The 43,120-nt window shown below is 60.8% G+C and carries 44 protein-coding genes; 38 read left to right on the top strand and 6 right to left on the bottom strand.

Annotation, left to right across the window (positions count from 1 at the left end):
* The 19 genes from ACG2LG_RS17985 to ACG2LG_RS17895 all read left to right on the top strand — a co-directional run.
* Positions 1-180 (top strand): hypothetical protein (locus tag ACG2LG_RS17985; protein ID WP_396261323.1); only part of this gene is annotated, 180 nt, incomplete at its 5' end.
* 96 nt (positions 181-276) lie between these two features.
* Positions 277-846 carry a class I SAM-dependent methyltransferase gene (locus ACG2LG_RS17980; RefSeq protein WP_396261321.1) on the top strand — a complete coding sequence of 190 codons (570 nt, stop codon included), beginning with the start codon at positions 277-279 and terminating at the stop codon, positions 844-846.
* A 225-nt stretch (positions 847-1,071) separates the two neighbouring features.
* The gene (locus ACG2LG_RS17975) at positions 1,072-2,181 is read left to right on the top strand and encodes a glycosyltransferase family 4 protein (RefSeq protein WP_396261319.1); all 1,110 of its coding nucleotides are present in this window, start codon (positions 1,072-1,074) and stop codon (positions 2,179-2,181) included.
* Between the two features lie 167 nt (positions 2,182-2,348).
* Entirely contained in the window at positions 2,349-3,584 is a 1,236-nt protein-coding gene (locus ACG2LG_RS17970) for a glycosyltransferase family 4 protein (RefSeq protein ID WP_396261317.1), read from the top strand.
* 490 nt (positions 3,585-4,074) lie between these two features.
* A complete protein-coding gene (locus tag ACG2LG_RS17965) occupies positions 4,075-4,740 on the top strand; it encodes a glycosyltransferase (protein WP_396261315.1) in 666 nt (221 codons plus the stop codon).
* Between the two features lie 94 nt (positions 4,741-4,834).
* Positions 4,835-5,764: a class I SAM-dependent methyltransferase gene (locus tag ACG2LG_RS17960; protein ID WP_396261313.1), complete on the top strand. Its 930-nt coding sequence runs from the start codon at positions 4,835-4,837 to the stop codon at positions 5,762-5,764.
* Between the two features lie 186 nt (positions 5,765-5,950).
* Positions 5,951-7,138 (top strand): glycosyltransferase, encoded by a 1,188-nt coding sequence (locus ACG2LG_RS17955; protein ID WP_396261325.1) that lies wholly within the window; start codon positions 5,951-5,953, stop codon positions 7,136-7,138.
* 36 nt (positions 7,139-7,174) lie between these two features.
* Positions 7,175-7,903 carry an FkbM family methyltransferase gene (locus ACG2LG_RS17950; protein WP_396261312.1) on the top strand — a complete coding sequence of 243 codons (729 nt, stop codon included), beginning with the start codon at positions 7,175-7,177 and terminating at the stop codon, positions 7,901-7,903.
* A 550-nt stretch (positions 7,904-8,453) separates the two neighbouring features.
* Positions 8,454-9,719 carry an MBOAT family O-acyltransferase gene (locus ACG2LG_RS17945; protein WP_396261310.1) on the top strand — a complete coding sequence of 422 codons (1,266 nt, stop codon included), beginning with the start codon at positions 8,454-8,456 and terminating at the stop codon, positions 9,717-9,719.
* A 327-nt stretch (positions 9,720-10,046) separates the two neighbouring features.
* Positions 10,047-10,892 (top strand): hypothetical protein, encoded by an 846-nt coding sequence (locus ACG2LG_RS17940; protein WP_396261309.1) that lies wholly within the window; start codon positions 10,047-10,049, stop codon positions 10,890-10,892.
* A 189-nt stretch (positions 10,893-11,081) separates the two neighbouring features.
* Positions 11,082-12,248: a glycosyltransferase family 4 protein gene (locus ACG2LG_RS17935; RefSeq protein ID WP_396261307.1), complete on the top strand. Its 1,167-nt coding sequence runs from the start codon at positions 11,082-11,084 to the stop codon at positions 12,246-12,248.
* 100 nt (positions 12,249-12,348) lie between these two features.
* Positions 12,349-13,038: a cytidylyltransferase domain-containing protein gene (locus ACG2LG_RS17930; RefSeq protein WP_396261305.1), complete on the top strand. Its 690-nt coding sequence runs from the start codon at positions 12,349-12,351 to the stop codon at positions 13,036-13,038.
* A 45-nt stretch (positions 13,039-13,083) separates the two neighbouring features.
* Positions 13,084-13,974 carry a hypothetical protein gene (locus ACG2LG_RS17925; RefSeq protein WP_396261304.1) on the top strand — a complete coding sequence of 297 codons (891 nt, stop codon included), beginning with the start codon at positions 13,084-13,086 and terminating at the stop codon, positions 13,972-13,974.
* A 4-nt stretch (positions 13,975-13,978) separates the two neighbouring features.
* Positions 13,979-14,764, top strand: coding sequence for a glycosyltransferase family 2 protein (locus ACG2LG_RS17920; protein ID WP_396261302.1), 786 nt, complete (start codon positions 13,979-13,981; stop codon positions 14,762-14,764).
* Positions 14,765-14,771: 7 nt separating this feature from the next.
* Entirely contained in the window at positions 14,772-17,081 is a 2,310-nt protein-coding gene (locus ACG2LG_RS17915; protein ID WP_396261301.1) for a glycosyltransferase family 4 protein, read from the top strand.
* 543 nt (positions 17,082-17,624) lie between these two features.
* Positions 17,625-17,855 carry a type II toxin-antitoxin system RelB/DinJ family antitoxin gene (locus tag ACG2LG_RS17910; protein ID WP_396261299.1) on the top strand — a complete coding sequence of 77 codons (231 nt, stop codon included), beginning with the start codon at positions 17,625-17,627 and terminating at the stop codon, positions 17,853-17,855.
* Complete coding sequence (locus ACG2LG_RS17905; protein ID WP_396261297.1) at positions 17,845-18,168, top strand: type II toxin-antitoxin system PemK/MazF family toxin; 324 nt, start codon at positions 17,845-17,847, stop codon at positions 18,166-18,168. Before ACG2LG_RS17910 ends, ACG2LG_RS17905 begins: the two co-directional genes overlap by 11 nt.
* 169 nt (positions 18,169-18,337) lie before the next feature.
* Positions 18,338-18,565 carry a DUF433 domain-containing protein gene (locus tag ACG2LG_RS17900; protein ID WP_396261295.1) on the top strand — a complete coding sequence of 76 codons (228 nt, stop codon included), beginning with the start codon at positions 18,338-18,340 and terminating at the stop codon, positions 18,563-18,565.
* Positions 18,562-18,894: a DUF5615 family PIN-like protein gene (locus ACG2LG_RS17895; RefSeq protein WP_396261293.1), complete on the top strand. Its 333-nt coding sequence runs from the start codon at positions 18,562-18,564 to the stop codon at positions 18,892-18,894. The genes ACG2LG_RS17900 and ACG2LG_RS17895 overlap by 4 nt, the downstream gene beginning before the upstream one ends.
* Positions 18,895-19,217: 323 nt before the next feature.
* Here ACG2LG_RS17895 and ACG2LG_RS17890 read toward each other — a convergent pair whose 3' ends face one another.
* Entirely contained in the window at positions 19,218-19,436 is a 219-nt protein-coding gene (locus ACG2LG_RS17890; RefSeq protein WP_396261291.1) for a FitA-like ribbon-helix-helix domain-containing protein, read from the bottom strand.
* 410 nt (positions 19,437-19,846) lie between these two features.
* Between ACG2LG_RS17890 and ACG2LG_RS17885 the strand changes: the two genes are divergently transcribed.
* The 16 genes from ACG2LG_RS17885 (at position 19,847) to ACG2LG_RS17810 (ending at position 33,854) form a co-directional block, all read left to right on the top strand.
* A complete protein-coding gene (locus ACG2LG_RS17885; RefSeq protein ID WP_396261289.1) occupies positions 19,847-20,635 on the top strand; it encodes a hypothetical protein in 789 nt (262 codons plus the stop codon).
* Positions 20,632-20,985, top strand: coding sequence for a hypothetical protein (locus ACG2LG_RS17880; protein ID WP_396261287.1), 354 nt, complete (start codon positions 20,632-20,634; stop codon positions 20,983-20,985). The genes ACG2LG_RS17885 and ACG2LG_RS17880 overlap by 4 nt, the downstream gene beginning before the upstream one ends.
* 231 nt (positions 20,986-21,216) lie before the next feature.
* On the top strand, positions 21,217-21,531 hold the full coding sequence (locus ACG2LG_RS17875; RefSeq protein ID WP_396261286.1) for a DUF433 domain-containing protein: 315 nt from the start codon (positions 21,217-21,219) through the stop codon (positions 21,529-21,531).
* Positions 21,532-21,545: 14 nt separating this feature from the next.
* Positions 21,546-21,878 (top strand): DUF5615 family PIN-like protein, encoded by a 333-nt coding sequence (locus tag ACG2LG_RS17870; protein ID WP_396261284.1) that lies wholly within the window; start codon positions 21,546-21,548, stop codon positions 21,876-21,878.
* A gap of 424 nt (positions 21,879-22,302) precedes the next feature.
* Positions 22,303-23,088, top strand: coding sequence for a DUF268 domain-containing protein (locus tag ACG2LG_RS17865; protein ID WP_396261282.1), 786 nt, complete (start codon positions 22,303-22,305; stop codon positions 23,086-23,088).
* A 12-nt stretch (positions 23,089-23,100) separates the two neighbouring features.
* Positions 23,101-24,300 (top strand): hypothetical protein, encoded by a 1,200-nt coding sequence (locus tag ACG2LG_RS17860; protein ID WP_396261281.1) that lies wholly within the window; start codon positions 23,101-23,103, stop codon positions 24,298-24,300.
* Positions 24,301-25,503: a hypothetical protein gene (locus tag ACG2LG_RS17855; protein ID WP_396261279.1), complete on the top strand. Its 1,203-nt coding sequence runs from the start codon at positions 24,301-24,303 to the stop codon at positions 25,501-25,503.
* A gap of 392 nt (positions 25,504-25,895) precedes the next feature.
* Entirely contained in the window at positions 25,896-26,531 is a 636-nt protein-coding gene (locus tag ACG2LG_RS17850) for a transposase (RefSeq protein ID WP_396261277.1), read from the top strand.
* Between the two features lie 305 nt (positions 26,532-26,836).
* Entirely contained in the window at positions 26,837-27,589 is a 753-nt protein-coding gene (locus tag ACG2LG_RS17845; protein WP_396261275.1) for a class I SAM-dependent methyltransferase, read from the top strand.
* Positions 27,590-27,661: 72 nt separating this feature from the next.
* The gene (locus ACG2LG_RS17840) at positions 27,662-28,885 is read left to right on the top strand and encodes a glycosyltransferase (protein WP_396261273.1); all 1,224 of its coding nucleotides are present in this window, start codon (positions 27,662-27,664) and stop codon (positions 28,883-28,885) included.
* A 108-nt stretch (positions 28,886-28,993) separates the two neighbouring features.
* Entirely contained in the window at positions 28,994-29,857 is an 864-nt protein-coding gene (locus ACG2LG_RS17835; protein ID WP_396261271.1) for an alpha-1,2-fucosyltransferase, read from the top strand.
* A gap of 331 nt (positions 29,858-30,188) precedes the next feature.
* The gene (locus ACG2LG_RS17830; RefSeq protein WP_396261269.1) at positions 30,189-30,623 is read left to right on the top strand and encodes a TA system VapC family ribonuclease toxin; all 435 of its coding nucleotides are present in this window, start codon (positions 30,189-30,191) and stop codon (positions 30,621-30,623) included.
* A 151-nt stretch (positions 30,624-30,774) separates the two neighbouring features.
* Positions 30,775-31,575 (top strand): glycosyltransferase family 2 protein, encoded by an 801-nt coding sequence (locus ACG2LG_RS17825; RefSeq protein ID WP_396261267.1) that lies wholly within the window; start codon positions 30,775-30,777, stop codon positions 31,573-31,575.
* Between the two features lie 23 nt (positions 31,576-31,598).
* On the top strand, positions 31,599-32,294 hold the full coding sequence (locus ACG2LG_RS17820; RefSeq protein ID WP_396261265.1) for a class I SAM-dependent methyltransferase: 696 nt from the start codon (positions 31,599-31,601) through the stop codon (positions 32,292-32,294).
* 12 nt (positions 32,295-32,306) lie between these two features.
* Positions 32,307-32,720: a glycerol-3-phosphate cytidylyltransferase gene (tagD, locus tag ACG2LG_RS17815; RefSeq protein WP_396261263.1), complete on the top strand. Its 414-nt coding sequence runs from the start codon at positions 32,307-32,309 to the stop codon at positions 32,718-32,720.
* 18 nt (positions 32,721-32,738) lie between these two features.
* On the top strand, positions 32,739-33,854 hold the full coding sequence (locus tag ACG2LG_RS17810; RefSeq protein ID WP_396261262.1) for a CDP-glycerol glycerophosphotransferase family protein: 1,116 nt from the start codon (positions 32,739-32,741) through the stop codon (positions 33,852-33,854).
* 63 nt (positions 33,855-33,917) lie between these two features.
* Here ACG2LG_RS17810 and ACG2LG_RS17805 read toward each other — a convergent pair whose 3' ends face one another.
* Positions 33,918-34,952, bottom strand: a complete 1,035-nt coding sequence (locus tag ACG2LG_RS17805; protein ID WP_396261260.1) for a hypothetical protein — start codon at positions 34,950-34,952, stop codon at positions 33,918-33,920.
* A gap of 286 nt (positions 34,953-35,238) precedes the next feature.
* On the opposite strand from ACG2LG_RS17805, the gene ACG2LG_RS17800 reads away from it, so the two are divergent.
* Entirely contained in the window at positions 35,239-36,642 is a 1,404-nt protein-coding gene (locus tag ACG2LG_RS17800; RefSeq protein ID WP_396261258.1) for a sugar transferase, read from the top strand.
* 129 nt (positions 36,643-36,771) lie between these two features.
* Positions 36,772-38,694, top strand: coding sequence for an O-antigen ligase family protein (locus ACG2LG_RS17795; protein ID WP_396261256.1), 1,923 nt, complete (start codon positions 36,772-36,774; stop codon positions 38,692-38,694).
* Here the strand turns inward: ACG2LG_RS17795 and ACG2LG_RS17790 are convergent.
* Both ACG2LG_RS17790 and ACG2LG_RS17785 read right to left on the bottom strand, forming a co-directional pair.
* Positions 38,684-39,415 (bottom strand): exosortase-associated EpsI family protein, encoded by a 732-nt coding sequence (locus tag ACG2LG_RS17790; protein ID WP_396261254.1) that lies wholly within the window; start codon positions 39,413-39,415, stop codon positions 38,684-38,686. The two genes, ACG2LG_RS17795 and ACG2LG_RS17790, sit on opposite strands and share 11 nt — an antisense overlap.
* 4 nt (positions 39,416-39,419) lie before the next feature.
* Positions 39,420-40,370, bottom strand: a complete 951-nt coding sequence (locus ACG2LG_RS17785; RefSeq protein WP_396261252.1) for an exosortase/archaeosortase family protein — start codon at positions 40,368-40,370, stop codon at positions 39,420-39,422.
* Between the two features lie 72 nt (positions 40,371-40,442).
* Between ACG2LG_RS17785 and ACG2LG_RS17780 the strand changes: the two genes are divergently transcribed.
* Positions 40,443-41,369: a ribose-phosphate diphosphokinase gene (locus ACG2LG_RS17780; RefSeq protein ID WP_396261250.1), complete on the top strand. Its 927-nt coding sequence runs from the start codon at positions 40,443-40,445 to the stop codon at positions 41,367-41,369.
* Positions 41,370-41,376: 7 nt separating this feature from the next.
* Here the strand turns inward: ACG2LG_RS17780 and ACG2LG_RS17775 are convergent, their stop codons facing one another.
* Together ACG2LG_RS17775 and hisF are read right to left on the bottom strand one after the other, a co-directional pair.
* Entirely contained in the window at positions 41,377-42,150 is a 774-nt protein-coding gene (locus ACG2LG_RS17775) for a hypothetical protein (protein ID WP_396261248.1), read from the bottom strand.
* A gap of 3 nt (positions 42,151-42,153) precedes the next feature.
* Complete coding sequence (hisF, locus tag ACG2LG_RS17770; protein ID WP_396261246.1) at positions 42,154-42,918, bottom strand: imidazole glycerol phosphate synthase subunit HisF; 765 nt, start codon at positions 42,916-42,918, stop codon at positions 42,154-42,156.
* Between the last annotated feature and the right edge of the window lie 202 nt (positions 42,919-43,120).

Genomic DNA, 43,120 nt, shown 5'->3' with positions numbered 1-43,120 from the left:
CGCTCAGCGGCGAAAATCGTGCATGCCTTCAAAGCCTGGTTACCGAGAACTTCCAGCTGTTCGAGAATCCGAAAAGTTAATGCCGAGAAGTATAAAGGTCGCGGATGCCCCAAATCTGACGAAGCGCCAAATGGTAAAAAAGCGCTTCGGGAGCGCACAGTCTTGCTGCCTTTGAAATGAACAAAACCACCAAACAAATCAATTCAGATGGGAGTCGCAAATAAAATTCGCAAAACAATACAACTGCTCAAGCACCGGAGACGTCTGCAGCCTTTCGTGAATTCCTCGATTTTCTTCATGGAGAATGCTGAGCAATCGATTTGGGGTTCGATCACCGAGGAGGACGAAGCTGGCATCGAAGCCGCCGTTGCGTCCGCCTCGTTGCATCCAGGGCCGATCGTCGAGATTGGGGCGCTGTTTGGTCATACAACTACCCTGCTTGCAACACTGAAAGGAACTGACACCCAACTCATCGCGGTAGAGAATTTCACTTGGAATCCCTTTTTTCTCTCAGATGACGAGCATAGGCAGTTCACGAAGCGTTCACTCCGCTACATTTTGAAGAATTGTTCGACATCCATTTATGACGGGTCGGCTGAGGGATTTTATTCAGCGAACCAAGACATGAAGCCGAGCATGGTTTTTATCGATGCAGGCCATGACTATGGCTCTGTCCGCAGAGATATCGACTGGGCAATGCAATCGGGATGCCCTGTCATTTCGGGCCACGACTATCACAAGGAAATCCACCCTGGAGTTGTCAAGGCCGTGGACGAGTCATTCGGCAGCGATGTGCGGATCTTCGGTTCTGTGTGGTTGCATGTGTCTGAGGGGCTTCAAAGTTGAACACGCTTGGGATCGGGTGGCTTGTGCGCCTCTAAGCGACCCAGGCGGGATTTTCAGCGGCGAAAGAGGAGTCGCCCATTCCGCATCTGGGGCTTGAGGATTCGCAGTCCCGGGCTACGACACAAAGCGTCAAATTGACGCTGATTGGTGGGACCAAAACGCCAGGTAGCGAATTCAATGAGAATCGCACATATCCTCGATATCCCACTATGGTCCCATGGTGGAGTGTCACTGCTTGCGAGAGAGATCGCCCTCGGCTTGGCTGACGAGCATGAAACGCATGTCATTTGTCCATCCATGCCGATCTCTGGAGACGTTGATGACATGCGAGAAGTGGGAATCCGGCTGGCTGAATGGAACGAGGGTTTAGACTATCTGGCGGCCGAGTCGTTCCTCGTCCGCTATCTGGAAGACAATCGCATTGAAGTGGCAGTCTTCCATGGGGGGGATTTTTCCTGGGGTGTGCTGAGGAGGAGGCTGTCAACAATCAACAAGATTCCCCGGAGGGGCCGGTCGATCCTTCTGATCAACCATCAATCCAATCCGGCATTTGCTCGGATGCCTGTGCGCGAGAAGCGAAGTGTTCGCGAGCGTCTTGGTGGCGCGGCCGGGTTTGTGGCAGCCTGGGTTTACAAGAATATTCAACTCTACCATCTGAATTATGAGATCAGTGTGTCGGAGTTTGAGCGAAGGCGTGCTTCACGGCGTTACCCGCTCTTCAGAAGAAAGTTCAAGCGGATCTACCACAGCAGGCTGGATTCGGTGGATCTGGAGCCCGATTGGTGGAGTCGCAAGGAGCGTCTGATTCTGTGTGTGGGTCACTACGCGTACCGGAAGGGGCAACACGTGCTCCTTAGGGCGTTTGCTAGGATTGCTGCGAGGCACCCGACCTGGCGGCTTCAACTGGTCGGAGGAACCAATGCCGGCGAGTATCACGAGAGAATCGAGCGTATGCTCGATTTCCTGGAGATCCGCGACAGGGTCGATCTGGTGACCGAGACCTTTGACCCTGATGACTATTTCAGGCGAGCCTCGATCTACGTCCAGCCTTCCCTTTTCGAGGCCTACGGACTCGCCTTGCAGGAAGCGATGCATTTTGGATGTGCATGCATTGGCTCAAGAGTGGGTGGCATTACCGATTCCATTACCGATCCGGAGTACCTGTTTTCTTCTCAGGATGATCGCCAGCTTGCGCGAATAATTGAAGGGCTCGTCGAGAATGAAGAGCTCCTGCACCGGAGGATGCGTGAGAGTCGCAATTTCGTGATCGAGAGCAAGTTGAACCGGGCTTCCATGATTGCCCAATACCGGGAGCTTTATCGGAGTCTGCCATAGGTCGCCGGTGACGTTTTGCGTCGTCTTCAACTCCTGAACCGTGGCGGCCGTTGCCTGTCCTCGAGTCTTTGGGCGACACTCAAGATCCCGCAAGGGTGTTGCCAAAGTTTTTGATTTACTCATTGCCTGGCAGCAGGGTTTCAACGGAGTTCGAGGGCCCGTCTCAGATGAAAATTGGTATCTGCAGTCCATTCATGCCTCAAGAGGTGGAGGATCTGCTGGATCCCCCTTCGCGCAGTCTGCTTGCGGAAATCGGTGGAGTCACGGCGACGCCGGTCGTTCCGCTGGTTCGTTTGTGGCACGAGCAGGGCCAGGAGGTGGCGGTATTTTGCCTGGATCAATCAGTTGTTCGACCCCTGCGATTGGTTGGAGATCGGATTTCGATCGACGTTTTGCCGAAGCGGCGCTTTCGCGAATCCTTGGTGGATTGCTATCGGGTGGAACGGGAGTTGTTGGGGGACGCGGTGATGGGCGCTGCTCCTGATGTCCTGAGTGCCCAGTGGAGCTATGAACATGCCCTTGGAGCCATCGATACTGGGATGCCGACCGTCGTAACGTGTCATGACACGCCCTTGCGATATGCGTGGACCTCGAAGAACTTCTTCATGTCCTACCATGTCTTTGTGGCGGCGATGGTGATTCGGAGGGCTCGTGGGCTCGTTTGCGTCTCACCATACACGGCAAGGCATATCCGCAGATTTTTCCGGCCGAGGTGTGAGCCTGTCACCATCCCCAATGGTATCCCCCGTGAACTGCTTGAGCGCGGGAAGCGGCGGTTGTTGTCTAGCAGTAGTCCGGGGGGCTTGAAGACCATCTGCAGCATTGGAGGTTGGGGGAGACTCAAAAACGTCAAGACACTGCTCAAGGCGTTCTCAATGATGAGATTTCGAAGTTCGGATCCCGCCAGGCTCGTTTTGTTCGGGAAAGGTCTGGGTGCAGGCGGTGATGCGGAACAGTGGGCCAAGGCGCGGAATTTCGACGGCGGGGTTGAATTCAGGGGGAGCGTTCCCTACGAGAGCATCCTCGACTTTCTGGAGGCAGAAGCGGGGCTGATGGTGCATCCATCCTTGGTCGAAACGCATGGGATGGTGCTTGTGGAGGCGATGGCTTGTGGGGTTCCGGTGATCGGTGGTGAGCGGAGCGGGGCGGTTCCATGGACCCTCGGCGATGGCAGGTATGGACGATTGTGCAGGGTTCGTTCGGCAAAGGCTCTCGCACGTACGATGGAGTCTGCCTTGCGGGACAAGGATGGGACCAAGAAGTTGGCGGGGGCTGCATGGGACTCGGTGGCCGAGCGCTTCCTGATCGAGCATACGGCGGCGAACAATCTGCAGGTTCTGCTCGAAACTTCGGCGTCCGGCCTTCCAGCAGGAGGAGCTTCCTCAGGACAAATTTTCGATTGAGGAGATGTCGTTGTCGATCATTTCGCCCTTCACGCATCTGAACGGCCACTACTGGCCCTACACCTGCGATCTTGTCGCGGCACTTGCGGCTGAGGGGGTGGATCTCGATGTTTTTGCGGCCAGGCAGCCGAGGGAGACGTCCGAAATGGCGGGGGGCACGGTCCGGTGGAGCAGATGCTGCCCATGGACGCAGCTTCCGTTTTGTGATGCTTATCGGGGGAGGCACTGGGGCAGCCGAATCGACAACCTATTCCGCAATCTAGAGTTTTTGGCATGCACGAGAAGGGCGTTGGCGGCCTCAGCAGCTCCTCGCCATATCCATTGTGTTGAGTCCACACATCGAATCCTGCTACAGGAGGTTGTTCGTCGCGGGGAAGTCACGTTTTCGTCACTCTGCGTGGGCGCTCCATCCCCAGATCTGTCGAGAGAACGGTACGATGACTACGTTCGTGCCTTTGATACTGGGCGGCTTACTTTCATCGTGGAGACCGTGGCAGTAAAGGAGGCGTGGCAGAGGCTGGCGGGGGAACATGTTGTGCATATTCCGGCCGCATTGCCATGGGCGAAGCACAAGCCCGTTTCTCAGGAGGAGGCACGTCGGAAACTGGACCTTCCGGTCGATGAGACAATCTGCTTGTTCTTTGGGACGCATCGCGAGACGAAGGACTATGACACCGCCGTAAGGGCCGCCGCCGAGTCGAGGTCGGAGCCTTTTCTTCTCTTTGTTGGGCCGGTGATTTCCGGCAATGATCCGGCTTTGCTGGCCTCCACCATCGATTACCCGAAACTGGAGTCTCGTTCAGGATACTTTCCGGATAGTCAGGTTCCGTTGCTCTTCGATGCAGCTGATGCGGTGATGCTTCCATACATGGGTCATTATACCAAGGGGTCGGCGGTATTGCTTCAGGCCTCCCACTATCAAAAGCCCGTGATTGCCACGAAGACGGGTCATCTGCAGGACTTTGTGGAGCAGAACCGAAGCGGAATGTTGTATGAGCCGGGCTCTGCGGCCGACCTCGCCCGGTGCTACGACCGCATTTCCGCTCTCCGGGATTCAGCGGCTACCCATTCTGAGTGGTCCTTCGGAACCGTTCGCGAGAACTACTCTTGGGATGGGCTTTTGCCGAGATACCTTGAGATTTTCCGCAAGCCTTAGGCGCTCCCTACTCGAATCACTAGAGAATTGGGCGCCCGCCAACCGGCGATCGTAAGTCCCGGCATCTCCTTCGCATCCTCAGCTGTATCTCTCCATGAATAAGGTAGAATTTAGAAAACTGTTCGACAAAATTTACTCCAAGTTGCCTGCCGCCTACCACGAGGGGGTATTGAAGACCTACGCGAAGAACCGGGAATTGGCGTTGAAGTCGGGCTTTCAGGTTTTTCCCCAGATGTTCTACAGCCCCCTGATCGACCCGGGCGAGATCGACCACTCTCTGCTCGATCAGAAACGGGACCTCCCAGGGATCGAAATCAACCTTGATGCCGCTTTGGAATTGGTCCAAGAGCTCGGATCTTACGCTGATGAGTTCGATCGGTGGGCTCCTCGCGACGGTTCTGGGAGAATCGAATGGAGCGAGACCTTTACGACGATGGACAGCGCGTTCCTCTACACCTTGATTCGGCACTTGAAGCCAAAGCGCTACATCGAGGTGGGTTGTGGCCATAGCTCACGGGTATCATCTGCGGCGTTGCGGGCGAATGCGGAAGAAGGGCATGAAGTCGATTCTTCCTACATCGAGCCATATCCCGGGCCGATCCTCGATGGTTTTGATCTGCATGGTGAACTGGTGGTTAAGAGGATCGAGGAGATGCCGATTGAGTATTTCAAGAGCCTTGGTGCGGGTGACATCCTGTTTATCGACACCAGCCATGTCATCAAGGCTCAGAATGATGTCGAATGGGAGCTGCTTCACATCTTTCCATCCCTGGCAAGCGGGGTCTCTGTCCATATTCACGACATCTACACTCCGTACGAGCAGCCCCAGTGGTGGTTGCTTGATCTCTACCTGCCGCGCTATTCAAATGAGCAGTATGCCTTGGAATGCCTTCTGAGTGGTGGCGGCTCTTTTGAAACCCTCCTTCCAATACATCTGCTTGGCAGGGAGCACCCTGAGGAACTGAGCCAACTCATCACGAAAGGGCTCGATCATGGGCAATCATACTGGATCCGAAAATGCTGAGACAGATCAGCCAGGGAATTCGGCCAAGCTGCCGCCGCGCTAATCGGGGGGCATGCGGTCTCGGGGCTATGTAACCCCACTTTCTGTTATCATGTTTATTCCATGGGCCATCCATGCTGATGTACACGGTAACACACAGGGCGAGATCTTGAAAAATTGCCTGTCCATATTTCTTTGAAAGAACAGATGAGGGTCTTCACATGTACACCCAAGCGATTCGTTGGTGATCCGAGTCATTTCGCCCGTGAGTCGGGGCTCTTCTCTGTCGGCTTGAGTCTAATCGGAGTGAAGTCGAGGGCGATCATGCCTGGGCCGCCAATGGATGGAGATGATCCCCGATTATTGAGGACTGATTACTCAAATCTGGAATCCAAAGAATGGTGGGAGTCGCTAAAACTGGACGGCCTGATCCTGTACTCGTGGGCTGCCCCCCGTTACAATCGGATCGTGGAAGCGGCAAGCCGTGCGGGAATCAAGGTGCTCGCCAATATGGACACCAGTGGGGTCGTTTCGCCTCTTGCATGCCGGTCGGAGTGGCTGAGGGAAGCGCATGTTCCAGTTGTTCATGGTGACATGAATCCGCTGAGGAAAGGGGTGGAGCTTGCCAAGCTTGTTGTCGAGCTCGCCACCCATCGGGTTTCCCGGGGGCGCCTAAGGCACTATGCTGCCGCAAGTGTCATATCGGCCTGCACGCCCCATGCCGCTATTTGGATTCCCAACGAGGCGATCAGGCTTGGCAGATCCGACCTCGCAGAGAAGTTTGTCTACTTGCCGCATCCTCAGATGAAGGCGTTTCGATACGACGGATCCATTAAGGAGCCGCTCGTGATTTCGGTTGGGCGCTGGCACCAAGCTGATTGGGGTCAGAAGAATCCCCGCGTGTTATTGAAGGCGTACGCTAGCTTCCTTGAGCAAATGCCGGGATGGAAAGGAATGATTGTCGGTGCGGGAGCCTCTGATCTCCCTCGGCTCCTGGGATTTGACGTTGGTCGGACTAGTAATCGGTTGTCCTTCCTTGAGCATATGCCAGCAGCGGAACTCCCGAAGCTCTATCAAAGGGCCCGAATTGGATTTTGGAGCTCCCGATGGGAAGGTCAACAGGGTACTGGCGCACAAGCGCTCTGTTGTGGATGCACTGTTGTGGCTCCATTTTCTGCACAGAACAGTTGTTTTCGACACTACGTCTCCCGGGCGAGTGGCCGTCTCGCCTGGCGCAACGAGCCATCTGCATTGGCACTGGAGCTCGTGCTTGAGGCGAGGGCCTGGGAAGCCGGATATCGAGACCCAGAGCAAATTGGTAGCGCATGGAGTCAAGAATTTCATGCTGACGCAGTTGCTGCCCGAGCCCTTAGGGAACTAGGACTTGTGGCGTAAATTTCGACTTTATTGAATCTGATATGTTGTGAATCAATGGCCAAGAGTCTCTCAAAATTCAAGGCGTTCATCTACTACGTCCTAGCTGAAAGCCCGGTCGCGTCTCTGCTTGGGAGAATGCTGTGGAGTCCGGTTCCGACTTGGCATGGCCCCTTCTACGCTTCGAGGAACTGTCGGGCCAATACCAAGTCCACTCTGCTGTTTGGATTGTATGAGTTGGCAGAGCGCAAGCTGATACAGCGGCACTTGCCCCCGGACCATGACTGTGTTGAGTTGGGAGCGAGTATGGGTGTGGTGAGCCGCTGTATTGCACGGAGACTCGGACCTGGGCGGTCGTTGCTGATGGTCGAACCTGCTCCTGACAACTTTGAGGTCTTGCAGCTAAACACCAAACATGTGAGCTTCAAGGAGCTCGATGTTCACTTGATTAATCGGGCCTTGTCCTACGCATCTGACGTCGTTCATCTGGATACTTCTGCGGGAAGTCTTGGGGGAAGAGTTTCGGAGGGTGATCTTGGCCACTCAGTAGCCGTGGAGTCGGTTCGCCTCGATGCGCTGGTGCCGGAGCCGCCATATTCGATTGTCATGGACGTCGAGGGGGCTGAGTTTGAACTGATGAGGCATGCAGATCTCCGGGGCTGTTGCTGTCTCATTGTTGAGCTTCACGGCGACACTGATGCGAATCAGGAGTTTGTCCGGTGGGTTGACTCGGAGGGCTTGAGGATGGTTGAACGGAAACATCAGGTCTGGTGCTTCGTGCGTTGATTTTGAGGCCATTTGTCTCGGTTTAGGGCCAGGGCCTTCTAGAGCCGCGCTTTGGATTCCTTGTGATAGCATGCCTGAGTTTGCACCCTTCGAGTGAAGTGGCTCTCTTGAGGGAGTGGGATGTGCTTTCCAATATTGTTTCAGATCTTACACCGCCTTTGAGTTTTGCTGAGCCTAGTATGTAAGGCGCAGATCTTAATGGCTTTGACTAGTGCTCTTCAACTCCTGGGAATTTTTGGTCCTGCTTGCGGGCACGGTGGCCTTGTATTACCTGCCACTCGTCGGTCCGGCCCGGCGGGTTTGGCAGGTTGGACTGCTGTTGGCCTCCAGCGCTGTCTTTTATTCATGGGAGAATCCAAAGCTGTTGCTGCTGCTGGGGGTGTCGTGCCTCCTCAATGCAGTGGCGGTGGAGCGGATCCTGTTCCACAAGAGTCAGGGGTCAGAGCCCAGGTGGCAGGAGTCAGAAGATGAAGAACGAAAAGGTTCCGCTGCCGATAATTCAAAATTTCAGTGTTTCAGCTTCTACCAGCACCGCAGGGCACGCCGTTGGTTGGCCGGAACTGTAGCGGCAAATCTCGGGCTACTGGCCTTCTTCAAGTATGCGGGCTTTCTGACAAATCTGGCTCCTGATGTCCTGATTCCTGTCTCCTGGAAGATCTGGTTCAGCGACATCCCCCTTCCGGTCGGGATCTCCTTCTACACCTTCCAGGGCATCAGCCTGGTGGTCGATACCTGGCGTCGGGATGTCAGTCCGCATGCGCTCGAGATGCTCCAACGGAGGGGGCGCAACCGGGCCGCCTCATTGCGCGACCTCTCGTTCTACATCTCGTTTTTTCCGCAGTTGGTCGCGGGCCCCATCGTCAAGGCCCGTGATTTCTTGGATCAGATCGGGGCGAAAGCCTGGCGTGAGATCGACTGGATCACGGTGCGTCGTGGCCTGATCGTTGGATACTTCCTCAAGATCTTCGTCGCTGACAACTTGGCAGAGCAGACCGGGGCGCTGACGATTGGGGCCGAGAAGGTGGCCGGCATGAGCACGGTGGTGAGCCTGTCGCTGCTGTATTCCTATTCACTGCAGATCTTCGCCGACTTCGCCGGCTATTCGCTGATCGCCATCGGTCTCGGGGCCCTGTTCGGCTACAAGCTGCCGCCCAACTTCAACTTCCCCTACCTCTCCACCAGCATCACCGAGTTCTGGCGCCGGTGGCACCTTTCCCTTTCTTCCTGGCTCCGGGATTACCTCTACATTCCACTGGGTGGAAACCGCAAAGGTGCCGGCCGGACCTACTTCAACCTCTTCCTCGTCATGTTCCTCGGTGGCCTTTGGCACGGGGCCGCGTGGAAGTTCGCCATCTGGGGCAGCCTGCACGGAATCTTCCTCGCGATCGAAAGGCTTGCGTCCAGGAGACAGGGGACAGATCAAGTGCCTGCCCAATCCCCGCAGGCAACCCGATTTTTCAGCATTTCAGCTTTTCAGCGTTTCTGCATTTACACCATCAAGTGGCTCCTCACCTTCCATGTCGTTACCTTCCTCTGGCTGACCTTCATGATGCCGGACATGCAGAGTATCGGCGCCTTCTTCGAGGCGGCGACGTCGATGCGATTCAGCTTCTCCGGTCCTCCGGTGTTCGCCCTCGGGTTTTATGGTGTCGCCGTGGTCGCCTATCATGCATGGGGGTGGCTCAGAGAGCATCGATCCTCAATCGCGACCAGGCTGGCGCGGTCGCGTCTCGAGCCACTTTGTCATGCCTTGCTGATCTTCCTCGTGGTGACGAATCCCGGGGCTCCGAGGGGATTCATCTATTTCCAGTTCTAGAAAGTAGGGGCGCATTGCAGGCGCCTTCCAGTGACTGTGGAACGAGAATGAGGAGAGCTTCGCGCGTCGTATTCGCATCACACCGACAGGGGGCCTGCAATGCGCCCTCCTTTCGGCTTCGCCGGAAGAAGGGAGGGCGACCTGCCCACCGTGGCCTTTGGCGGAGGTCGGGTCGTGTCGATGCCTTGAGGTGACGGTGAAGAAAGAATGAGGAGAGCAGCGCGCATCGTATTCGCATCACACCGTCAGGGCGCCTGCAATGCGCCCCTCCTTTCGCCCGGCTGAAGCCGGCCGCACCTGCCCTCCTCCCACCGACACGCCACCTTCATGCGCTACTTTGCTCCATTGCTGATCGGTCTCGCGTTCTGCTTCGCCGTCCAAGCCCTCGCCCTCCGGGCGGTTGGGGGACGCACGGCCAAGAGTGAATCGAACTTCTTCTCATCAATCGGGCGCATTCAGGCAGGAGCTTATGGAGAAGCCAAGGTTATGGTGTTGGGCTCATCGATTACAGGGAGACTCCCCGATCGGGCCCAAGGTTTTGACGGATGGGCGAACATGGGTTGTGACGGTGGTAGTGCTATTGATGTCCTCCGCGCGATGGATAACGGAGTGCTCCCTGTCGCACCGCAACTCGTGATTGAAGCGAACACACTGCACTTACCGCTGGAGCGTGCCGATACCGAGATTGGTCGGGCGATGAAAGGGAATTGGTTCAAGGTGGGGATGAAAGTTCCTCAGTTGTCCGCGTCTGCTCGTCCTGCGGCGTTCTTCTACAGTAAACTTCTTGAAAGGCGGATTGGTGTTTCTGCACGGCCGGAAGGTGATGATCTTGATGTGTCGACTCGGCCGACTGCGGTGGGCGGAGGCATTCAACCGGAGTTGGCGGCCGCCCAGCGGGAGCTGTTCAATGAGGTGAAGAGCATTTTGCGACGACTCAAGATTGGCGAGGGCACCGAGGTCGTCTTTGTGTGGCTACCACCCGCGAGATCCCCTGGCTCTCCCCCACCTTCATGGATTCTCGAACTGGCGCGGGAAAGTGAGGCCCCTTTCTGGGATCTTGGCCAAGACGCTGGGGAAGACGGTGTAGTCTTGACAGACGGAGTGCACATGGATGCAGCCAGTGCGGCTCGCACCATGCGGAGTCTTCGCATCGGATTGGCCGACTTAGAGTAGACAAGTGGGGCGCGGCTGAATCGAGAAAAATGCAGCCTGCGCTACGACTCCAACAATTATCAAATTTCACTACCCCAAAAAGCCATGCGTGTACTCATCTCGGCCTATGCCTGCGACCCGTATCGGGGGTCAGAGCCAGGAGTCGGATGGGCGGCGGTGGCCGCCATATCAGGGCAACACGATGTCTACGTGCTGACGGATATCCATAACGAAGAGGGTTGGGAAAGAGCCACTCAAGAAGGGTTAGTTCCTAAAAATGTTAGAGTTCGGTTCCTGCGCAAGCATCGGCGTTGTAGTGAGAATCGGTTTGTAGCCCATTTACAGAGCTGGCTGAGTTTTCGTCGATTCAACAGCATGGTGTTGAAAGCCGCCCTTGAATGGCATTCCGAGGAAGCCTTCGACCTGTGCCACCACGTTACCGTGGCTGCATGGCGGCTTCCATCTCCTTTGTGGAAGATGCCCATCCCTTTCATCTGGGGCCCGATCGGAGGTGCTGGTGTCGTCGGTCGCCCTTTTCGCCGCATGTTGAGCCCGTCCGCACGGATCTTTGAAGCAGCCCGCGACATCAGTACGTGGCGCACTCTGAGTTCGAAAGCTTTTCGGGATTGCATGGCGAAGTCAGCGGTCGTTTTTCCGGCGAACGAGGAGACACTGCAACTATTGGAGCCATACCGGCCCGGCAAGGACCTACGCAAACTCCCCATCGCCTCCTTACCGGAGGCCAAGGTCACCAGGTTCGCGTGTAAAAAGGTGCTCGGGCCCAAGGAAGGCGAGCTCAAGCTGTTTGCGGGAGGCAACATGATCGGCTCAAAGGGGCTGTCGATGGCATTGAAGGCGCTCGCAATCGTGCGAGATCGGGGCGTTCCTTTCCATTACACCATCGCTGGCGGCGGCCCCGAAATTCCAAAGGTCCGGAAGCTTATCGAGGTGTTGGATCTAGAGAGCGAAGTGACCCTTCATCGAGGATTCCGCGGAGAGGAATACGTCACGGCACTACACTCCCACGATATCTACTTTCTACCCAGCCTCCGCGAAGGCACTCCGGTAACCATGCTCGAGGCATTGTTGGCAGGATGTTTCCCTGTTGTCGCAAAAGCCAGCACCCAAGGTGAGATTGCAGCAATGGTAAATGGGATTGCAGCCGAAGGATCGACTCCCGAAGAAATGGAACACGCCCTCGCAATGGGACTCCTCTGGTGCGATTCGAACCGGGAAGAAATGGCGGGTATTGCCGCCGCCGCTCCCGCAACGATCGCTGCCGCGTTTTCGTTAAAGCACTATATTGCTGAAATATTGGAGTCCTACCGGGTGTCTGTAGCAGCGACTCCTGTTTACACCCCACCCAGAGATTCGTGAAATAAGTATTGGCAGGCATGGCTTGACAGCAATGTTTGCATATGTTTGTCTAAAGTAACTAAATTATCTAGGTCTCTTCCTTCTGTCCAAAAAGTAAAATATGAAAGTTGCAGTCCAAATCCCGATCAAATCCCGATCAAGCACACGAGTTCCCAACAAAAATTTCAGAGATTTGGCCGGGAAGCCTTTCTCATGCTGGCTTCTCGACGAAGTCTGTAATTTTTGCCCAAAGGATTGGGATATTTATGTCGATAGTGAGAATAAAAGCGCACACGATTTTTTCGAGAATCGCTACAACGACCGGTTGCTCTTCCATCAGCGTGAGGAGTGGTTTGCGTCAGATGCGGCGAATGGGAATCACTTAATGCATCAGTTTGTCACGATGCATCCGGAATATGATGTAATTGCTCAAATGTATGTCACTGCGATTTCTCTAAAGGGAGAAGTTATTATGGAGGCAATGAATGCGTTCATGGAGGCATTGGATAAATACGACTCAATGCTCCTTGTGACTGAGAATACTGGGTGGTACTGGCACAATGGAAGACCACTAAATTACGATCCGAATAGGCCAGATGGACTTCCTAGATCGCAAGATGCGGTAGTCTACGAAGAGACAACCGGGCTCTATGCCATTACTCGGGATGCGGCACTTAGAACCGGTTGTAGAATTGGCAAGAATCCATTAATGTACAAAGTTCCGAAGAAGTTCGCTATGGATGTTGATACAATGGAGGACTTCGAGGAGGCTCAAGCTCGCCTGGTGGGGAGAAATTGTGGTGACCTGTAACTTGGAGGGGCTTGAGGTAATTTTCGCACGAAATGACCTCTTGGCATGGGTAAAGACCGTCTAAAAGACTTCCAAGGAGTTTGCTCGGGTGGCGAATGTCTGGTGGTAACCTGTGGTCCGTCGCTCAATCAACTTTCGGATGAAGAGTTAAGAAGTCTCGCTGATGGTCGTTTTGTGATTGCCATAAAGCAGGCCTATTTGAGATGTCGAGATTTTGCTGATCTTGTCCTTCTTAATAATGTCAATAATAGGAAGTTGGATATTGATCGGGGAAGAACTGCGGTGTTCCTTGCATCAGTAGGGCAAGGTAGGCCGGTGTTTGAGCGAGCCGACTGGCGGACGATTACGGTTCCTGTGCTTCCAGGCACAAGGAGCGAAGAGGACCTTCCGGATGGATGGGATCCGTGTCTTGAAAACTCGCTTGTCTGGAAAAGTTCTTACAACGACTTTCTTCTTGAACGGTCTTTAGAGCGACCGTTTGGCCCCGGGATTTTTTATGAGCAAGCCATTTACTGGGCCGTTCATTTGGGAGTTTCTCGATTGGTGGTTGCGGGTTGGGATATTGGCTCACCGGCCAAGAGGATTGAACACTTTGATTCAGGGCGACTTAAGGGGCGAAGAGTGAGTTTCGCATTTCCGAAGCCTTCGAATTTGCCTTCCTGGGCCCGATCGGTGGGGCGATGCGCGAGGCGCTTCATTGGGCCGCCGCTTGCGGGTGTAAATTACATATGTGGAAGGAAATACAACTGCGCGATCGGAGGAGCAACCAGTGGAGAGTTGGAGTTAATTAAGGCCAAGAGCTACGAAGTTTATCGATGGCTTTCCAAAAATGGAGTTGAATTGGAGTTAATTTCACACTTTAGCGAAGCGGATGAGAGGATTCCCAGGGTGGAGGTGGATGAGGTGGTGGGTCGCTCTGATTACACGCGGTTCTGATTAAATGTTCCGGTTCTCCATTGTCACCCCAAGCTTCAATCAGGGCGGCTTTCTGCCTATGTGTGTGGAAAGTGTCCTTGCTCAAGAGGGCGTTGAGTTCGAGCACATCGTGACGGATGCCGGATCGACCGACGAAACCCTCGAGGTGTTGAAGCGCTACCCGCATCTTCGATGGACAAGTGAGCCGGACGAGGGGATGAGCGCCGGGATCAACAAGGGATTCCGGCAGGCGACGGGGGACTGGGTGATGTGGTTGAACTGCGACGACTACCTCCTGCCCGGAGCGCTGGCCAAGGTCGCGGCTCACGCGGAACAACACCCTGAGGCGGATGTCATCCATGGTGATTGCGTGTTCGTGGATCTGGAGGGCGAGGTGATCCGGCGGAAGTTCGATACCCCGGTGGATGAGTGGGATTTTCTTTTCGTCGGATGCTGCATCCCATCGACCGCGACCTTTTACCACCGGCGGATCATCGAGGCGGGTCATTTGCTCGATGTTGCCTATCGCAACTGCATGGACTGGGAATACTACCTCCGGCTCACCCGTGCGGGTTTCACTTTCTCCTATCTAGCCGAGCCCCTGGCCGGCTTCCGCTGGCACGAGGAGAGCACCACGCAGAAGAACTGGCAGCGGATGATCGATGAAGGGCTGAAGGCGCAGCGAGCGCACATCCGTGAGGAGGGGCTGCCTTCATGGCTCGGTTGCTCGAGACTGCTTGGTATTCTCCGGCGATTGTTTCAGGCCCGCCGTGTGGGCAAGAGACTGCTGTGTCATGGCCGAATTCGCTAGAAGGCAGATGCCAGATCGGACTTCAGGATTGCCACTGGTCGTCTTCGCCCAGGTTCCGCCGCCGGAGCATGGGCAGAGCCGGATGGTGGCCTTGGGTTTGGAAGCGCTCCGGAATGCACCGGAGCGTTTTGATGTACATCACATCGATGCACGTTTTTCCGATCATCTGGATGAGATCGGGGAAGGCTCGCTGCGCAAGCTGTGGCGGGGTGCAGGATACGTGGTCCGGGCTGTGCACCTGCGCATGGGGCTGAAGCGCCCGGTACTCTATTATGTTCCGGGGCCGGTGAAGTGGAGTGCGGTGATCCGGGATTGGCTCGTGCTCGGAGTCCTCCGGATCAGCTACCGGACCGTCTGCTTCCACTGGCACGCGATTGGGCAGGGGGAATGGGCGACGGGGTCGGAGCGAGTGCGGCTCCCGGGTCCGGTCTGGCTCGACCGTATTGCCCGGACGATCAGCCGGATCGTGTTGTGGCGGCCGGAGAAGTCGCTGGTGGTGTGCGAGACCTCTCGTCGGGATGCGGACGCCTTGTCGTCGCGGGAGGTTCACGTGGTCCCCAACGGGGTGGATGCCCCTGCAGGACTGCGGATCCGCCCGGCCGAGGCGGGGGATTCCCTGCATCTCCTCTTTCTCGGGCATGGAACCCGGGCCAAGGGCTTGCTCGATCTGCTCGAGGCCCTTGAAGGACTGGCGAAGGAAGGACAGTTCGAGGAGTCGACCGAACTTCGACTCAGTCTCGCGGGAGGAATCTCACCGACGATCCGGGAAGCCTGCGACGAAGCGTTCGAGTCCTTGCGTGGCGTGTGGGGGGATCGGCTCCGGATCAAGGAGCATGGGTTTCTCGATTCCCGGCAGAAATGGGAGCTTTACCAGTCCGCCGACCTCTTCGTCGCACCGAGTCGTTGGGAAAGCTTCGGCCTGACGGTGGTGGAAGCGATGGCCACGGGTTTGCCGATCGTGGCTGCCGGCTCGGACGGGGTGACCGGCATTCTCGGGGAAGACTATGATTTTCTCGTTCCGGTGGGCGAACCGGAGCGACTGGCCGGTGCCCTCGGTGAAGCACTGGCCAAGCTCCGGAAGGGGGAACTGTCCGATCTCGGCCACCAACTCAGGGCCCGCTACGAGGAGAACTTCCGGCTGACGCATTTCCGCTCGGCCTTTGTCGAGGCACTGGGCTCCGAGGCCCGTGCGGTCGAAGCGCGCCCGCTCCGCCTGCTGGCCTACCTCGCGGACCAGAATCCGATGCTTGGACGGAGCCTGGGGATCTCGCGGATGACCGACGTGGTGCTGGGAGCGGTCGGTGAGCGGGAGGACGTCGAACTGGGCGTGGTGGTTTCCGGTTCTTCGGTCCAGGGGCCGGCGAACGCCAGTTCGGTGACGCGCTTGCCGTGGTCGACCAAGAGCCATCTGATGCGGGTGGTCACGGACAACCTTCATCCCATCCTCGGTTCCCCCTCGCGCCGCCCGGACGTCTGGTATTTCCCGAAGGGGTTCATGCCCCGCCTCCGCGGGCGCTGCCGCCCGGCGGTGGTGACCATCCACGACACGATCATCCAGTACTATCAGGACAATTATCCGAAGTGGCGCCTGGAGGCGGAATACACGTACTGGGCCGCAATGCTTCGGAACACGCTGAGCCATGCGGCGGCGATCATGACCGTCTCCGAGAACGCGAAGGGTCAGATCCTCGACTTCATGCGTCGGCACGGGCTTCCGGAGAAGGAGATCCACGTGACCTACGAGCCGTGCCTTTACGAGTCCCTCCCGCAACCGGAGGCCCCGGCGAAGGCGGACTACGTGCTGCATCTCGGTTCCCTGGAGCCGCACAAGCGGACGAGCTGGCTGGTGAAGCTGTGGGCGGAGGCGGTGCGTTCGGGCCGTGAAGTTCCGCAGTTGCACGTGGTGGGCAAGCTGCCGACGGAGGTGGAGAAGCTGGTCGGGGAAGTGCGGGAAATCGTGTATCTTCCCTTCCTCGAGGACCGGGCGCTGGTGTCGCAGTTCACCGCGGCCCGGGCGCTGATGTTTCCCTCGGAAGTGGAAGGCTTCGGCCTGCCGGCGATCGAGGCGTATTACCTCGGCACCCCGGTCTGTTACACGCTCGGGACCTCGATCGAGGAGGTGCTGGCACCGGCCGACGGCAAGGGCGGGTTCGATCTCGAAGATCCCGCCTCCCTGTGGTCGGCCCTCGACGAGGTATTGGCAATGACGCCGGAGGAGGTTCGCGACTGTGGCCTGGCGCTGCGGGAGAAATACAGTTCCCGGCAGGTGGTCGAGCGGATGATGGAAGTGTTTGAGAGAGTGGCTCGTGATCGGTGATCGGTGATCGGTGAGAAGTGAGAAGTGAGAAGTGAGAAGTGAGAAGTGAGAAGTGAGAAGTGAGAAGTGAGAAGTGAGAAGTGGGCGCGGCATGGCCGCCAAGGTCAGGCGGTATTGGAACGCCGGGTTCACCCGGCTTGCCAGGGTGAGGAGAGGCGAGGCCGGGGCGCGGGGAAAGGAGGGGCGCATTGCACTTGTCCCGCCGTAGCCTTGGCGAAGGGGGAGGCGCCCGGAGGTGACGGTGGGGGGAGAATGAGGGGAGCTCCGCGCGGGGTATTCGCCTCACACCGACGGGGCACCTCCTCCTTCGCCACCACCTTTGCCAAAGCTACGGAGCCTCATGAAGGCTTCGGAGGACAGGTGCAGGACACCGCTCCTTTCGGGCTGCGCCCGTGAAGATGGGGGGCAAGAATCTGAAACGCTGAATGCGGCGGGAGCGGTAGCGACCCTTACCCGGGTAAAGCCTGAGCGGCATGGGGCGAGCACCTTTCCTTCGCTTTGTCATTCCTTGACTTCTTGAGCCATTATGAGCACTTTTGAGTCATGAAAAGTCCTTCCGTCCTGCTTCGAGCCCGGGTTCCAGAGGAGCGGTATCGCAATGCCGAGCAGATTCTGAATCGTCTGGGATTGAATCCGGGGGATGCGGTCAATCTGCTTCTGGCTCAGATCGAGCTTCGTCAGGGACTGCCTTTTGACGTTTCCCTGAGTGGCGGCGGCTTGCTGACATCGGCCCAGCAGGCTGAATCATGGACGGAGGCGCTGGGTGAATACTGAGTCTTCGGCGGGGGAGGTCTGGTTCGCCGATCTCGGGATGGCGGTCAAGAGTCGGCCCGTGCTGGTGCTGGCTTATCCTTCCTCCGACGACGCCCGCGCTCTTGTGATCGTCGCACCACTCACCTCCCAGATCCGTGGAATGCGGGGTGAGGTGGAAATTGGCAAGCCTCGCTGGCTGCCCAAGCGATCTGCCGTCAACGTGCAGGGCCTCGCGAGTTTCGACCGGCACGCTCTGTTCCGGCGCATGGGCCGCCTCGACACCGCAGCGATGGACAAGGTGAAAGCCGCGCTGCGTGATATCCTGAACCTTTGACCCCGTCTCAGTCGCTCTCCACCGGCAGGGCGCCTCGCCCTTCGCCAAGGTTACGGCGGGACAAGTGCAAGGTGCCGTTCTTTCGGCTTCGCCGGAAGCCCTCTCGTTTCAGCATTTGTTTCCCCTTCCTTCGTCTTGTTTTTCCGGCGAATGCACTGAGAATGAGGACATGGAGCTTTTGCAGCGGATTACCGTGGAAGAAGGAAAGTGCGGCGGGAGGCCGTGCATCCGGGGGTATCGCATGCGGGTGTCGGATCTGCTGTCGCTGCTTGCGCATGGTGCGACTCATGAGGAGATCCTCGAAGACTATCCCTTTTTGGAAGCTGACGATATTTCCGCGTGCCTGACATACGCCGCGCATCAGGCGGATCATGCGGTGGTGGCGGTGGCGTCGTGAAGTATCTGATCGACAACCAATTGCCCGTCGCGCTGGCTCGGGCGCTGGCCGAAAGTGGCCGGGATGCCGTCCGCGTGCTCGATTGGAACCTTGCGCAAACCAGTGATCCGATGATTTGGAAGAGGGCGCTGGATGAGGGGATGATTGTGATCACCAAGGACGAGGACTTCTTTCACTTGGCCAACCGGGAGGGGGACCGAGGGCGAGTTTTGTGGATTCGGATGGGCAACACGCGGAAAGCAGCCTTGTTGTCCCGCATTCTTCCCCAGATGGCAGAGATCGAGGGTTGGTTCAACGAAGGCCAGCGGGTGGTTGAAGTTCGTGGATAGGCGATGTTGAGGGTTGGGCAGGCGGGAAGCGCCGGAGTGGCGCTCTCCGGAGCGCCATGAGAAAGGGAAGGCGAACTCCGGTCGCCGTGGTGCGCTGAATGATCGGAAGGCTGGAAAGCCTCCTTCCCTTTCATATGGCCCCTTGAAAGGAGCCACTCCTTTCCGTGGCGGCTGCCACGCGGTCAGACCTCCACCCGGCCCAGCGAGATGACTTCGATTTTCTTGATGTCTGGAAAATCCAGACCGCCTGCGGGTGAAGCCGCCGATCCTGGTCGGTCGCCTCAAGCAGCACATTGGTATCGACCAACAGCCTGCGACCTCGATCAATCTTCATAAATGGCTTCCCGGGTCCAATTCTGCCGACCTCCGGCCTTCACGGTAAGGAGTGCAAATTCATCGGGTTCGGGCTCAATCACCTCCCGCGCGGCCTCCTCCAGCAGCGTAAGGAGTTCGCCCTGAAGTGAACGATGATGCCGGGCTGCCCGCCGCTTGAGCCGTTCAACCGTTTCTTCCGGCACCTCCCGGATGTGCAGCGATTTCATACCGGTAGCATCATGCTTTCAATCCAAGGAGCAAGGTGGAAGCGCCGGGTTCACCCGGCTCGCCAAGGTGAGGAGAGGCGAGTCCGAAGCGAGGGGAAAGGAGGGGCGCATTGCAGGCGCCCGGGGGTGACGAAGGGGGGCGCCTGCGGCGCAGTGGTGAGTGAGAAGTGGTTGTGAGACGGAGCGCCGGGGTGAGGAGGTGTGGTGAGGGGTGCAAGGAGGGGCACCTTGCAGGTGCCCGGAGGTGACGGTGGAGAGAGAATGAGGAGGGCTTCGAGCGTTGCATTCGCATCACGCCGACACGGCGTCTCCCCCTTCGCCAAGGCTACGGCGGGACAAGTGCAATGCGCCGCTCCTTTCGGGCTTCGCTCGGTGCCTTCTTATTTCAGCTTGTCAGCCTTTACTCTTCAGTGACCGACAATATCTATCTCCAGCTCACGGAAGCGTTCAATCGGGGCAGGACCCGTGCGATTGTCAGTTCCGGGCAGGCGGTGGTGTTGCATCGGCTTGCCATCATGAGCAAGGACGGCGACTGGATCGTCCGGGAAAATCCTGAGGATCTCGCCTTCATCCGGGATGAACTCGGGCGGCGAGGTGCCACCTATCGGTTCGGCGCGCCCCTGGACGAGCGCTGGCTGGCGGGGGGATGGAGTTCCCACTTCGAGTTTGCAGCCAACGGCATGAGGGTCCGTTGCGATTTCTTCTCGAGGCCACCCCGCCTTTCCGCCAATGAGTTGGGTCAGCTTTGGGAGCGGGAGGGTCGGAAGCCGCTTCCCTACCTCGATGTGGAATCCCTGGTGCGGGTGAAGCAGACGCAGCGGGAGAAAGACTATGCGGTGATCGGCGAACTCGCCCGCAAGCTTCCGCCCGAGCGCCAGTTGCTTTGTTCGAGAAGCGCCCGGGATCTCATCGAACTGGCATCCCGGGATCCCGACATGGTGAGCACACTGATTTCGGAAAGACCTCTGCTTGGGCATGCCGTGCGAGGGGACCGGGAGGCGCTGGAGGAATCGCTCGACCGGGAGCGGAGAAGTCTGATGAGGGCGGACGAGGAACGGCTCGATGCCTACGCGGTGGCGGCCGCTCCATGGCGTGCGGCATGGCCGGGCTTGCAGTCTTCCCTTGGCGGGGTGCCGCTTGGCAAGGCCCATGCAGGCATCTTGCAGGCGGCGGAAGGAGTGTTACCCTTTAATCCATGAGTGGGAAGTGCGGCCCGGTCCGTCAGGAGTTTCTCAGCGAGGAAGACCTGGACCTCCAGAACCTGAGTTGGGAGGAACTGATCGCCGTATGGAATCAGTGGCTGTTGCAGGCGCAGAGCACGAACGACGAGGACAAGGACTCCTATGAGCATGGAGTGTTCCAGAATGTAAAAGTTGAAAGCGGGGAAGCGGGGAAGCGGGGAGCGGGGAGCGGGGAGCGGGGAGCGGGGAGCGGGGAGCGGGGAGCGTGGAGCGGGGAGCGGGGAGCGGGGAGCGTGGAGCGGGGAGCGGGGAGCGTGGAGCGTGGAGCGGGGAGCGGGGAGCGGGGAAGAGTGAAGAGTGAGGAGTGAGGAGTGAGGAGTGAGGAGTGAAGCGTGAAGGAGCGCCGGGTTCACCCGGCTTGGCGAAGGTGACGCGGTATCGGGAAAGCGTGGAAAGAGCCGAGGTCTCAAAGTCCAAAAGTCGAAAGTCCTCCCGCTGCGGTGGCCCGAACATCGAGCACTCTGGCTCTCATCCTGCTCTCAGCATTGATTCCTCCCCCTCGGTCTTGTCTTTCTCAAAATCGCACGGAATATGGCTCCATGACTGAAGCACTTGAAATCCAGTCCCATGTACAGATCGACGACGACGGTCGCGCCTGGATCGATGACTCGAATGTCAAGGTCGTTGAAGTCGTCCGGGATCATATCGCCTACGGGTGGAGCCCCGAGGAGATCCACTGGCAATATCCTCATCTCGGTCTCGCCCAGATTTATGCCGCATTGGCATACTACCACGACAACCGATCCGCCATGGATGGTGAGATCGAAGCGAGCTTGCTGGCTGCCGACACAGCGGCTCGAATCGCCGAGGATTCTCCAATCGCTCTCAGGCTCAAGGGCCTGTCCCGACGATGAGTCTTTCGCTTTCCATGGATGTTCACGTCCCCCGTGCGATCACCCGGTCCTTGATTGCAGGTGGAGTCGATGTCATCACCGCACAGGAGGACGACTGCGCGAGAATGCCTGATCCCGAGCTGCTTGATCGGGCGAGTTCGCTTGGTCGCATCATCTTCACCCGGGATGATGATCTGCTCGCTGAAGCAACCCGCAGGCAGCGTGAAGCCCTCTCGTTTGACGGTGTGATTTATGCCCACCAGATGCGCGTGAACATCGGCCAGTGCATTCATGACCTTCGTCTGATGGCGGAATGCCTGATGCCGGAAGAGGTGGTTGATACCGTCATTTACCTTCCCCTGAAATAGCGCCGAGCGGAAAGGAGCGCCGGGTTCACCCGGCTCGCCAAGGTGAGGAGAGGCGAGTCCGAAGCGCGGGGAAAGGAGGGGCGCATTGCAGGCGCCCGGAGGTGGCGGTGGAGAAAGAATGAGGAGGGCTTCGCGCGTCGCATTCGCATCACACCGACACGGCGCCTAACCCGGATTTCTCACGTCCCGTGAGAAATCCGCCCGGAGGGCCGACGGAGTCGGGGTTAGCCTCGATAGGCACTGCAACACACTGTCTAACAAAAACTATCGCCAGAATCTCCTGCAGTGCCGTATCGGTCTGGCCTGCGGCCAGATGCATTTCTCACTCGTGAGAAATGCAGGCTAAAATGCGCCGCTCCTTTCGGCTTCGCCGGATGTCCTTTCAGCATTTCAGTTTTTCAGCATCTCAGCTTTTGCTCCCCAAATGCTCCGTGCCATTTTGAGAAACGCGGGCTTTGATCCGCGCCGTCTTGTTTCGGCGTGGCGTGGCTGGCGGCGCTATGTCCGCGATAGGAGATCCTTCCGCTCCGCGCAGGGAGCCGGGGCCTGGAAGTGGGGCCGCGAGCTGCCGATGCTGACGGAGTGGGAGGAGCAGGCCGGATCATTAGGAGCCTATTTCCACCAGGATCTGACGGTGGCCCGTTGGGTGCGCGAGGCGGAGCCTCAACGCCATGTCGATGTGGGTTCCCGGATCGACGGATTCATCGGTCATCTTGCGGTGTTCCGGGAAGTCGAGGTGCTGGACATCCGGCCGTTGAACGAAGCCATTCCCGGAGTGTTGTTTCATCAACTCGACCTGATGGAACCGCTTCCGGCCGAGTGGGTCGCATCCACGGATTCGCTCTCCTGCCTCCATACGATCGAGCATTTCGGGCTGGGCCGATATGGCGATGCCATCGATCCCACGGGCCACGACCAGGGGCTTCAGGCTCTCAAGTCGATGGTTCGGCAGGGTGGACGGCTTTATCTTTCGACACCCATTGGTGACGAGCGGATCGAGTTCAATGCCCACCGGGTCTTTGCGCCATCGACCGTGGCGGGCTGGTTTGACACAGGATGGGAGATCGAGAAGAGCGCGATCCTTGATGAACGGAACCGGCTGGAGGAGTCGGTGGGTGCGGAGGCCTTGCTCGGGTACTCCGGGAAGACCGGCCTGGGGATGGTTGTGGCGAGGAAGGAGAGCGGTTCCTTGGTCGGTAGCACGAGTTAAGTTCTTGGAGCCGTGAAGCAATTGCTCTTGAATCGAGGGGTAAGGGTGATTCTGGCGGCTTTGCTGGTACTGGCAGCTTTTCGACAACTGTTTCAGGCAAGCCGATGGGGGCACGAAAGCTGGCAGATCGGCGACTGGCTGATTCACTACGGCAACGGGTTTGTGCGCCGTGGTTTGGCGGGAAGCCTGTTTCGCGAGCTGTCGGATTGGTCCGGCATTGCGGCGAATCATCTCGTGATCGGCTTCAGTCTGATGGCGTTCCTTTCGCTCGTCGCCCTGCTGCTTCGATGGGGATCCAAGGTGTTCTCGCCAGCGTTGCTGTTATCCTGCGTGGTGCTGGGATTTCCGGCCTATCAGGACGGCATGGTGCGCAAGGACTGCCTGCTGCTCCTGCTGTGGGTGGGTTGCCTGTGGGCTCAGGACCGGATCAAACCGCCGATGTTCCGTTTTTTGGCAGTGAACCTGTTGGCCTGCACGGGGGTGTTGATGCATGAGGCTTTCGCCTTCTTCGCGTTACCGGGGCTGGTGCTGCTAGATCGGGGTGGCCCCCTTGATTGGCGGGCGGTTGCCGGTCGGGCTTTCTCCATCCTGCCCGCGCTCGGGTGCCTGGCCTTGGTGATCATTCATCACGGCAGTCCGGAAACGGCGCGGGAGATCCATGAATCGTGGCTGCCGCTCTGGCGGGAGATTGAAGGCCCCAGAGTGGATCTGACGGAGCCGGCGGCGGCGATTGCAGCACTGGGCTGGAGTGCCGGTGAAGGCATCGGGTTGACCAAGGGCATCTGGGGTGCGGGGCTTTATCAGCCCTTGTGCTGGGCGATGGTGTTCGGCGTCAGCACCTTGCTGGTCCTCGCGTTCACCCGGTCAGAGCCGGGACCCCAAGGTCGGGCCGATCTTCTCGGGCTTCTGCTGTTTCAGTTGATCTTCATCTCGCCGTTGTTCGTCGTCGGGATCGACTACGGGCGTTGGCTGTTCCTGTGGGTGGTGAGTTCAATGGTCTTGCTGCTGAGAGAAAGGGAGTTGCCTGCATGCGTGGGAGCGCGGGTTCATGCGTGCTTGGAGTGGTCGCCGATCCGGGGCGTGCTGGACCGGCTTTCCGGTCACGAGTGGGTGTTCCTCCTCTTCGGCGTGCCGGTGCTGTGGAGCCTTCGAAACTTCCTGACGGCGGGTCCGCTGCCCCATCATGTCTGGCATTGGGTGAATTCGTTTTGAATGATGGCGCATTCCGGAGATCAACAGGTTGATGGCGACCGCAAGCGGGCGTTCATTCTGGCCTTGTGGCTGGCATTTCCCTCGTTCGGGTTCGTGCAGGAGCATGCCGGCACCTGGGTGATCGTTCCTTATCTGGCCGGGGTGGTTGCAGTGGTGTTGCTTGGTTGGCACCGGTTGCCGTTGCCCGAGCGCTGGCTGGGCCGGCATTTCGGGTGGGTCGTGTTGGCATGCCTGATCGGGATGGCTGTTGCGCACGTGGCGTTGCACCCCTTCGAGGATGGCCGGGGGGCGGGTTTCAGCAGTGACCGCGACGAGGCGCTCGAAATCGCGGTCGGACGGTTGATCGATGGCGAGTATCCCTACTATCCGCAAGGCGAAGGGGCCGGGCCTCTTTCCGTGCTCCCGGGTGGCATCCTGCTTGCCGCGCCATTCGTGTTGATCGGCAAGGTCGGGTTGATCAATGTTGCCTGGCTCGCAGGCTTTCTGCTGGTGATGCGTCGGGAGCTTGGCTCGGCGGCCTGGGCTCTGTGGATGTTGGGAGCCTCGCTGGTGGTGTCTCCGGCAGCGGCGTATGAATTTGTTTCTGGAGGTGATTTGCTTGCCAATGCGATTTACGTTTCGGTCGGCTGCTGGTGGTGTCTCCGTTTGTGGTCAGAGGAAAAGCTCAGGGTCTGGCGGGCGCTGGGGGCTGCGGCCTTTCTTGGAATTGCGGTGGCTTCGAGGGCAAGTTTTCCGCTCCTCTGCCCACTGGTGGTTGCGTGGTTGTGGCAGCGGGCAGGGATCGTTCGGGCGGCTGGCTGCGCCGCAGTGACCGCTGGAGTTTCGCTGGGGTTGATTGGAGGATTTTACCTCTCCGATCCGGAATCCTTCACGCCCTTCGGGTCTCGCAACAAGCTTGTGGTGCATGGCGCTCCGGAGTGGTTGCAGCACGCGATCCTGGCAGCCACGCTGATAGCGGTGGGCTGTTTCACGATCGCGTTTCTCGCGCGGTGGTGCGTGGCTGACCGGCAGCAATTTTTCCGTGCCAGCGCCTGGATCACTTCGATTCCGCTGGCGGGAATGATCCTGGCCGCATCGGTCCTCGGCGGGCGGATCGATTTTTCAATCCTGCACGACCGATTCGGGCTGATGTGTGTGCCATTTGCCCTGCTCGGTTGGGGAGGCGTGGCCGGGGAAAGGAGGGGCGCATTGCAGGCGCCCTGAGGTGGCGGAGGAGAGAGAATGAAGAGAGGTTTGCGCTTCGCACCCACCCGGCGCCTCCTCCTCCGCCAAGGCTACGGCGGGACAAGTGAAATGCGGCGCTCTTTTCGGGCTGCATCCGCAGGAAAGGAGGGGCGTCGTTCCGGCGCCCGGAGGTTTTGGTGAGGTGAGAATGAAGTGAGTGCTGCGCTTCGCATTCGCTCAGCACCGACGAAGGCGCCCGAAAGACGCCGCTCCTTTCGGGCTGCGCCCGTGGGAAAGGAGAGGCACCTTGCAGGTGCCCGGAGGTTCCGGTGAGGTGAGAATGAAATGAGTGCTGCGCTTCGCATTCGCTCAGCACCGACGAAGGCGCCCGAAGGACGCCGCTCCTTTCGGGCTGCGCCCGTGAAATAGAAATGAGCTGGCAGGCGATTCAATTTCTTCGCTGCTCGGAAGAGGTGAAGGTCACACACAACCGGCTGCCTCACTGGCAGCAGGAAGAAGGCTGCTACTTCCTGACGTTCCGGCTGGGTGATTCGTTGCCGTCGAGCCTGTTGGAGCGTTTCCGCGGTGAACGACATCGCTGGCTTTCCTTTCATCCGGAACCGTGGGATGAGCAGACGGAAGAAGAATATCATCGGCGATTCAGCACCCGGATCGACGCGTGGCTCGACGCGGGTCATGGGCGATGCATCTTGGCTGATCGGGAGAATGCGAGCTTGGTCAGTGCGGCGTTTCATTACTTCGAAGGTGAACGCACGATCCAGCACGCCTTTGTGATCATGCCGAATCATGTCCATCTGCTTTGCTCGCTGGCAAAGGGCATGGATCTCGGTGCGATCGTGTCATCCTGGAAATCGCACACCGCCAAGGCAATACGCCGCCGGTTGGGTGAGAGAGGCCCTCTGTGGCAGCGGGACTACTTCGACCGTCTGATCCGCAGCCGTGAGCACTTCCTGAAAGTCGCCCGCTACATTCGGAAGAACCGGGTGGCGGTGCCGACCGCCATGCACTACGAGGCACCCTGGCTCCAGTCGTTGTTGGACGGCTGAGAGGAGGGGCGCATTGCAGGCGCCCGGAGATGGCGGAGGAGAGAGAATCAGGAGAGCTTAGCTTCGCACGGCGCATTCGCCTCAAACCGACGGGAGCGCCTCCCCCTTCGCCAAGGCTACGGCGGGACAAGAAGAATGCGCCGCTCCTTTCGGGCTGCGCCCGCGGGGAAGGAGAGGCATCGTGCCGATGCCCTGCGTGAGCGGTAAAGGCTGAATAAATATTGCTCCGCGCGGGGTATTCGCTTCGCACCGGCACGGCGCCTGCAATGCGCCGCTCCTTTCGGCTTCGCCGCTTTTGAATTCTGATGAAAATCGAAACCACCCATCCTGACCCGGAAGCTCCGGTGGATCCCCGGGCTGTGGCGATGCTGCCGGCGGTGGGGGGCTTTCCGCCGTCGGATCGAGGCCTGTTCCTCGCCGGTTACGGGGAACTGTGCCGGGTCGACCTGAGCGGACGGCGGGCGCTGGAGATCTGTGGCGGCTTCGGCAAACTGGCGGCGGGCCTCGCAACGGCCTATCCGGAAGCGGAGATCATCGGCCTGGACCTGTACGCCGCCTCCGGCCCGGAGATCGAGGAACGGCTCAGGGAGCTACCGGGCCTTTCGTATGTGGCGGGCGATGCCTTCGATCTGTCCCGATATGAGGACGAGAGCTTTGACCTCGTGTTCGGACAGGCGGCGTTGCACCACCTCGCGCACGACATCGACGGCTTGCGGCGTGAGGTGACGCGGGTGTTGAAGCCGGGCGGGCGCTTCGTCTTCATCTTCGAACCACTCGGCCACAACCCCCTGTTCGCCGCGATCCGGGCCTGGCGGTTCGCGCTGGCCGAATCGGGTGATGAGAGCAATTTGTACTTCTCCCAGTTCGAGAAGCTCGCTCAGGGCTTTTCGAAATGCGAGGTCCAGTGCTTCAACATCCTCGGCTACCCGATGAAGGCGCTTTCGGATCGGATGCAATCGCTGGCGGAGCTGGTGCAGCGGATCGACCATCGATTGATGTCGTGGTTTCCCGCGCTGAAGAAGTACGCGGCGAACTGCAACCTGGTGCTTACCAAGTAAAAGCTGAGAAGCTGAAATACTGAAAAGCTGAAACTGTCTTGCTCTCCGCTGTCGGCTCCCCTCTCCTCGCTCATGAAGTGGTTCACCTGCACGCCGGTTGCCTTTGGAGGTGGCGAGGACTTCTTCTGCCGCGACAGCGGGCTGCTGTCGCGGGGCTTCCGGGCGATCGGGGTGGAAAGCCGGGCGGTGATGCCGGGCGAACGGAAGCCGGAGGATCTCGACGAGCTGATCCGAACCGACGCTGCGAATCTCGAATCAACCAGTTGGTGGGAGAGCCACGGCCTCGATGGGGTGGTGCTCTACGCCTGGGGGAGGCCGAAGTTCCGCCGGGTGGCGGAGGCGATCCACCGGGCGGGGATCCGGCTGGTGCTCAACCAGGACAGCCGGGGAATGGTCAGTCCCCGATGCGGGCTGAAGAACTGGCTGGCGTCCGAGAAGGTGGTTTCCGGACTGGGGAGGGTTCCGGGGGCGTGGTGGAAATACGCGGCATCGGTGGGGCGGGGGCTGAGTGTCGGGCTGCTTGCGACCGATCCTCTGCGTGCCCGTCACCTCAGGCATGGGGATCGAATTGCAGCAGTTTCACCGAGGGCGGCGGAGCACTATCGCGCGCTTTGTCGCAACTACATCGGGGAGGACGTCGGCAAGCGGGTGTGCTGCATCCCGCACCCGGTCAGTCCCGACTTCCATCCGGGCGACGGCACCCGCGAGCGACGGGTGGTGGCGGTCGGTCGCTGGGACGACGAGCTTCAGAAGCGCAGCTCGTTGCTGATGGCGACGTTCGAAAGGCTCCTGAAGAAGGATGCGGCGGTGGGCATCGACCTGATTGGCGACACTCCGGACAAGTTCAACGAATGGCGTGCGCACTTGCCGAGGGATCACGGGCAGAGAGTCACGCTGCATGGTCGCATCACTCCGGATCGCATCGTCGACCTTCTGCAGCGGGCGAGAATCATCTACTGTTCCTCCGCCTTCGAGTCGTTTCACATCGCCTCGGCGGAAGGTCTCTGCACCGGATGCACGGTGGTGAGTTCAAGGTCGATTTGCCTGCCGAGTTTCGAGTGGTTCCTGTCGGAGGGCGACGGTCGCTTTGCCGAAACCGATGATGCCGCCGGTCACGCCGCGGCCATTGTGGATGAAATGGCTGCGTGGGACGCGGGAGGGAGGGATCCCCACGACATCGCTCACCGCTGGGCGGGCCGGCTCCATGCGCCCCGGGTGGCGCAGCAGGTGCTTGGGTTGTTCGAGGACGAGGATGCCGGAGGAAAGGAGGGGCGCATTGCAGGCGCCCTGAGGTGACGGTGGAGAGAAAATGAGAAGAGCTTCGTGCGTCGCATTCGCATTGCACCGGCACGGCACCTGAAATGCGCCGCTCCTTTCGGCCTGCGGCCGCTTTGAGATGCAACCATGATCCGGATCATCATGCGCGGCCGGACGGGGAACAACCTGTTCCAGTATGCCTTGGGGCGGGTTCTGTCGCAGAGGCACGCGTCCCGGTTGGTCCTGGACGGCTCGCTGTTCCAGCCGAGCGATTGGGAGGTGGCCTCCCGTATCCGGGATCTGCCCCTGCGGGCAGAGCTCAGGCGCGGCCTGTCGCTTCCCAGCCGTGCGGTGAGGAAGTTCACGGGCAAGCATCCGTGGGAACTGCTCGGGATTCCCGTGATCCGGGAGCCTGGTGACGACACGAGCTTCAACCCCGCCTTTCTGGATGCACCCGCCCATTGCGTGATCTCCGGCTTCTTCCAGTCCCCGCGCTATTTCAGTTCCATCGAGGACGATCTGCGTCGCGAGCTGGACCTCTCAACGCTGGCTTGGCCGGAATCGACGCGTGAGCAGGCCCGGATGTTGGCCGATTCGGAGACGGTTGCCGTTCATGTCAGGCGCACCGACTACGTCGGCCGCGATGTCTTCGACCTCTGCGGTTTGGACTACTACCGGACCTGCATCTCCCGGATGCGGGATTCACTGAGTCGCCCGCGGTTCTTTGTGTTCTCCGACGACCCGGCCTGGTGCGCTGACAACTTCCGGGGTGACGACATCGCGATCATGCCGCCGCCCGACGATCCCAAGGATCCCCTTCACGATCTCCATCTGATGAGCTGCGCCCGACACCACGTCATCGCCAACAGCAGCTACTCGTGGTGGGCGGCGTGGCTTGGCAAGCACCCTCGGCAGAAGGTTCTGGCGCCGGGTCGGTGGTTCGGGGGAAGCGAGATCCACGCCCCCATGCATGACCGGCTGGGCCAGGGTTGGGAGACCGTTGAGGTTTGAACCGGGGGGAGTGGCTGCCGCTGAAAGTTGCAAAAACCTGCCGATTTTCAGCCCTTGACTAGCGCGCATAAATGTGCGCACATTATATTATGCGCACGACGATTGAATTGCCCGACCGCTTGTTCCGGGAGGCGAAGACCCTGTCGGCGGCAAAGGGTGAGACCTTGAAGGAGTTCTTTACGGCTGCGCTTGAGCGGGCGGTGGCGGAGTCTTCGGAAGTCGAGCCACGGCGGATGGTTCGACCGCCGATTCGTGGGCGCGGTCCGATCCCACCGAGGACCAACGCGGAGCTGGCGTCTTTGTTGGAGTCCGAGGATCTTGAGAAGTCCTCATGAAATCCTTGGTCGATGTGAATGTGGTCTTTGCCATGCTGGTGGAAGGCCATTCGCATCATACCGTCGCGTGGAATTGGTGGGAACGACAGCCGGTTGAGGGTGTCCTTCTCTGTCTACCGGTTCGCCTCGGTGTGTTGCGACTCCTGACCAATGCCCGAGCGATGGGGAGCGCTCCGGTGAGTCCAGATGAGGCTCTTCTTGCATGGGATGAGATGGAGGCTGATGAACGGACTTGTTGGCTGACCGATCCGTCCGGGCCTGCTGCGGAAACCTGCTTCCGCAGGAATGTTGCCGGTCGGAGTCCGACGCCCAATCTATGGACGGATGCTCTTCTTGCGGGCTGGGCCGAAAGCGCCGGCTGCCGACTGACCTCCTTCGACGCAGGCTTTCGCTCCTTCCCGGGCCTGGATTTCGAATGGTTGGGGAGCTGACGGGATCGGCACGATATTGTTTCTGCGGGTTGTCTGCGGCATTCCTGCCGCAGACCATTTCGTCGGCTTCCGGCTGCCGACCTTTCAGGTTAGACTGCGGCTGGAAGCCACAGCCACGGCCTGCCGCTGGAAGCGGCAGCAACCCATCGTCATGAACTTCACCATCGTCACGCCGAACCTGAATTACGGACGCTTCCTGGGGGAGTGCCTGCAGAGCGTGGCCGACCAGCAGGGGGTGGAGTGGGAGCATCTCGTCATCGATGGCGGGTCCAATGACGACAGCGCCGAGGTGGCGGCACGGTTCGAGCATGCCAGCTGGATCCAGGAGCCGGACGAGGGGATGAGCGATGCGATCAACAAGGGCTTTGATCGCGCCCGGGGCGAATGGGTGATGTGGCTGAATGCCGACGACCGCCTTAAGCCGGGCGCCCTGACGCAGATGCTGACGGTTCTGCGAAAATCGAGCGCAGACATCGTTTACGGGAATTGGGATTTCATGGATGCCGATGGTGAACACCTGCGCCACGTCAGGGCTCCCCGCTGGTCCCGCTTCGTCCACGTCCACCACCATTGCTTCGTCGGATCCACGGCGGCGTTCTACCGGAAGTCGACGGTCATCGACGCCGGGCATCGCCTGCGGGTCGATTTCAAGTATGTGATGGATGGGGAGTTCTACGCGCGACTGGATGCCGCCGGGCTGCGTTTCGAGCACGTCGACCCGACCGTGGCCGAATTCCGGATGCACGGGGAGAACCTCTCGCAGCGCCATCTTGGAGGGACCCGTGACGTGGGAGAACTCCTCGAGGCCGAGAAGCAGTTCAGTGAGTCGCGTGCCGTCCGCCGTGCCTATGGCGTGACCCTTTTCCGTGATCCCTACCTGAACGGAATCATCGACGGCTTGCTCTGGATTCTGGCGAAGGGCTGGAAAGCCGTTCTCCGGCTCCGGGGTTGAACACCCTCGCCGAGACCCGACGCATGATCCGCAAACTCATCAGTCTTTATCGGGAGGTCTTCATTGACCCGATGCCGCTGGAGGAGTTCTCCGACTACGACGACTACTGGGATCAGCGGGTGAGGCAGGAACCCAAGTACCGCTTTGTCTGGGTGGCCGACCGCCTGCCCGAGCAGGGCAGGCTCCTCGATGTGGGATGTGGTGACGGGGCTTTTCTGGAGCACGCCCGACAGGTGCGTCCCGACCTCGGGACGGTCGGGATCGATGGTTCCGCCACGGCCATTGAAAAGCTGAAGGAAAAGGGGCTGGAGGGTGCGGTGGTCGGGGACCTGGATCGACCCGATCTTTCGGGCTTCCGTGACGTCGATGTCGTGGTGGCGATGGAGATCATCGAGCATCTCGCCGAGCCCGAGCGCCTGATGGAGGAGATTCGGAAGACCGAGGCGCGGACCGTTTACATCACCATCCCGAATCTGGGCTTCATCCTCAACCGCCTGCGACTGGCGCTGGGAGGGAAGATGCCGGTCACCGCCATCGTCTATCACATCAAGGAGCACCTTCGGCACTGGACCGTTCGCGACTTTCGTCACTGGGCGGATCATTGCGGCTTCACGGTCGAACACTACGTCGGTCAGAACGGCTTCTTCGGCCTTTGGCGCATCTGGCCTTCGCTGTTCGCCCGGCAGATGATCTATGTGCTGTCGCCCAAGGCGCGCTGAACTCCAAGCATGATGAAACGCATCCTCACCTACGGGACCTTCGACCTCTTGCACCGCGGGCACATCGAGCTGCTGCGCCGCGCCCGCGAGATGGGGGATTTTCTGATGGTGGGACTGTCCACCGATGGATTCAACGCCCTCAAGAACAAGAAGTCGTTTTACGCCTACGAGGAGCGCAAGCTGGTGCTCGAGGCGATTCGTCATGTCGATGAGGTCATCCCGGAGGAGAACTGGGAGCAGAAGGCGGACGACATCCGTGCGCATCGGATCGACATGCTGGTCATGGGCGATGACTGGCGGGGAAAGTTCGACGACCTGCGTTCCATTTGCGAGGTTGCCTACCTGCCCCGCACGGCCGGCATCAGCACCAGCATGGTCAAGGCCCGCCTGAGTCTCGGAGGAAACTCCGAAATCCGGTATGAGTGAGGCACATCCGTGATCGCCATGCGTGAATTGCTCCGCTTCCTGTTCGAGTGGCTCCATCGTTGGATGCCCAAGGCGAACCACACGGTCATCTACGGATGGCCGGATGGCGAGGACCAGAGCCGGGCGCTCGAGCAGTCCCTCCAAGCGACCCGCCTCGAGCGGGTCGTTTTGCTTCTGGAGCGACCGGAGGAGGCCTCGTGGGCCGACGGTCCCAAGACCCGCCGTGTCCGGAAAGCGTCCCTCGCCGGGATCGGCTGGTTCCTCCGCGCCCGCTATGTGTTTTTCAGCCACCCGTGCTTCGTCCGGCGGTTTCCCGCGAACGTCGTCTCGGTCAACTGCTGGCACGGCATGCCGATCAAGAAGATCGGCGCCATGATCGAGAATGACGAACCCATCCGCTGCAGCCACACGCTGGCCACGTCCCCGTTCTGGGGTGAGATCATGCAGCGGACGATCATGAAGCCGGGTGGCGACATCCTCGCCACCGGCCTGCCGCGCAACGACCGCTTGTTCGTGCCCCGGCACGAGGTCTTCGAGAAGCTCTCGCTCGATCCCGGCCAGCGGCTGGTGCTCTGGTTGCCCACCTACCGGACCAGCCTGCGCGGCCTGCCGCGTGAGGACGGTGTCGATTACGGCAATGCCTTTGGATTGCCCGACGCCGACCCGGAAGAGTTGAATGACTTCTTGGGGCGGCATAAGGCGCGGATGGTCGTCAAGCCGCATCCGATGGCTTCGACGTCAGGGTTCCAGTCATGGAGTCATCTGAAGATCATCGACGATGCCTGGCTGGCCGGTCGTTCGGTTTCCCTCTACGAGCTGCTCGGAGCCAGCGCCATGCTGATTACCGACATTTCCAGTGCGGTGATCGACTACCTGCTGCTTGACCGACCGGTGATTCATGCCTTTCCGGATCTCGACGAGTATCGGGCTTCGCGCGGATTCACCGTTGAACCGATCGAGGACTACCTCGCGGGTGCGGTGGTCCGGGATCAGCGGGGATTGGTGGCGGCGCTTGAGAAGGAACTCGGCGGGGATGACCCGCACGCGGAACGTCGGCAAAAGCTCCTCGAGCTGTCCCACCAGCACCGTGACGGGGCAGCGACGAAGCGCTTGCTCGAGTCGATCGGGTTGTAGAAAGGAAGGGCACCTTGCAGGTGCCTGGAGGTGACGGAGCGAGACCGGGCACAGGCCCCGCAATCACGCCCGTGGGGCACCTGCAAGGTGCCCCTCCTTTCCCGTCCGCCACTTGCGGAACACCCAGAGGGCCATGAGCATGCCGAGGGCATCGGTGGCCAGGTCGACAAGGTCCGTCCAATCAAATCCATAGCCGAAGCCCCACTGGGCGGCTTCGACGGCAAGCGCGAGAAGAGCGGCGAGGGTCAGACCCCGCCGCTCTTCTTGCGTCAGGACGAGGAATGCCAGGGTCGGGACGAAGAACAGCAACCCGTGCAGCAGCGGGCGGAGGGGACGGAGTTGGATCTTCCAGCGCAGCAGCAGGTTGGGGGACTCGAGCGCCCCCGGCTGGCTGGGCGCGGGGACGAAATCGCCGGGCCCGAGGGCGCGGGCTGGGGGATCCGGGGCGTCCATCGCAAAGGATCCGACCAGGGGCGATTGCTTCGGCCACGGTCCCGGGATCACCAGGAACCAGGCGGCGACCAGCCAGAGGGCCGCCGCCAGCCATGGCCCGGGCGATCGCAGCCGGCCGGCGACGGAGGCCAGCCAGACGAGCCAGCCGAGGACCACAAACCCCATGCCGGCCCGGGCTGCCGGCGAAACCCGGGTCGGGAAGGTCTCGAAGCGGCTCAGCCGCAGGCGTCCCGACTGGCCGAGGTTTTCCAGATGCAACTCGGCCCTCGCCCCCGGCGGGCCTGCGGGGTGAATGGCGGAGGTTTCGCTGAAGGAGCCGGTGCCCCGGACCGAGAAAAGATAGACCCGCTCGAGGCACTCTCCGTTTTTGATCCATTCCAGGTGCAGCCGGCCGTCCTGCCATTCCTCGGTGCCGCGTTGCAGCTCCTTGGCCTCCACGGTGAAGCGCAGGTGCATGCCGTCGGCCGCCCCGAATTCGCCGAGATCGATTCTCAGCGAGTCGGGTCTGGCCTCGAGCCACGGGCTGCCCCCGGCGATCTCCAGACCGGCGGAGGGATTCGCCGGTTGGTGTCCGTGGTTCCACGAAGCGACCGTGGCCGCGATCAGGCCAAGGCCGGTGACGAGATGGAGGGCGACGCGGCGCACGGCGACAGCAGAGCAGCGACCGGCAGACGTGCCGACCAAAAAGGCGCGAAGGAGTCGGTTGCGGGTGCCTTGAGCTGACGGCGAAAGTGCAAACGAGAAGAGCCGCAAGCCCTCCGATTTCAGCATTTCAGCTTTTCAACTTTTCAGTTTTACCCACCACACCCCGGGGTGGTGACCACCCATGGGCCGGGCTGGACAGGAACTTCGCTTTTTGCTGAAAGAATTCCGTGATTGCCCCGGGGCGGGTGCTCGCCTATCACCTCGCCTCCGGAACCCCCGGAAAATCATGCCCGTCGGCCGAAAAGAAGCCTTTTCGATCCAGTTCCTGCAACTGGTGGACGCGGGATTGGTGTGGTTTGGCTTCTATCTCGCCAACCTGCTGCGGGATCCGGTGCGCGATTGGCTCGGGGAGGCCCCGACCGACGAAGCCGGGCTCCTTTCCATGGCATGGATGCTCTACATCGCCGTGCCCTTCACGCCGCTGATTCTCGAGTTCTTCCGCTTCTACCAGCGGCTGCGGATGAAGACCCTCGGCCAGTCCGTCTCGCAGTTGTTCCGCGCGCTGCTGGTCATGGCCCTGATGCTGGGGCTGCTGGTCATCTTCGCCAAACTTCCCGAGGGCAGCCGGGTGGTGCTCGGCCTGGGCGGGCTTTTCGTCTTTCTGCTGATCCTGGGACGGGACCGGATGCTCACGGCCCACCTGCGCCAGCGGGGGGTGAAGGAGCACCTCAAGGAGCGGGTGCTGATCGCGGCGTCCCGGGAGGACCGGGACGAGTTCCTGGCCGAGCTCGACCCGGAGATCATGGAGGGGCTCAACGTCGTCGGCCGTTTCGATCTGGGCGAGAACCAGGTGGAGGATCTCTACGACGTGCTGAAGGAAAAGTCGGTGGAGCGGGTGATCATTGCGGCGGGTGAAACGGGTTTCAGCAAGGTCGCCGAGTGCGTCGAGGCCTGCGAACTGCAGGGGATCGAGGCCTGGGTGGCGGCGTCGTTCATGCGCACCCAGGTGGCGCGCCCGACCTTCGACATGCTCGGCGACAAGCCGATGCTGGTCCTGCGCTCGACGCCGGACCTGTCCTGGGAACTGGCGGTCAAGGCGGTGTTCGACCGGGTCGGGGCGTTTCTCATCATCCTCCTCACCCTGCCGCTGTGGGTCTTCGCCTGGGTCGGGATCCGGATCGCCAGCCCCGGTCCTGCCTTCTACTTCCAGAAGCGCGCGGGCAAGTATGGCCGGCCGTTCCGGATGTGGAAGTTCCGGACGATGGTGCCGGATGCCGACAAGCTGCTGGACAAGATCAAGGACGAGCATGGCAACCAGATGGACGGCCCGGTCTTCAAGCTCGAGAACGATCCGCGGATCTTCAAGTTCGGGGCGATCCTGCGCAAGCTGAGCATCGACGAGCTGCCGCAACTGCTCAACGTGCTGACGGGGGACATGAGCCTGGTCGGACCGCGTCCGCTTCCGCTCTACGAGGTCGAGGCCTTCCAGAAGTCCGGGCACCGGCGCCGCCTGAGCGTGAAGCCCGGGATCACCTGCGAGTGGCAGTGTGCCGGGCGCAACCGGATCAGCAGCTTCGAGAAGTGGGTGGAGATGGACCTGCACTACATCGACAACTGGTCCCTGTGGCTGGACATCAAGCTGCTCCTCAGGACCGTGCCGGCCGTGATCTTCGGCTGGGGAGCGAAGTAGCCGGTGTTTCGGTAGCCGGCCGTTCGGTATTTCGGAAACACCGAAACACCGAAACACTGAAACACCGAAACACTGAAGTACCGAAACACCGAAACACCGAAACACTGAAGTACCGGTGAGAATGAAGTGATGAAGACGGTCTCTGTGACGTTACTGGCGACTTCCTTTCTGCTCGCGCTCGTCTTCGGGGCGCAGACGGCGGAGTGGAGCTGGGGACCGGCGTTCGTCGCGCTTGCCCTGGCGGTGGGGGCGGGTGCCCTGGTCCGGGGCCGGGGAGGATGGAACGGGCTGGCGGTGGCGATGCTGCCGGCGGTCGGCTGGATCCTCTACCGGGGTGCCACTTCCGACGTGATGGACTTCGCCCGGGCGGATGCGATGCTGGTCCTGGCGGTGGTGGCCACGGCGTGGGTGGTTTCCGGTCTGCGCCCCGGCAACCGGGCGATCCCCGGGTTGTTTGTCGGGCTTGCCCTCGTGTTGGCGATCAATCTCGGGGTTGCCGTGGCGCAGAGTCAGAATCCGGATTTCGTCTGGCCCTATAACCATCGCCCGGCGACCGGCGCCACCGGGTTTTTCGGGCACTACAACTATTTTGCCAACTTCACGCTCGGAGTGGCGCTCTTGCTGGCGGCCCGCGGTCTGTTCTCTCGCGACCACGTCGGCCTGAAGTTCCTGTTCGTCACCGTGGCCGTCTGGTCCGGGGCGATGGTGGTGGTTTCCGGTTCGCGGGGAGGAACGGTGGCGATGGCGGTCGGCATCATGGCCCTCGTCGGGTGCGCGGGAGTCCTCGCCTGGCGCCGCAAGCTGTGGTGGTCGAAGATCGTGATGGTCGCCTTCCCGCTGCTGCTCGTGGGCGGGGCGGTCGCGGGATGGGCCTTGTTCTCCAAGGTGGTGGAGAAACGGGGAGGCGATGGTGACATGGCCCGCCTGGCGGACAACTCGGCGCGGTTGGAGTGGATCGACCTGGCGTTGCGCGTGGCGGGAGACCATCCGCTCACCGGAGGAGGCAGCCGCGCCTTTTCGTGGGAACGCAACCGGCACTGGGAGGTGGGGGATTTCAGCAAGGGCGACGAGAACGAACGCTTCGTCCACAACGAGCTGCTGCAGACCGTCACCGACTACGGCGCGGTGGGGGCCGTGCTGGTGCTGATCCCGATCGGGTTCGTCGGATGGCTGGCGCTTTCGCGGCTCTTTCTTGGCTCGGAGGACGACAGCGAGCATCTGGATGCGGTGGCGGCCGGGGTGCTCGCGGCAGGAGCGGCCGTGCTGGTTCAGGCCAACTTCAGCTTCGTCTTCCACCTGCTGCCGTCGACGATGCTGCTCGGCCTGTTGTTCGGACTTGGTGCACTGCTGATGAAGAAGGGGCCGGCGAGCTGCGGGGTGTGCGCGATCGGAACCGGTGGGGTCCTCGGGGTTTGCCTGCTCTGGTTGGGGGTTCAGGCCTCCCGCAGCCTGCATGCGGTGTGGCCGGTGATCTACGCCGATCCCTCCCTTCTCCATTCCAACCCCGGTGCCGCCGTCGACCGCCTCGAGCAGGCCTCGCGGTGGTGGTCGGGTCATCGCTTCATCGAGGAGGCCGGGAATTATTCGAGGCGTGCGGCGGCGGCCGCGGCCAGTGACGAGGAACGGCAGCACTGGAACCGGCGGGCCGTGGAATTCTATCGCGAGGCCGCGCTCGAGCATCCTCACCATCCGGGGCTCGCGCTCAATGCCGCCAACGCGCTTTCCGAATTGGGCCGCGCGGAGGAGGCGGACGAGGCCTTCGAGCGGGCGATCGCGCTTCAAGGCGGTCTGGAGGGAGCCTTCGCCGCCCGCTATTTCCACGCCAAGCACATCTACGGCTTGTGGCACCGGCGATGGATGGAGGAACGGCGGTCCGAGGAGGCGCTGTGGCAATTCCTCCGGGTCCGGCAGCTTCTCGACGAAGCGAAGGAACAGGCAAGCTGGGGAAATCCCGAGCGGGAGGAATTCCGCAAGCAGGTCGAGCAGTCGATCGGCTTCCTCGAGAATGCCAGGGTGCGGCCGCGCCCCCCCGAGCCGGGCGCTACGAATTGATCTGGTCCCAGGCGATGTTCGAATCGGCCAGTTCCCTGAGGAGTTGGCGGATTTTCCGGTCGGCCATCTCGAAGTTGGGCGGCCCGCCGAACTCGCGCTCTTCCGAGTCGCTGAAGGCCATGGTCGCGCTGATGTAGGCCCAGCGCTGGGCCTTGCCGTGGAGCACTCGGTCCTTGATGTCGATCAGGGTTCGCTTGGTGTGGTCGCGGGTGATGTCGTGCTCGCCGACGAAGAAATAATAGGTGAGGCAATCGCGGGTGATGAACTGGCGGTCCTCCGGCGGACCGTAGCCGATGCCCTGCTTGGAAAGCAGGCGCATGACGGGGATCTTCTTGCCGTCACCGAGCTCCAGCTCGTCCTTGAAGCCCTGGATCGAGCGGTGGCCCTGGGCGGGCATGCAGCGCTCCGGGCGGTGGATCGAGGTCGCGAGGTCGTGGCCCGAGAGCACGATGGAGAGATCGATCCGGTCCACGGGAACCCCGTCGATGATCGACATTTCCTCGAGCCGGCGGCGGAAGCAGTGGGCCTTGGAGAACTCGGTATCCTTCGCGAGGATGTTGATTTCGAGTTCGGAGGGCGGGTAGGTCCGGGTCTCCCATGCGCCGATGAAGGGCTCGATCTTCATGTCCATGGCGCTTTCCGCCTCGTTCAGAGGCGGGAGCAAGTAGATCGCCGACATCACGGCGGCCATCAGCGCGGCGGGAATGAAGAAGCGGATCATCGTTTCAGCCCGTGGATTTTACAACCTCGCGGCGGGTCAGCTGGGGTTTGCGGAAACGGGTCAGGCCGCCTTCCAGGAAGGAATGCAGGGTCAGCAGGAGAAGCAGCGAGATCGGGTAGAAGACGATGAGGCCGGACCAGTCGTGCCAAGTGTCACGGGCGAAGACCGGATCGCCGTATTCGGCGATGACGAAGATGGAGGTGAGGCGCAGCATGTTGCCGATGATCGCCAGCGGGATCGCCGAGACGCAGAGCAGGGCCTTCTTCCACAGGCTCATCTTCGCGACGTAGGCCCAGACGGTGGAAATGAGGATCAGCGCCATCAGCGACCGGATCCCGCCGCAGCCTTCGTTGATCTCCAGCGGCTCCCAGTTGTCGTTCAGCGAGAAGATCTGGGTTCCCCGGACTTCCGTTTCGACGCCGAACCAGCCGCAGCCGATCTGGGCGAGCTTGGTCGAGAGAATCTGGAGGTGGGTGGTCGCCTGCTGGAACTGCGGCACGGGAATCGCCAGCCACAGCACGAAGAAGGGGAAGGCGGTGAGTTTTGCCACCTTCCAGCCCCAGAAATACCACGTGCAGCCCCACAGGATCATCGGCAGGCCACCGCAGGCCAGCCGGGGTTGGCCGGTGCGGTGGGCGAGGACGAAGAATCCGGCCCCCGCCAGCGCCACCAGCAACCCGAGCCACATCGACTTTTCGACGGCGGTCTCGCGCGCCTCCTTGAGCCGCGGCCATTTCCAGATGATGAGGCCGATGGTGATCAGCGGGACGAGGAAGCCGTGCTCGAAGTCGGTCACCTCGTTCCACGTGCTCTTCCACCAGCCGGTCGGCGTGTAGGCCTGGCCCGGCCCGAGACCCTTCTCGATGAAGTAAAAGAAGCCCACGACCAGGCCGACGGCGATCACGCCGGGGAGCAGGGATGCCGCGGAGGGCCCGGATTTCTGCTTGGGTTCCATCAATCGAGTGCATGGAGGGTTGCCGAGCGGATCCGGACTGTCAACAATCCTGCCCGCCGCCCCCAAAGACCCATGAGAATCATCAGTGGAACCGCCCACCGCGATCTTGCCGAGCGCATCGCCACCGAGTTGGACACGACCCTGGCCGATGTCCACGTGACGGCCTTCCCCGACGGGGAGACCTTCGTCCGGATCAACGAGAACATCCGCGGCGAGGATGTCTTCCTCGTCCAGCCGACCTGCCCGCCGACGAATCACAACGTGATGGAGCTGCTGATCATGGTCGACGCCGCCCGGCGGGCCTCGGCCGAGCGCATCACGGCGGTCATTCCCTTCTTCGGCTACGCCCGCCAGGACCGGAAGGACCAGCCGCGGGTGCCGATCACGGCCAAGCTGGTGGCCAACCTGCTGACCTCCGCCGGGGTCGACCGGGTCCTCACGATGGACCTGCACGCGCCCCAGATCCAGGGGTTCTTCGACATCCCGGTGGATCACCTCTACGCCAAGCCGGCGCTGATCGGCTACATCCGGGAAAAGGTCGGCGACCCTTCCGGACTCACCGTGGTCTCGCCCGATGTCGGGGGGACCAAGCTCGCCCGGGCCTACGCCGATGCGATCGGCACCGACCTCGCGATCGTGGCGAAACACCGGGTCAGCGCGACCCAGGTCGAGGCGATGAATGTCATCGGCGAGGTCGAGGGTCGCGACGTGATGCTGGTCGACGACATGACCGAGACCGCCGGGACCCTGTGCGCGGCGGCGGAAATCCTCGCACGGCATGGAGCCCGGCGGGTGTTCGCCGGCGTGTCCCATGCCGTTCTCGGCGAACTGGGGCGTCAGCGCATCAAGGACTCGGCGATCGAGGAGGTGATCACCACCGACTCGGTGCCGCAGGCCGGCGGCGAAAAGGTCCACGTCTGCGGGATCGGCGGTCTCATGGCCGAGGCCATCCGCCGCATCGCCGGCGGCCAGTCGGTCACCTCGCTCTTCGACGTGTAGGGCGGCGTCAGCGCACCACCGTGAACTTCTCGCCGAGCAGCCACTTGCGCACGAGTTCCCGGTTCGCCGTCAGGTTTCCCTGCACCCGGTAGTTCGAGCGACGCAGGACTTCGGCCTCCGCCTCGGCTTCGTCGACCACGCACCACGGCGATGATCCGGACGAGTGCACGAAGCGAAACCCGTCCGGGCGGCTGACGATGAATCCGACGTGGGTGTCGAGCCCGACGATGCGGATCCCGGCATCCATGCCCCGCAGCTCCGCGGCGTAGGTTTCATAGGGCACGCCGACCCGCAGCGACAGCTCGTTCTTCGGCAGGAAGGTGCGCAGGATGTTCTGCGAGGGCTGTCGGGCGAGTCGGTAGCGGTCGACCCGGAATCCGGCATCGCGAAGGACCGTCGCCACGAAGTAGCCGCAGGCGATCGTGCCGCCGCCCGGCGTTTCGCAGTGGCCGTTGAAATCCCACGGCGTGCCGAGCCAGCACCTCATCAGGTCCGGCAGGGCCGTTTCGAGAAACACCGCCGCCTCGTCGATGACCGCCTCGCGCCCGCGCCCGCTGCCGGCCTCGCGGTAGCGCCTGCCGAGGTTCCGGCGCCAGCGCTCGGTCTCCTCCTTGAGCACCTCGTAGCGGTCGGGGTCGGGTTTCGGCGGGCCCTTGCCGATCACCAGCACCGGTTCGCCGTGGCGTTCCCACAGCCCCTTCAGATCCGCCCGGAACCACCATCCCGCCCCGCCGACCACCAGCGCGGTCACGAGCAGCGTTCCGAAGCACGAGCGTTTCATCGATCAAAGCTCCGGCCGCACCGGGATGCCGCGCGCGGCGAAGTGGCGCTTGGCCTCGCTCACGGTGTGCGTGCCGAAGTGGAAGATGCTCGCCGCCAGCACCGCATCGGCCCGGCCCTTGTCCAGCACCTCGACCATGTGGTCCAGGTTGCCGGCGCCGCCGCTGGCGATCACCGGGATCCCGACCGCTTCGGAAACCGCCGCCGTCAGCTCGCAGTCGTAGCCCGCCTGGGTGCCATCGGCATCCATGCTGGTGAGCAGGATCTCGCCCGCGCCCCGCCGCCAGACCTCCTTGGCCCACTCGACGGCATCGAGCCCGACCGGGGTCCGCCCGCCGTGGGTGTAAACGCCCCACTTGCCCGGTCGCTCGCGCTTGGCGTCGATCGCCACCACGATGCACTGCGCACCGAAGGCCTTGGCCCCGGCGTCGACCAGGTTGGGATCGTTCACCGCCGCGGTGTTCACGCCGACCTTGTCGGCCCCGGCCAGCAGCATCTCGCGCATGTTCGCCACCGTGCGGATGCCGCCTCCCACGGTCAGCGGGATGAAGCAGTGCTGCGCGGTGCGGCGGACGACGTCGGCCATCGTCGCGCGGTTGTCCGACGAGGCCGTGATGTCGAGAAAGACCAGCTCGTCGGCCTGCTGCTCGTTGTAGGCCATGGCGCTCTCGACCGGGTCGCCGGCATCGATGAGGTCGACGAAGTTGACGCCCTTGACCACGCGGCCATCGGTGACGTCGAGGCAGGGGATGATACGTTTCGCGAGCACCGCGAGAGCAAAACGCCCGCAGCCCTGCTTGTCCATCCCGGGGGCACCGGGGGGTGTCACTGAAAGTGGTGGGCATGGCCGGGACTTGTCGGCCGGCAGGCATCCCCCTCTAGACTGCGGCGATTCATCGCCGCTTTGGCGAAGCATTTCAATGCGAGCCGCGCCATCGGCGATGAATCGCCTCCATCAAAGCGGCGATGAA

It is taken from the genome of Haloferula sp. A504 (genome assembly GCF_044385805.1).
GTDB lineage: Bacteria > Verrucomicrobiota > Verrucomicrobiia > Verrucomicrobiales > Akkermansiaceae > Haloferula.
The sequence above is the reverse complement of the archived record's forward strand: the minus strand, read 5'-3'. Positions and strand labels throughout refer to the sequence as shown.

Bases quoted from the DNA above. Each gene is read 5' to 3' on its own strand.
- ACG2LG_RS17970 (WP_396261317.1), top strand. From the start codon at position 2,349: ATGAAAATTGGTATCTGCAGTCCATTCATGCCTCAAGAGGTGGAGGAT.
- ACG2LG_RS17960 (WP_396261313.1), top strand. From the start codon at position 4,835: ATGAATAAGGTAGAATTTAGAAAACTGTTCGACAAAATTTACTCCAAG.
- ACG2LG_RS17955 (WP_396261325.1), top strand. From the start codon at position 5,951: ATGAGGGTCTTCACATGTACACCCAAGCGATTCGTTGGTGATCCGAGT.
- ACG2LG_RS17950 (WP_396261312.1), top strand. From the start codon at position 7,175: ATGGCCAAGAGTCTCTCAAAATTCAAGGCGTTCATCTACTACGTCCTA.
- ACG2LG_RS17940 (WP_396261309.1), top strand. From the start codon at position 10,047: ATGCGCTACTTTGCTCCATTGCTGATCGGTCTCGCGTTCTGCTTCGCC.
- ACG2LG_RS17930 (WP_396261305.1), top strand. From the start codon at position 12,349: ATGAAAGTTGCAGTCCAAATCCCGATCAAATCCCGATCAAGCACACGA.
- ACG2LG_RS17925 (WP_396261304.1), top strand. From the start codon at position 13,084: ATGGGTAAAGACCGTCTAAAAGACTTCCAAGGAGTTTGCTCGGGTGGC.
- ACG2LG_RS17920 (WP_396261302.1), top strand. From the start codon at position 13,979: ATGTTCCGGTTCTCCATTGTCACCCCAAGCTTCAATCAGGGCGGCTTT.
- ACG2LG_RS17915 (WP_396261301.1), top strand. From the start codon at position 14,772: ATGCCAGATCGGACTTCAGGATTGCCACTGGTCGTCTTCGCCCAGGTT.
- ACG2LG_RS17910 (WP_396261299.1), top strand. From the start codon at position 17,625: ATGAAAAGTCCTTCCGTCCTGCTTCGAGCCCGGGTTCCAGAGGAGCGG.
- ACG2LG_RS17900 (WP_396261295.1), top strand. From the start codon at position 18,338: ATGGAGCTTTTGCAGCGGATTACCGTGGAAGAAGGAAAGTGCGGCGGG.
- ACG2LG_RS17890 (WP_396261291.1), bottom strand. From the start codon at position 19,436: ATGAAATCGCTGCACATCCGGGAGGTGCCGGAAGAAACGGTTGAACGG.
- ACG2LG_RS17880 (WP_396261287.1), top strand. From the start codon at position 20,632: ATGAGTGGGAAGTGCGGCCCGGTCCGTCAGGAGTTTCTCAGCGAGGAA.
- ACG2LG_RS17875 (WP_396261286.1), top strand. From the start codon at position 21,217: ATGACTGAAGCACTTGAAATCCAGTCCCATGTACAGATCGACGACGAC.
- ACG2LG_RS17870 (WP_396261284.1), top strand. From the start codon at position 21,546: ATGGATGTTCACGTCCCCCGTGCGATCACCCGGTCCTTGATTGCAGGT.
- ACG2LG_RS17865 (WP_396261282.1), top strand. From the start codon at position 22,303: ATGCTCCGTGCCATTTTGAGAAACGCGGGCTTTGATCCGCGCCGTCTT.
- ACG2LG_RS17855 (WP_396261279.1), top strand. From the start codon at position 24,301: ATGATGGCGCATTCCGGAGATCAACAGGTTGATGGCGACCGCAAGCGG.
- ACG2LG_RS17850 (WP_396261277.1), top strand. From the start codon at position 25,896: ATGAGCTGGCAGGCGATTCAATTTCTTCGCTGCTCGGAAGAGGTGAAG.
- ACG2LG_RS17845 (WP_396261275.1), top strand. From the start codon at position 26,837: ATGAAAATCGAAACCACCCATCCTGACCCGGAAGCTCCGGTGGATCCC.
- ACG2LG_RS17840 (WP_396261273.1), top strand. From the start codon at position 27,662: ATGAAGTGGTTCACCTGCACGCCGGTTGCCTTTGGAGGTGGCGAGGAC.
- ACG2LG_RS17835 (WP_396261271.1), top strand. From the start codon at position 28,994: ATGATCCGGATCATCATGCGCGGCCGGACGGGGAACAACCTGTTCCAG.
- ACG2LG_RS17830 (WP_396261269.1), top strand. From the start codon at position 30,189: ATGAAATCCTTGGTCGATGTGAATGTGGTCTTTGCCATGCTGGTGGAA.
- ACG2LG_RS17825 (WP_396261267.1), top strand. From the start codon at position 30,775: ATGAACTTCACCATCGTCACGCCGAACCTGAATTACGGACGCTTCCTG.
- ACG2LG_RS17820 (WP_396261265.1), top strand. From the start codon at position 31,599: ATGATCCGCAAACTCATCAGTCTTTATCGGGAGGTCTTCATTGACCCG.
- tagD (WP_396261263.1), top strand. From the start codon at position 32,307: ATGAAACGCATCCTCACCTACGGGACCTTCGACCTCTTGCACCGCGGG.
- ACG2LG_RS17810 (WP_396261262.1), top strand. From the start codon at position 32,739: ATGCGTGAATTGCTCCGCTTCCTGTTCGAGTGGCTCCATCGTTGGATG.
- ACG2LG_RS17800 (WP_396261258.1), top strand. From the start codon at position 35,239: ATGCCCGTCGGCCGAAAAGAAGCCTTTTCGATCCAGTTCCTGCAACTG.
- ACG2LG_RS17795 (WP_396261256.1), top strand. From the start codon at position 36,772: ATGAAGACGGTCTCTGTGACGTTACTGGCGACTTCCTTTCTGCTCGCG.
- ACG2LG_RS17790 (WP_396261254.1), bottom strand. From the start codon at position 39,415: ATGATCCGCTTCTTCATTCCCGCCGCGCTGATGGCCGCCGTGATGTCG.
- ACG2LG_RS17785 (WP_396261252.1), bottom strand. From the start codon at position 40,370: ATGGAACCCAAGCAGAAATCCGGGCCCTCCGCGGCATCCCTGCTCCCC.
- ACG2LG_RS17780 (WP_396261250.1), top strand. From the start codon at position 40,443: ATGAGAATCATCAGTGGAACCGCCCACCGCGATCTTGCCGAGCGCATC.
- ACG2LG_RS17775 (WP_396261248.1), bottom strand. From the start codon at position 42,150: ATGAAACGCTCGTGCTTCGGAACGCTGCTCGTGACCGCGCTGGTGGTC.